This is a genomic window from Schaalia sp. JY-X169 (genome assembly GCF_014069575.1).
Classification (GTDB): domain Bacteria; phylum Actinomycetota; class Actinomycetes; order Actinomycetales; family Actinomycetaceae; genus Scrofimicrobium.
This window is the reverse complement of sequence record NZ_CP059675.1, coordinates 573,885-631,555: the sequence shown is the minus strand read 5'-3', so window position 1 is coordinate 631,555 and position 57,671 is coordinate 573,885. Positions and strand designations below refer to the sequence as shown.

Annotated in this window: 49 protein-coding genes and 1 tRNA gene (1 of these 50 only partly in view); 12 read left to right on the top strand and 38 right to left on the bottom strand. The window is 59.2% G+C overall.

Going from position 1 to position 57,671, the window contains the following annotated elements:
- Together H2O65_RS02815 and H2O65_RS02810 are read left to right on the top strand one after the other, a co-directional pair.
- A protein-coding gene (locus H2O65_RS02815) for a purine-nucleoside phosphorylase (protein ID WP_182142091.1) crosses the window boundary here: on the top strand, nucleotides 1-459 show its 3' portion. The gene continues 360 nt to the left of window position 1, outside the view; 459 of the gene's 819 nt are visible here — the last part of the coding sequence; the start codon falls outside the window, past its left edge; its stop codon occupies nucleotides 457-459.
- A 23-nt stretch (nucleotides 460-482) separates the two neighbouring features.
- A complete protein-coding gene (locus H2O65_RS02810) occupies nucleotides 483-2,195 on the top strand; it encodes a phospho-sugar mutase (RefSeq protein WP_182142090.1) in 1,713 nt (570 codons plus the stop codon).
- Between the two features lie 477 nt (nucleotides 2,196-2,672).
- Here the strand turns inward: H2O65_RS02810 and deoC are convergent, their stop codons facing one another.
- From deoC to H2O65_RS02755, 11 genes are all read right to left on the bottom strand, one after another.
- Nucleotides 2,673-3,326, bottom strand: a complete 654-nt coding sequence (deoC, locus tag H2O65_RS02805) for a deoxyribose-phosphate aldolase (protein WP_182142089.1) — start codon at nucleotides 3,324-3,326, stop codon at nucleotides 2,673-2,675.
- Between the two features lie 95 nt (nucleotides 3,327-3,421).
- Nucleotides 3,422-4,720 (bottom strand): thymidine phosphorylase, encoded by a 1,299-nt coding sequence (locus H2O65_RS02800; RefSeq protein WP_182142623.1) that lies wholly within the window; start codon nucleotides 4,718-4,720, stop codon nucleotides 3,422-3,424.
- A 2-nt stretch (nucleotides 4,721-4,722) separates the two neighbouring features.
- Complete coding sequence (locus H2O65_RS02795; protein ID WP_182142088.1) at nucleotides 4,723-5,181, bottom strand: cytidine deaminase; 459 nt, start codon at nucleotides 5,179-5,181, stop codon at nucleotides 4,723-4,725.
- Between the two features lie 76 nt (nucleotides 5,182-5,257).
- The gene (locus tag H2O65_RS02790; RefSeq protein ID WP_259349564.1) at nucleotides 5,258-6,547 is read right to left on the bottom strand and encodes an ABC transporter permease; all 1,290 of its coding nucleotides are present in this window, start codon (nucleotides 6,545-6,547) and stop codon (nucleotides 5,258-5,260) included.
- Nucleotides 6,544-7,839, bottom strand: coding sequence for an ABC transporter permease (locus H2O65_RS02785; RefSeq protein WP_259349563.1), 1,296 nt, complete (start codon nucleotides 7,837-7,839; stop codon nucleotides 6,544-6,546). Before H2O65_RS02785 ends, H2O65_RS02790 begins: the two co-directional genes overlap by 4 nt.
- Entirely contained in the window at nucleotides 7,832-9,394 is a 1,563-nt protein-coding gene (locus tag H2O65_RS02780; protein WP_182142087.1) for an ABC transporter ATP-binding protein, read from the bottom strand. The genes H2O65_RS02785 and H2O65_RS02780 overlap by 8 nt, the downstream gene beginning before the upstream one ends.
- 255 nt (nucleotides 9,395-9,649) lie before the next feature.
- Nucleotides 9,650-10,744, bottom strand: coding sequence for a BMP family protein (locus H2O65_RS02775; RefSeq protein ID WP_182142086.1), 1,095 nt, complete (start codon nucleotides 10,742-10,744; stop codon nucleotides 9,650-9,652).
- Nucleotides 10,745-10,935: 191 nt separating this feature from the next.
- On the bottom strand, nucleotides 10,936-12,081 hold the full coding sequence (locus H2O65_RS02770; protein WP_182142085.1) for a mannose-1-phosphate guanylyltransferase: 1,146 nt from the start codon (nucleotides 12,079-12,081) through the stop codon (nucleotides 10,936-10,938).
- A gap of 34 nt (nucleotides 12,082-12,115) precedes the next feature.
- Nucleotides 12,116-12,739, bottom strand: a complete 624-nt coding sequence (locus H2O65_RS02765; protein WP_182142084.1) for a 50S ribosomal protein L25/general stress protein Ctc — start codon at nucleotides 12,737-12,739, stop codon at nucleotides 12,116-12,118.
- Between the two features lie 202 nt (nucleotides 12,740-12,941).
- A complete protein-coding gene (locus tag H2O65_RS02760; RefSeq protein WP_182142083.1) occupies nucleotides 12,942-13,922 on the bottom strand; it encodes a ribose-phosphate diphosphokinase in 981 nt (326 codons plus the stop codon).
- 37 nt (nucleotides 13,923-13,959) lie between these two features.
- Nucleotides 13,960-14,030 (bottom strand) — tRNA-Gln (locus H2O65_RS02755).
- Between the two features lie 68 nt (nucleotides 14,031-14,098).
- Between H2O65_RS02755 and H2O65_RS02750 the strand changes: the two genes are divergently transcribed.
- The gene (locus H2O65_RS02750; RefSeq protein WP_182142082.1) at nucleotides 14,099-15,865 is read left to right on the top strand and encodes an ABC-F family ATP-binding cassette domain-containing protein; all 1,767 of its coding nucleotides are present in this window, start codon (nucleotides 14,099-14,101) and stop codon (nucleotides 15,863-15,865) included.
- A gap of 19 nt (nucleotides 15,866-15,884) precedes the next feature.
- On the opposite strand, the gene H2O65_RS02745 is transcribed toward H2O65_RS02750, so the two are convergent.
- Both H2O65_RS02745 and H2O65_RS02740 read right to left on the bottom strand, forming a co-directional pair.
- Nucleotides 15,885-17,483: a GTPase gene (locus H2O65_RS02745; protein WP_182142081.1), complete on the bottom strand. Its 1,599-nt coding sequence runs from the start codon at nucleotides 17,481-17,483 to the stop codon at nucleotides 15,885-15,887.
- Nucleotides 17,480-19,225: a dynamin family protein gene (locus H2O65_RS02740; RefSeq protein ID WP_182142080.1), complete on the bottom strand. Its 1,746-nt coding sequence runs from the start codon at nucleotides 19,223-19,225 to the stop codon at nucleotides 17,480-17,482. Before H2O65_RS02740 ends, H2O65_RS02745 begins: the two co-directional genes overlap by 4 nt.
- 123 nt (nucleotides 19,226-19,348) lie before the next feature.
- On the opposite strand from H2O65_RS02740, the gene H2O65_RS02735 reads away from it, so the two are divergent.
- Nucleotides 19,349-19,780, top strand: coding sequence for a DUF1622 domain-containing protein (locus tag H2O65_RS02735; RefSeq protein WP_182142079.1), 432 nt, complete (start codon nucleotides 19,349-19,351; stop codon nucleotides 19,778-19,780).
- A gap of 70 nt (nucleotides 19,781-19,850) precedes the next feature.
- Here H2O65_RS02735 and H2O65_RS02730 read toward each other — a convergent pair whose 3' ends face one another.
- The 6 genes from H2O65_RS02730 to H2O65_RS02705 are packed head-to-tail and all read right to left on the bottom strand — an operon-like array spanning nucleotide 19,851 to nucleotide 27,799.
- Nucleotides 19,851-20,891: a 4-(cytidine 5'-diphospho)-2-C-methyl-D-erythritol kinase gene (locus H2O65_RS02730; RefSeq protein ID WP_182142078.1), complete on the bottom strand. Its 1,041-nt coding sequence runs from the start codon at nucleotides 20,889-20,891 to the stop codon at nucleotides 19,851-19,853.
- Nucleotides 20,888-21,760, bottom strand: a complete 873-nt coding sequence (gene rsmA, locus H2O65_RS02725) for a 16S rRNA (adenine(1518)-N(6)/adenine(1519)-N(6))-dimethyltransferase RsmA (protein ID WP_182142077.1) — start codon at nucleotides 21,758-21,760, stop codon at nucleotides 20,888-20,890. The genes H2O65_RS02730 and rsmA overlap by 4 nt, the downstream gene beginning before the upstream one ends.
- A gap of 4 nt (nucleotides 21,761-21,764) precedes the next feature.
- Nucleotides 21,765-22,616, bottom strand: coding sequence for a TatD family hydrolase (locus H2O65_RS02720; protein ID WP_182142620.1), 852 nt, complete (start codon nucleotides 22,614-22,616; stop codon nucleotides 21,765-21,767).
- Between the two features lie 59 nt (nucleotides 22,617-22,675).
- A complete protein-coding gene (gene guaA, locus H2O65_RS02715) occupies nucleotides 22,676-24,034 on the bottom strand; it encodes a glutamine-hydrolyzing GMP synthase (RefSeq protein ID WP_220458774.1) in 1,359 nt (452 codons plus the stop codon).
- A gap of 35 nt (nucleotides 24,035-24,069) precedes the next feature.
- Nucleotides 24,070-25,803, bottom strand: a complete 1,734-nt coding sequence (locus H2O65_RS02710) for an ABC transporter ATP-binding protein (protein WP_182142075.1) — start codon at nucleotides 25,801-25,803, stop codon at nucleotides 24,070-24,072.
- Nucleotides 25,784-27,799, bottom strand: a complete 2,016-nt coding sequence (locus tag H2O65_RS02705; protein ID WP_182142074.1) for an ABC transporter ATP-binding protein — start codon at nucleotides 27,797-27,799, stop codon at nucleotides 25,784-25,786. Before H2O65_RS02705 ends, H2O65_RS02710 begins: the two co-directional genes overlap by 20 nt.
- A 304-nt stretch (nucleotides 27,800-28,103) precedes the next feature.
- Between H2O65_RS02705 and pta the strand changes: the two genes are divergently transcribed.
- From pta to H2O65_RS02685, 4 genes are read left to right on the top strand one after another with little or no spacing between them, the layout of a single operon-like run.
- Entirely contained in the window at nucleotides 28,104-29,630 is a 1,527-nt protein-coding gene (pta, locus tag H2O65_RS02700; RefSeq protein WP_182142073.1) for a phosphate acetyltransferase, read from the top strand.
- A complete protein-coding gene (locus tag H2O65_RS02695) occupies nucleotides 29,630-30,823 on the top strand; it encodes an acetate/propionate family kinase (RefSeq protein ID WP_182142072.1) in 1,194 nt (397 codons plus the stop codon). The genes pta and H2O65_RS02695 overlap by 1 nt, the downstream gene beginning before the upstream one ends.
- Before the next feature lie 5 nt (nucleotides 30,824-30,828).
- Entirely contained in the window at nucleotides 30,829-32,964 is a 2,136-nt protein-coding gene (locus H2O65_RS02690; RefSeq protein WP_182142071.1) for an NAD(+) synthase, read from the top strand.
- A complete protein-coding gene (locus tag H2O65_RS02685) occupies nucleotides 32,961-33,221 on the top strand; it encodes a hypothetical protein (protein ID WP_182142070.1) in 261 nt (86 codons plus the stop codon). The genes H2O65_RS02690 and H2O65_RS02685 overlap by 4 nt, the downstream gene beginning before the upstream one ends.
- Before the next feature lie 137 nt (nucleotides 33,222-33,358).
- Here the strand turns inward: H2O65_RS02685 and H2O65_RS02680 are convergent, their stop codons facing one another.
- Complete coding sequence (locus H2O65_RS02680; RefSeq protein ID WP_182142069.1) at nucleotides 33,359-34,753, bottom strand: aspartate ammonia-lyase; 1,395 nt, start codon at nucleotides 34,751-34,753, stop codon at nucleotides 33,359-33,361.
- A gap of 98 nt (nucleotides 34,754-34,851) precedes the next feature.
- On the bottom strand, nucleotides 34,852-35,976 hold the full coding sequence (locus H2O65_RS02675) for a GuaB3 family IMP dehydrogenase-related protein (protein WP_182142068.1): 1,125 nt from the start codon (nucleotides 35,974-35,976) through the stop codon (nucleotides 34,852-34,854).
- Nucleotides 35,977-36,062: 86 nt separating this feature from the next.
- On the opposite strand from H2O65_RS02675, the gene H2O65_RS02670 reads away from it, so the two are divergent.
- A complete protein-coding gene (locus H2O65_RS02670) occupies nucleotides 36,063-36,827 on the top strand; it encodes an exonuclease domain-containing protein (RefSeq protein ID WP_182142067.1) in 765 nt (254 codons plus the stop codon).
- Between the two features lie 769 nt (nucleotides 36,828-37,596).
- Here the strand turns inward: H2O65_RS02670 and guaB are convergent.
- Nucleotides 37,597-39,114 (bottom strand): IMP dehydrogenase, encoded by a 1,518-nt coding sequence (gene guaB, locus H2O65_RS02665; protein WP_182142066.1) that lies wholly within the window; start codon nucleotides 39,112-39,114, stop codon nucleotides 37,597-37,599.
- A 363-nt stretch (nucleotides 39,115-39,477) separates the two neighbouring features.
- On the opposite strand from guaB, the gene H2O65_RS02660 reads away from it, so the two are divergent.
- The gene (locus H2O65_RS02660; protein WP_259349562.1) at nucleotides 39,478-39,774 is read left to right on the top strand and encodes a WhiB family transcriptional regulator; all 297 of its coding nucleotides are present in this window, start codon (nucleotides 39,478-39,480) and stop codon (nucleotides 39,772-39,774) included.
- Between the two features lie 108 nt (nucleotides 39,775-39,882).
- On the opposite strand, the gene groES is transcribed toward H2O65_RS02660, so the two are convergent.
- Complete coding sequence (gene groES / locus H2O65_RS02655; protein WP_182142065.1) at nucleotides 39,883-40,176, bottom strand: co-chaperone GroES; 294 nt, start codon at nucleotides 40,174-40,176, stop codon at nucleotides 39,883-39,885.
- Nucleotides 40,177-40,482: 306 nt separating this feature from the next.
- Between groES and H2O65_RS02650 the strand changes: the two genes are divergently transcribed.
- Nucleotides 40,483-41,685: a glutamate--cysteine ligase gene (locus H2O65_RS02650; protein WP_182142064.1), complete on the top strand. Its 1,203-nt coding sequence runs from the start codon at nucleotides 40,483-40,485 to the stop codon at nucleotides 41,683-41,685.
- A gap of 9 nt (nucleotides 41,686-41,694) precedes the next feature.
- Here the strand turns inward: H2O65_RS02650 and tsaD are convergent, their stop codons facing one another.
- The 10 genes from tsaD to H2O65_RS02600 form a co-directional block, all read right to left on the bottom strand.
- On the bottom strand, nucleotides 41,695-42,735 hold the full coding sequence (gene tsaD / locus H2O65_RS02645) for a tRNA (adenosine(37)-N6)-threonylcarbamoyltransferase complex transferase subunit TsaD (protein WP_182142063.1): 1,041 nt from the start codon (nucleotides 42,733-42,735) through the stop codon (nucleotides 41,695-41,697).
- A 247-nt stretch (nucleotides 42,736-42,982) separates the two neighbouring features.
- On the bottom strand, nucleotides 42,983-43,726 hold the full coding sequence (locus H2O65_RS02640; protein ID WP_182142062.1) for a succinate dehydrogenase/fumarate reductase iron-sulfur subunit: 744 nt from the start codon (nucleotides 43,724-43,726) through the stop codon (nucleotides 42,983-42,985).
- On the bottom strand, nucleotides 43,723-45,705 hold the full coding sequence (locus tag H2O65_RS02635) for a fumarate reductase/succinate dehydrogenase flavoprotein subunit (protein ID WP_182142061.1): 1,983 nt from the start codon (nucleotides 45,703-45,705) through the stop codon (nucleotides 43,723-43,725). Before H2O65_RS02635 ends, H2O65_RS02640 begins: the two co-directional genes overlap by 4 nt.
- Before the next feature lie 22 nt (nucleotides 45,706-45,727).
- Nucleotides 45,728-46,429 carry a succinate dehydrogenase cytochrome b subunit gene (locus tag H2O65_RS02630; protein ID WP_182142060.1) on the bottom strand — a complete coding sequence of 234 codons (702 nt, stop codon included), beginning with the start codon at nucleotides 46,427-46,429 and terminating at the stop codon, nucleotides 45,728-45,730.
- 220 nt (nucleotides 46,430-46,649) lie between these two features.
- Nucleotides 46,650-47,090, bottom strand: coding sequence for a ribosomal protein S18-alanine N-acetyltransferase (rimI, locus tag H2O65_RS02625; RefSeq protein ID WP_182142059.1), 441 nt, complete (start codon nucleotides 47,088-47,090; stop codon nucleotides 46,650-46,652).
- On the bottom strand, nucleotides 47,091-47,762 hold the full coding sequence (gene tsaB, locus H2O65_RS02620) for a tRNA (adenosine(37)-N6)-threonylcarbamoyltransferase complex dimerization subunit type 1 TsaB (protein WP_182142058.1): 672 nt from the start codon (nucleotides 47,760-47,762) through the stop codon (nucleotides 47,091-47,093).
- 12 nt (nucleotides 47,763-47,774) lie between these two features.
- Entirely contained in the window at nucleotides 47,775-48,260 is a 486-nt protein-coding gene (gene tsaE, locus H2O65_RS02615) for a tRNA (adenosine(37)-N6)-threonylcarbamoyltransferase complex ATPase subunit type 1 TsaE (protein ID WP_182142057.1), read from the bottom strand.
- Nucleotides 48,260-49,528: an alanine racemase gene (alr, locus tag H2O65_RS02610; RefSeq protein WP_182142056.1), complete on the bottom strand. Its 1,269-nt coding sequence runs from the start codon at nucleotides 49,526-49,528 to the stop codon at nucleotides 48,260-48,262. The genes tsaE and alr overlap by 1 nt, the downstream gene beginning before the upstream one ends.
- Before the next feature lie 72 nt (nucleotides 49,529-49,600).
- Nucleotides 49,601-50,581: a GRP family sugar transporter gene (locus H2O65_RS02605; protein ID WP_182142055.1), complete on the bottom strand. Its 981-nt coding sequence runs from the start codon at nucleotides 50,579-50,581 to the stop codon at nucleotides 49,601-49,603.
- An 11-nt stretch (nucleotides 50,582-50,592) separates the two neighbouring features.
- Nucleotides 50,593-51,471 carry an ADP/ATP-dependent (S)-NAD(P)H-hydrate dehydratase gene (locus tag H2O65_RS02600; RefSeq protein WP_182142054.1) on the bottom strand — a complete coding sequence of 293 codons (879 nt, stop codon included), beginning with the start codon at nucleotides 51,469-51,471 and terminating at the stop codon, nucleotides 50,593-50,595.
- 27 nt (nucleotides 51,472-51,498) lie between these two features.
- Between H2O65_RS02600 and coaA the strand changes: the two genes are divergently transcribed.
- A complete protein-coding gene (coaA, locus tag H2O65_RS02595) occupies nucleotides 51,499-52,476 on the top strand; it encodes a type I pantothenate kinase (protein WP_182142053.1) in 978 nt (325 codons plus the stop codon).
- Between the two features lie 4 nt (nucleotides 52,477-52,480).
- Here coaA and glmM read toward each other — a convergent pair whose 3' ends face one another.
- The 5 genes from glmM to H2O65_RS02570 all read right to left on the bottom strand — a co-directional run bounded on the left by glmM (nucleotide 52,481) and on the right by H2O65_RS02570 (nucleotide 57,017).
- Nucleotides 52,481-53,845: a phosphoglucosamine mutase gene (gene glmM, locus H2O65_RS02590; protein WP_182142052.1), complete on the bottom strand. Its 1,365-nt coding sequence runs from the start codon at nucleotides 53,843-53,845 to the stop codon at nucleotides 52,481-52,483.
- A gap of 132 nt (nucleotides 53,846-53,977) precedes the next feature.
- Entirely contained in the window at nucleotides 53,978-54,469 is a 492-nt protein-coding gene (gene rpsI / locus H2O65_RS02585) for a 30S ribosomal protein S9 (RefSeq protein ID WP_182142051.1), read from the bottom strand.
- 35 nt (nucleotides 54,470-54,504) lie between these two features.
- Nucleotides 54,505-54,948: a 50S ribosomal protein L13 gene (gene rplM / locus H2O65_RS02580; RefSeq protein ID WP_182142050.1), complete on the bottom strand. Its 444-nt coding sequence runs from the start codon at nucleotides 54,946-54,948 to the stop codon at nucleotides 54,505-54,507.
- Between the two features lie 309 nt (nucleotides 54,949-55,257).
- Nucleotides 55,258-56,190: a tRNA pseudouridine synthase A gene (locus H2O65_RS02575; protein WP_182142618.1), complete on the bottom strand. Its 933-nt coding sequence runs from the start codon at nucleotides 56,188-56,190 to the stop codon at nucleotides 55,258-55,260.
- A 56-nt stretch (nucleotides 56,191-56,246) separates the two neighbouring features.
- Nucleotides 56,247-57,017, bottom strand: a complete 771-nt coding sequence (locus tag H2O65_RS02570) for an ROK family protein (protein WP_182142049.1) — start codon at nucleotides 57,015-57,017, stop codon at nucleotides 56,247-56,249.
- Nucleotides 57,018-57,671: the final 654 nt, after the last annotated feature.

The window sequence follows — 57,671 nt, the reverse complement described above, 5'->3', positions numbered from 1 at the left end:
CTCACCAACGGATGCGGCGGTCTCAACGTCGAATGGAAGCCTGGACAGGTCGTCCTCATCAGTGACCACATCAACCTGACGGCAGAGTCTCCCCTAGAGGGCGCCAACTTTGTTGACTTGACGGACCTGTATTCACCGCGTCTGCGCACCCTGGCACGGACAGTGGATGCCTCTCTTCCCGAGGGCGTCTACGTTCAGTTCCGCGGTCCCCACTATGAAACGCCGGCTGAGGTCAATATGGCTCGGGTTATCGGCGGGAACCTGGTGGGCATGTCCACCACGTTGGAGGCCATCGCAGCACGTGAGGTTGGGCTTGAGATTCTCGGGCTGTCACTGATGACTAACCTCGCCGCTGGGATTTCGCCTGAGCCCCTGTCTCACGAAGAAGTTATTGAAGCAGGCGCCGAGGCCGGGCCGCGTATCGCCCGACTTCTCGCCGACGTCGTCCAGAAGATGTAACGCACATGTCTAGAGAGGAATCAATGTCTACAACACCGTTCGATCGCGCGGCTGTCGAAACTTGGATCGATGATGATCCGAACATGGCTGACGCAGGTGAGCTTCGGGGTCTTCTGGCCCTCTCCGATGACGGGGACGAGGGCGCCACAGCAGAACTCGCCGACCGCTTCTCCGGGATGCTCACTTTCGGCACAGCTGGTCTTCGCGGACATCTAGGTGCTGGACCCAACCGAATGAACCGTGCGGTGGTTATCCGGGCGGCTGCTGGGCTCACCAATTTTCTCCATTCACAACTGCCGGATGGTTTCACAGTCGTCGTGGGATACGACGCGCGCTATGGATCGCACCAGTTTGCGTTGGATACCGCGGCAGTCGTTGAGGCCGGTGGTGGCCACGCCCTCGTCTTTGGGACTGCACTACCGACACCTGTTACTGCATTCGCACTGCGCCATCTCAATGCGGACGCGGCAGTGATGGTGACTGCTTCTCACAACCCACCCGAAGACAACGGCTACAAGGTCTATCTTGGTGGCAAGGTTGTCACGGGAGCCGGTCAGGGCACGCAGATTGTTCCCCCATTTGATGCCCAGATCCTTGAGCAGATCGAGGCTGTGCCATCCGTGGCATCGGTGCCTCGCGCTGAATCAGGCTGGGAAATCATCGGGGATGAGATTGTTGACAAGTACATTGAGCGAATATCCCAGATCGTCCCGGACGGACCCCGTGACCTGAAGATTGTTCTCACGTCAATGCACGGTGTTGGCGGGGAAACCGCTATGAAGGCACTGGACCGGTGCGGGTTCAAGAATGTCACTGTTGTTGCCGAGCAGCACGAGCCGGACCCCGATTTCCCAACGGTTGCGTTCCCGAACCCGGAAGAGCCCGGAGCTCTTGACCTTGCCTTTAAGACAGCGCGCGAAATCGGCGCTGACATCATCTTGGCGAATGACCCTGATGCGGATCGCTCGTCGGCGGCCATTCCTGATGAGTCGTCACCCTCTGGATGGCGTCAGCTCACGGGCGATGAGGTTGGCTCACTTCTTGGTCGCCAAAAGGCTCTGGAAGTCGCGGCCTCCACAGATCCCGGCGAGCTCACTTCAAAGATGCTTGCGAACTCGATCGTTTCTTCTCGCCTACTTGGGAAAGTGGCAGCCGACCTCGGTTTAGGCCATGCCAATACCCTGACGGGATTCAAGTGGATTTCCCGGGTCCCCGGCATTGTTTTCGGCTACGAAGAGGCGTTGGGGTACTGTGTGGACCCCGACTACGTCCGCGACAAGGATGGTATTTCAGCAGGGTCAAAGCTGGCGGCGTTGGCGGCATCCTTGAAAGCCGGGGACAGCAATCTTGGTGAGCTGCTTGATGAGTTGGCCCAGAAGTTCGGTCTTCACGCAACATCCCCCCTGACAATCCGCGTTGATGATCTCAGCCTGATTGCGAAGGGGATGGCAAATCTGCGCGCAGGCGGGCTGACAGAGATCGCCGGATCTCCGGTGGTTACAGCGGTGGACTTGGCTAAGGGTTCCGAGGACCTTCCTCCGACCGATGGGCTTTTGTACATCACTGAGAATGACGATCGCGTCGTTGTGCGCCCATCGGGGACCGAGCCGAAGCTGAAGTGCTATATCGAGGTCATCGAGCCGGTTGCGGATGGCGCGGTTGCCGCGGCGCGCGTTCGGGCCGCTCAGCGTCTCGATGCAATCAAGTTGGCGATGCAGCCGGCGATCGGTATCTGACTGTATGTAGTGGGGGTGGGTCCCACTGGGACCCACCCCCACTACATACCCACCCCCACTACATACCCACATACCCCGAGTCCGCTCTCACACCACATACCCACATACCCACATACCCACACGCTCCATCGGCCCGCTCCCAGGCCCGCTCCCAGGCACGCACACCAACGTAAGGTTGCCGGAATCACGTAAGGTTGCCGCCGTCACGTAAGGTTGCCGGAATCACGTAAGGTTGCCGCCGTCACGTAAGGTTGCCGGGATCCCCTAAGGTTGCCGGGATCCCCTAAGGTTGCCCGTTTCTTGCAAATTTTCGGGCAACCTTACGTGATTGCGGCAACCTTAGAGGCTGGGGCCAAGCGAGCTGAGCCAAGCGAGCTGGGGCCAAGCGAGCCGACCCAAGCGAGCCGACCCAAGCGAGCCGGGCCAGGTGAGCTGACCCCGCTCGGCGCCCGGGCCGAGCCCGCCCTAACGGGAGCGCTAGCCCTGCAAACCGTCCAGCACCGCCGCCGTGCCCGACAGGCCCAGCCGACTCGCCCCAGCCGCAATCATCGCTTCAGCAGCGGCAGCATCACGCACCCCACCCGAAGCCTTAACTCCGATGTTTGGCCCAACCGTGGCACGCATCAGCTCAATCGCGTGGGTGGACGCACCGCCCGCTGGGTGGAAGCCCGTTGACGTCTTCACAAAATCTGCACCCGCGTTCACGGCGGCCTTCGACGTCGCCGTGATCTCATCATCAGTCAGTGCTGCCGACTCAATGATGACTTTGAGAACCACATCGGGAGCTGCATCGCGCACACCCTGGATCTCCTCTTCAACGGCCTCGTAGTCAGCTTCCTTCACGAACGCCAGGTTCACGACCATATCGATCTCATCTGCCCCATCTGCGGCAGCCTGGGCGGCCTCGAATGCCTTCACACCAGCCTTCACAGCCCCCGAAGGGAAGCCGACGACCACAGCCACCTTCAGTGTCTCTGGAACCTCAATGGGGAGCATCGAGGGTGACACGCACACCGAGTAGGCCCCAAGTTCCACCGCCTCATCGATGAGGGCTTGAACATCCTTCGCCGTCGCCTCTGGCTTCAGTAGTGTGTGGTCTACCATCCCCGCAACGTCTTCACGACTGGTCATAATTATCTCCTTAACTACATCTGGTGGGGAGGCATCCGGAACCGGCGCCTCCCCGTTTGAACAGAGCCATTTAACATCGACTCACTTGAATAGAACTATTTGGCATCAATTCGATCGAGAACCAGCGGCGTGACGCTCGTAGGCTTCTCACTACCTATCTCAATCGCACCATCGAGCGCCTCAATGCTACGTGCAAACTTTTCAGGTGTGTCGGTAAAGAGCGTGAGCAGCGGAGAGCCCTTCTTAATGTAATCACCCGGCTTGGCGTGAATCTGAACGCCAGCACCAAGGTCCAGCTTCTCCCCTTGCCTAGTCCGCCCCGCACCCAGGCGCCACGCACAAATGCCAACTCCCCAGGCATCCATGGTCTCTACGTAGCCGTCTGACTCCGCATAGACCACTTCGCTGTGCTTTGCCTTAGGCATTGGGGCATCAAGGTCGCCATGCTGGGCCTCAACCATGGCCCGCCAGTGATCCATGGCGCGCCCATCATTGAGAGCTGCCCGAACGTCCTCGTCTGGCTTTCCTGCCAGCCGCAGCATCTCTTCAGCCAGCAATACCGTCAGGTCAACAACATCACTGGGACCGCCGCCAGCCAGAACTTCAATGGATTCCTGCACTTCGAGGGCGTTACCAATCATCAGCCCCAACGGTGTTGACATGTTGGTCAGCAACGCCGACGTCCGCACACCCGCGTCCGTGCCGAGGGCAACCATCGTCTCAGCAAGCGCACGTGCCTGTGCCTGATCCTTCATGAAGGCGCCGGAGCCAACTTTGACATCAAGAACCAGTGAATCCGTCCCCTCCGCAATCTTCTTCGACATGATCGAAGACGCAATCAGAGGAATGCAATCTACCGTCGCCGTGACGTCTCTCAACGCGTAGAGTTTCTTGTCTGCTGGCGCGAGATCGGCTGAGGCTGCGCAAATCACCGCACCGGGACCATTCTGGCCCAGCATTTCCATCATCTGCTTGTCAGAGACTTCTGCCTGCCACCCCTTGATCGACTCCATCTTGTCGAGTGTGCCGCCGGTGTGTCCCAGGCCGCGGCCCGATAGTTGGGGGACAGCCACGCCAAAAACAGCGACTAGTGGTGCAAGCGGCAGCGTGATTTTGTCGCCCACACCCCCGGTTGAATGCTTATCCGCGGTTGGCCGCCCCAGAGAATCAAAGTTCATGCGGATGCCGGAGTTCATCATCGCGGTTGTCCACGTAACAATCTCTTCCCGGCTCATCCCATTGAGGAAGATTGCCATGGCCAGGGCCGCCATCTGGTCGCTGGTGACAACCCCGCGGGTGTAGGCGTCGATCACCCAGTCAATCATCGGGTCCGAAAGCCGGTTGTTGTCTCTTTTCGCGCGAATAACATCAACCGCGTCAAATGCTTCAGGCATACTCATTCTGCTTCTTCTTCCACTTCCAAGGTTCCGTTACGCTCTGCATCCCAGACGCGGTCGAGGTCGTCGGGACCAAAACCGCCCGGCAGTACCTCTGCCATACTCATGATCCCCTCCGGCATCGCCACCATTAGGGTCTTACCCCCAAATTCAAACAGCAACTGCCGACATCTTCCGCACGGGGATGCAGGTTCTTCCAACCCATCTACGCACGCAAATGCAATCAGTCGGCCTCCGCCGGTTCGTGCGAGGTCGGAGACTAACCCGCACTCCGCGCACAACCCAACCCCGTAGGAGGCATTTTCAACGTTGCAGCCAGTGACGATACGTCCGTCATCTACGAGTGCTGCTGCCCCCACTGGGAATTTTGAATATGGCACGTAGGCCGTTTTCATGGCCGCTACAGCGTGCTCATGTAGTTGGCGCCAGACGTCCTCGTCAATCCTTCTTGTAGTCATGGGACTCCTTTGTCACTAAGTGTTGGTTGGATGAAGAGGCCCGCGCCGGTTGGACGCGGGCCTCAGATCTGAAACTCTATGGGTACGGGACCCCTTCTGCCGCGGGTGGCCTCACCGCCCCGACGAACCCTGCCACCGCAAGGATGGTCACGAGGTAAGGAATCATCAGCAGGTACTCGGCCGGGACCGGAGCCCCAACTGCCTGCATGACAGCACCAAGGTTGGTTGCAAACCCGAACAACAACGCGGCTGTGAGTGCCCCAATGGGGTTCCACCGTCCCAGAATCATGGCGGCGAGGGCGATAAAGCCGTTGCCCGCTGCCATGTCTTTAGAGAAGGCCAAGCCTTGCCCGACGGTGAAGAATGCCCCACCCAAGCCGGCGACAGCGCCTCCGAGAAGGACGTTATGCCAACGGATTGAGTTCACCCGAATGCCGACTGTGTCTGCTGCGCGTGGCTTCTCACCAACCGCACGGAGGCGCAGGCCCCAACGGCTGTTGAACAGCATGAACTGCAGGATGATGACAGCCGCATACATCAGGTAAACCAAAATTGTCTGGCGGAACATAACCGGGCCAATGATTGGAAGGTCCTGCAGGACTGGGATCGCAATAATTGGCAGTCTCTGCGGCTTGTTCAAGTGACTCGAGTTGGACAAGAGAGTTGAGAACAGGAACGAGGTGACACCGAGGGCCAGCATGTTGAGGACGACGCCAACAACAATGTTGTCCGCTCTGTACTTGATGGTAAACAGTGCCAGCAATGCACCAAGAAGAGCACCCGCAATTGGGGCACCAATCAATCCGGCCCACGACGAGCCAAAGATGGAAGCAGTGACGGCACCTGCGAATGCACCAAACAGAAGCTGGCCTTCAATCGCAATGTTGACAATGCCGGCGCGCTCATTGATGACGCCAGAGAGTGCACCGAACACCAGCGGTGTCGCAAACATCAAGCCACCAGCAAGAAGTGACACCACAGGCAGCACGGCCGAGGGACGACCAGCAACTGCTAGAACCAGGAAGCCGATCACGAAGGCCGTGCCGACGACAACTAGGAACCAGCCTGGGACAGGCTTGCGATCAATGGCCAGTTTGAAGGTGATTGCCGCAAACACGAGGCCAATGATCGCCATGATCCAGATTGTCAACGGAGCATTGACGGTGACGGTCCCCATGGCGAACCAGCTTGTCGCTCCGCCAAACGAAATGTTTGACTCTCCGTTTGCAGCAATTGCCATGATGACGGTTGTCAGCGCCATCAGCGCATTGACAACAGGATCTCGCCAAGAGATTGGAAGGACTATGTCTGCGGAGACGCCGGTGCGATCCTCAGATTTCGATGGGGTGGTAGCTACTGTGCTCACGCCACAACTCCTTCCATCTGTGCTGACTTATCCGAGTCTGGCTCGTGTTTTTCTTCAACCTTCGCCACGGTTTGTGCTTTGACTTTCTTTCGTTCACGGGACGCGCGTATCGCTTCGGATGCTGCGATCGTGAGGACGATTATTGCCTGGGTGATGAGAACGATATCCACGGGTATGCCCGCCGACGATTGCATCAGTGCTCCACCAGCGTTTAGCGCGCCAAACAGCAGTCCGGCAAAGAACACCCCGATGGGCCGAGATCGGCCAAGGAGTGCGACCGTGATGGCATCAAAGCCAATGCTGCCGGCCACACCACCAGTGATGGCCTTCTCTGTGCCAAGCACCGGCGCCGTTGCTGCCAAACCTGCGAGGGCGCCTGAAAGCGTCATCGTCATAATGACCACAAGTGGAACATTGATGCCAGCAGTCTTAGCGGCATCGGGGTTGGCACCAGCAGCGCGGATCTCGAAACCAAAGGTGGATCGGTCCAAGAGCCACCATACAAAGATGCAGGCAAGGATCGCGGCAATGATGCTGAAGTTCAGTCGGAATCCGCTGCCAAGTAGCGATGGGTAAACACCGGTTGAGAGGACTCTTGTCGACTTCCCCGGATACCCGTCACCATAGAAGCGCTGTGTCTGCAGCATTGCTGCTAGGAACAGCGCGGCTACCGAGTTGAGCATGATGGTAACAATGACTTCGTTAGCACCCAGCCGAGCTTTCAATATGCCCGGGATGAAACCCCATATTGCTCCGCCGATAATCGCGCCGATAATCGCAACAATGATGTGGACACCAAGGGGTAGGTTCCATGCGAAACCGATGTAACCACCGACCAGGGCACCAATGATGAGCTGACCTTGGACACCAATGTTGAACAGGCCTGCGGTGAACCCCACCGCCACTGCCAGGCCCGCAATAATCAGCGGGGTGGCACGAACGATGGACTCCGTCAGGGGGCGGAAAGCAGCCTGGAAGGAGCTTTGGCGCCAGTCAAAGATTGAACCACGAATCAGCGCCGTGAAGAACCCGGAGAATGCACGCCACGCTTCAGCGAAGAAGTCTCCAGGAGCGGCAAAGAAGTATCCAGCCGCAGCTTGGACTCCCGGGTCGAACATGACGACGATCAGCGCGCCTATCACCAATGCCAGGAGAATCGCCAGAGCGATTGTTCCTGCCGATGGGCTGAGAACACCCTTGATGAAGGACTTCCACCACTGCTTTGCCTCGTTGGGACCTGTGTCCGGCTCTAGAGTCGGGGGCTGCGGGTCAAGAACTGCAGGACTACTCACCGTTATTCTTCCCTTCCTGGCTGGCCGGAGCGCCCGCCTGTGCGATGGCATCCTCATAAGGAATGCCAGCCATCATCAAACCTAGGACGTCCCTGGGTGTGTCCGGCGAAACGATCCCGACTACCCCACCGCGGTACATAACTGCGATTCGATCAGCCAGGCTGTAAACCTCATCCAGCTCCGTTGACACAACGAGGACCGCGGTCCCCCCGTCGCGCTCCTCAATGATGCGCTTGTGAACGAATTCGATAGCGCCAACGTCAACACCTCTGGTGGGCTGAGATGCCACCAGAACCTTGATCGGCCTGGAGAGCTCGCGAGCCAGAATTGCCTTCTGCGCGTTTCCGCCAGACAGGGTTGAGATGGGGTCTTCAACGTTGGTTAGGCGCACGTCGAACTCCCGCGTCACCTTCTCAGCGCTTTCCTTGATGATTCCCGGGTGCATATTGACACCGGTTGCGTAGGGCTTTTGGTCGTAACGGTTAAGAATCAAGTTCTCCGCGATGGAGAAGGTGGCAATCATTCCGTCTGTCGATCGGTCCTCTGGGACGTAGCCGAGGCCGTCACTGAAACGCTTCTTAATGGAGACGTTGTTTACGTCAGTTCCGGCAAGGTTGATGGTTCCACCATCGATGCTCTGAGTACCAACAATCGCCTCGCAAATCTCAGTCTGTCCGTTGCCTTGCACGCCGGCAATACAGAGGACCTCCCCGTTGCGAACCTCAAAGGAAACATGATCGAGGGCGGTAAATCCGTCCTCGTCCACCAGTGATACCTCATTGAATGCGAGGCCGACTTCACCAAGTTTGGGTGGCGTCTTCTCAACTTCCAGGCTGACTGGGCGTCCCACCATCATCGAAGCCAGATCCTTCTCAGAATCCGTTGGCTTCGCCTGCCCCACCACTTTGCCGCGACGGATAACGGTAATAGTGTCCGCAACGGCGCGAATCTCCCGCAACTTGTGGGTGATGAAGACGATTGAAGTACCGGACTCCTTTAGCTGCTTCATGATTGATATGAGCTCGTCAGTTTCCTGAGGTGTCAGCACCGCGGTCGGCTCGTCGAGGATCAGCACTTTGGCGTCCCTGGAGAGGGCCTTGATAATCTCAACCCTCTGCTGGACACCAACAGGGAGATTCTCGATTATAGAGTCAGGCTTGAGTCCGAATCCGAACCGATCAGACAGCTCAGTGACTCGCGCACGCGCTTCCTTGAGGTTGAGGATTCCGCCGACGCCCTTTGTAGGCTCGTAGCCAAGCGAAACGGACTCTGCAACCGTGAACACGGGCACAAGCATGAAGTGTTGGTGAACCATGCCAATCCCAGCTGCCACGGCATCACCGGGCCCGGAAAAGTGGACGGGTTCGCCGTCTATAAGGATCTGACCTTCATCAGGTTGGTAGAGGCCGTAAAGCACGTTCATCAACGTTGACTTACCAGCACCGTTCTCACCTAGCAGAGCATGAATCTCTCCAGGTTTGACCGTGAGACTGATTGAGTCGTTCGCTACCAATGGTCCGAAGACCTTCGTGATCCCTTTTAGCTCAAGTTCCACATCGATCCCTTCATCGTTGTAGGGGTAACCAGAGTTTCTGGGGGTAGGGAAAGAGACTACACAGTCTCACGGCACAATTCCATTTGCACCGCCCCTACCAACTAGTTTTTCAAAAGACTCCCTCAAGCATAGATTGACTTTGAGTGTCTTCTCTGCATCTTTGCGCTTGAGGCAACCGTGGGGACAGAAAGCGGGGGTCCGGTTTCCCAGACCCCCGCCAACCTAATCAGTTAGGGCACTGTCGTGCATCCTGACTTATGAAGGTGTGTTGACAGACTCAACAACAATGGTGCCGGAGATGATGTCGGCCTTGAGTCCCTCAAGCTCCTCGTTCAGCTCTGGTGAAACCTTGTCCTCGAAATCGTGCCATGGGGCAATACCCACGCCACCGTTTTCAAGGGTTCCAACGTATGCAGCTGAGGTAAAGGAATCATCAACAACTGACTGAATGGCATCGAAGACAGCAGCGGAGATCTGCTTCATCACTGAGGTGAGGATCACGGAAGCATCATCCGGGTTGGTGAGAGCGCCATCGGCGTCTACCCACACAACCATGGTGCCTGCGTTTTCCTTGGCAGCTGCCAGTGAGCCTGCACCAACGGGACCTGCAACAGGCATGATTACGTCTGCGCCCTGCTGGATAAGCTGCTCAGAGAACTGCTTGCCCTTAGAAACATCTTCGAAGTTGCCAGTGGCCATGCCGTCCTGTGCGGCCTTGTCCCAACCGATGACCTCAACGGCCTCAGAGTGAACTTCGTTGTACTTTTCAACACCATCGACGTAACCATCAGCGAAGATAGCGGTCGAGGGAAGGTTCATACCAAGGAATGTGCCAACCTTGCCCGTGGTGGACATTGCAGCTGAGGCGTAGCCAGCCAGGTACGAAGCTTCAGCCGTGTTGAACAACAGCGGCTTGGCGTTGTCGTGCTCAGCGTTGAAGCCGGAGTCAACCAGAGCGAACTTGGTCTCTGGGTAAGCAGCAGCAGCCTCATCCATTGCATCGGCCATCAGGAAGCCAACACCAATGATGATGTCGCATCCGCCCTGAACCATGTTCTCAATGTTGGGGATGAAGTCGGCGTCGGACGAGGACTCAGCCTGGTCAACCTGGACACCGAGTTCTTCCTTCGCGCGCATCAGGCCGTCGTGGCCCGACTGGTTGAAGGACTTGTCATCAAAACCACCGGAGTCAGAGACCATGCAGGCCTTGACGTCGGTGGTGGTTTCAGCAGCCGTGCCTCCGGATTCGCCGGACTGGTCGGCTGGTGCACTTTCGGGGGCCGAGCCACAGGCTGCAAGACCCAGTGCTGCAACGGCGGCCAGAGCGCCGAATCGCATTGTCTTCTTCACGTATTCCTCCTGGTAGAGATTCTTCTATGCCCGTCGTGATCAGGGGTGCGTAAAACACCGCGATCGCTTGGGGTCATGATCGTAGCCTAACCACGGAGTCGTTGCTCACCTAACGAATGACAGTCATCGACGTGAACCGCAACAATTTTGTGATCCTTGCAATCTGGATCACTATTTGAGACAAAGGTCTCCTATGTGAATCTTTCGTTCCCCCGCGAATGCAAAGTATCGACAACTTCCTTCACCCTCTGTGCCTGTTCTCTGGTGGTAACCAGTAACGCATCCTCGCAGTCCACGACGACTGCACCCTCGATGCCCACCACCGCGATTACCCTGTCCGAATGTCCACTAACGAATGCCCCGTCCGAATCGATGAGAACTGGAATCGCACCCGTTCCCCTTCGTAACGCGCCGTCACGACGCATATCCGCAAGTGCTGCGAAGTCGCCGACGTCGCTCCATGCAACCGCAGGTGGCGCGGCCACAACGGCCACTCCCCCGTCCTCGGCCACAGGTTCTGCCAGGGCGTGGTCGATGGCGATTCTGGGCAGGTCATTCCACGCCATGTCGATCTGCGACGCGACCTCAGCGTCGACACCACCCCACAGCGACGCCAGTGTCCCAAGAGTTGTGGCCATCCGCGGGTGGAGCCTCCCAAGGTGGTCGAGGACGGTATCGGCACCCATAACGAACATGCCCGCATTCCACAGGTAGCCGGATGCAACGTACTGCTCTGCGACACTGCGTGGGGGCTTCTCAACAAACTTGGAGACCAGCTGCGCCCCGGGTGCCACTATCTGATCGGTTGCCTCAATGTACCCAAATGCCGTCGAGGGCGAAGTTGGCTCTATACCGATCGTGGTGATGTAGCCGCGACGTGCCGCAAGGACCGCGTCAAGGACAACGCTGCGAAAGGCGTCCTCGTCCCCAATAGAGTGATCCGCGGCGAACGAGCCAACTATGGCATCGGTTCCATACTTTTGTGCGACGAGGGCGGTCGCCAAGCCAATCGCCGGCATTGAGTCACGGCCCGATGGCTCCGTCACCACCGAGACGTCGAGGTCGGAAGACAGCAGGCCGGCATCCTTCAACCGCCGGATCTGCCCTTCCACTGCTTCGGTGTGCGCAGGTCCGGTGACGATGGTCACAGAAGCAGATATTGGGGCTAGACGGAGGATCGTTGCCTCGAGAAGCGAAACACCCTGCCCCAGCAGGTCCAGAAGAAACTTCGGCGCCCCTTGACGCGAAAGCGGCCAGAGCCGGGTTCCAGCACCCCCGGCGGGAATGATGGAGTGCAGCGCCGCATCGGCACTTGCTTGGCTCTGGCCACTTTGCACGGAAGTTCCTTCCTAAATCTCTGGCGCGCGGGCTTTAGTCCTTTTCGACTGCTGCCTCAACCTCAGCTTCTGCATCGGCCAGTGCGGATGCCTCTTCCTCAGCGGTGTCTGTAATTGCCACGACCGACACGATGTCGCGGGTCAGGAGCTCTTCGCCGGCTTCAACACCCTTTGGCAACGCAATATCCTCAACGCGAACGACTGAACCCTCTTCGAGGCCCTCAACCGAAACTTCGATGACATCCGGGATGGAAATAGCGGGGGCGGACACAAGAAGTGTGAACTCTTCCTGCTGCAGCTGGTTTCCAGCGGCTGGCTCCCCAACCAGTGAGATCGGCACCTCGACCTCAACGCGCTCGGTCGCGGAAACCGCGAGCAGATCGACGTGAAGAATATCGCGACGCACGGGGTGACGCTGAATGGCCTTGACCAGGGCCAACTGGCTCTTCGTACCATAGTTGACCGACACGACTGCGTTTGCGGAGTCCTTCGTCAGAAGGAATACCTCGTGGCCGGGCAGGTCCAGGTGAACCGATTCGTGTCCATGTCCGTACAGAACCGCCGGGATCAAACCTTCGCGGCGTGCGCGGCGAGCCGAACCCTTGCCGACCTCTGTGCGGACTGTGCCCTTGATGCTGTTCTCAGTTACAGGAGCCATTTTCTCTTCACTTCCCATTCTCGTGTGGCGGCGGGAGCGCTGACGTCCCCGGGCCGCTTCCTTGCAATGCCCGACGACCACCTGCGAAGAGATGCTCAATCCTGTCGATCACGGAGCACAATGTCTCCCTCGCCAGGCAACCAAACCAGCCTAGCGAGGAACCACGCGCGCAATCAACCCTCAGAGTGCGGGGTGAATCACCCTACGCTTCTCCATCAAACATCGATGTTACCGAACCGTCCTCGAACACTTCGTGAATGCCGCGCGCCAGAAGGGGCGCCACCGAAAGAATGGTGAGCTGATCAAACTGCTGCTCTGGACTAACCGGCAGGGTGTCAGTAATGATCACTTCTGAGGCGCCGCAGGACGCAAGCCGCTGCGATGCAGGTGCCGAAAGAACGCCGTGCGTGGCGGCCACAATCACCTCATCGGCGCCCTCCTGGAAGAGAACACGCACCGCTTCGGTGATTGTGCCAGCGGTATCGATGAGGTCATCAACAATTACACACTGTCGCCCTCGGACATCACCGACAACGCGGTTGGCGACCGCAACGTTGGGCCTAGAGGTATCCCTGGTCTTGTGAATGAAAGCCAGCGGACAGTTCGCAAGTTTCGCGGCCCACTTCTCTGCCACACGGATCCGTCCAGCGTCCGGGGAGACAACTGCAACCTTTTCAAGATCGATACGTTGACGCACGTAGTCGACGAGGACGGGCATAGCCCAAAGGTGGTCGACGGGGCCGTCGAAGAAGCCCTGAGCCTGGGCGGCGTGCAGATCAACACTCATAACACGGTCAGCACCGGCAGCCTGGTACATGTCCGAAACCAGCTTGGCTGAGACAGGTTCACGACCCTTGTGCTTCTTGTCTTGGCGAGCGTAGGGGTAGAACGGCGCCACGACTGTAATACGCTTCGCGGAGGCCCGCTTAGCCGCATCAATCATGATCAACTGTTCCATCAGCCACTTGTTTATGGGAGCTGTCATGGACTGGACAATAAAGACATCCGCGCCGCGCACCGACTCGTTGAAACGGAAGTAGATTTCCCCGTTAGCAAAGTCATAGGCGGTGGTGGGAATGACGTCACACCCTAGGGCGTTGCCAATCTGCTCGGTCAACTCCGGATACGCACGGCCACTGGCAAGGACCAGACGCTTCTCTCCGGTTGTAATAATCCCGCTCACTTGGTTGCCCCTTAGGTTGCGCGAGTCTCACATGTCGCTCCGCCCCCAGGATTCGAACCCGGACTAAGGACACCAAAAACCCCTGTGCTGCCTTTACACCAGGGCGGAAAGCAACAGCCATTCTGTCACAGGCTTGCCCGACAAGAAAATTGTGCCCACTGGACTAACCTTGACCAGTGGCTCATCTACTTGGCGTCGAAGACGCGACCGTCTCATTCCCTACCCATACCGTGCTTGATAGCGTCACCCTGGGCATCGGAGACGGGCAGAGAATCGGTATCGTCGGCCGCAACGGTGACGGCAAGACTACCCTATTACGCCTGATCGCAGGTGATTTGACCCCCGACAGTGGAGCCGTGGTGCCACGTCGCGGGCTGCGCGTGGGTTACCTGTCACAACGTGATGATTTTCCCGCGTCACTCGAGGTCGGGCAAGCCATTGTCGGCGACACCCCCGAACACGTGTGGGCGAGCAATCCCACAGTTCGTCAGGTCATAGACGGGCTGGTCGCGGACCTTGACTGGCACTCTCCCATCGGGAGCCTCAGCGGCGGACAAGCACGCAGGGTTGCGCTGGCGGCCCTCCTTGTTGACGAGTGGGACATCCTTATCCTTGACGAGCCCACCAACCACCTCGATCTGCAGGGTATTGCGTGGCTAGCAAACCACCTGAAGACCCGCTGGTCCAAATCTGCTGGTGGCCTTGTCGTTGTCACTCACGACCGCTGGTTCCTAGATGAGGTTTCGACCGATACCTGGGAAGTTCACGACGGGATTGTGGAACCGTTCGAGGGCGGGTATGCCTCATACGTCCTCCAACGTGTGGAACGTGACCGGATGGCAAGTGCGACGGAAGCCAAGCGGCAAAACCTCATGCGAAAGGAACTGGCCTGGCTACGCAGGGGCGCGCCCGCCCGCACATCGAAGCCGAAGTTCCGTATCGACGCGGCCAACGCCCTCATCGAAAACGAACCGGCCCCCAGAGACAGTCTGGAGCTCAGCCGACTTGCGACGGCCCGCCTGGGGAAAACCGTTATCGACCTCGAGGATGTCTCCTTCTCTTACGACCCTGCTAAACCAATCCTCAAGGACGTTACCTGGCGTATCGCGCCCGGTGAGCGTGCCGCCATCCTCGGGGCGAACGGCGCGGGCAAGTCCACGCTGCTCGGTTTAGTGTCCGGCGCTCTGGAACCGACTAGCGGAAGGGTCAAGCAGGGCAAGACCGTAGAAATGGCGGTGTTGGATCAGCAGTTCTCTGCCCTTGCAGATATTGGCGATGATCGAGTCCGTGAGGTGCTTTCCCGCACCAAGACCACGTTCGAGGTCGATGGCAAAGAGCAGACTCCCGCGCAACTACTGGAACGACTCGGCTTCAAGACCGCTCACCTCCAGTCCCGAGTCCGTGAGCTCTCTGGTGGACAGAAACGTCGGCTGCAACTACTGCTGATCCTGCTCAGCCAGCCCAACGTCCTCATCCTCGATGAGCCGACCAACGACGTCGACACCCAGATGCTCACTGCACTGGAGGATTTGCTGGACACGTGGCCCGGAACGCTCATCGTTGTGTCGCACGACCGCTACCTCCTCGAGCGTGTCACCGACACGCAGTACGCCGTCCTTGACGGAGGTTTCCGTGACCTGCCGGGAGGTGTCGACCAGTACTTGACACTTGCCCAGAAGTCCGCGGACACTTCTGAGCCGTCAGCTACGCCGCCTTCCTCGAGCGGCGCTGAACTGCGCGCCAAGGAGAAGGAACTCACGTCAACGGAGCGAAAGTTGTCAAGACTGGAGACGCAGGTCGCCAAGCAGCACCAAAGGCTCGCTGATCACGACCAAACGGACTTTGAGGGCCTTTCCAAACTAACTGGGGAACTGCACCAGCTCACGGAGGAGAAAGAGGCACTTGAGGAGCAATGGTTGGAGCTTTCAGACCTGCTCGGATAGCCGCCGATGTAGCCGAACCCTAGCGCACTCGAACCTTGGCTAGTGTTTCGACGTCCGCCACAAAACGTCCGTACTCGTCCAGAGCCTCCTGCAACGGGCACACTACGGCAGTCCCCATAACCGCTGCCACCTGGGCATTCAGGTCCTCCTGCACCCGGCGTCTGGTTCGCCTCCCACCGCTGCGTAGCAGCAGTCGGCCGAGGACGCCCAGCAGCCACCCGAGCAGCAGACCCCCGGCCAGAAGTGTCGTGGGGACGGCGATCGGCCCCCAATAGGGAGGTTCGGGAAGCACGATCTTCACCAGTCCAGCCACCCAGTAGGCTGCAAGCCACACAAGACCAACAGCAGCGGCGGCGGCGAGCAAGACCTGCAGACCAGCGGCCGCCCGCCACCACAGAGGGGGACGCACGTAATCATCCTGCGACTTGACCAGAACCCCATCCATGGCGCGCGCCGCGTTCACCGCGCCACCCTCGGCCTCGGCAACCACCTGATTACGCCAAGCTGTGGGGAGACCGGTAGTCCCCGCCCGCGCATATCTCCGCACCGCAACGCGAGTTGTTGCCTGCTGGGTATCTGACAAGACCAGGGACGAAGATGCCGCAAACTGGGACTCCCCCGAACCCTGAAGATGAAGCCGCTTGAGCGGGTCGGGTCGCCTTGAGCGGATCCACCGCGTCCACACCCATCCCACGCTCTTCACCCCCCTGTGGACATACGCCTGACCGGCAGCGCGAGCCACCGTGTCAGCTCCAAGCGCACGTGAAAGGGAACCGCTGACACCATCAAACCCGGGAAGACTCGCGGGTGCCACCAGTGCGCCACCTTCGTCCTCGGCCGCCCTCGTGAACAAGGTGGCTTGTGAACGCAGATCGGCGGCCAAACGTTGCGCGGCAGCCCGCTTCGTGGCAGCCACCGCCACGATCTCATCCCTCAACTCCGCAACTCCGCGCCCCTCCATGGCCGAGGTGACACGCACCTCCCCGCGGAATCCCCGCTCATCAAGAAGCTGGTGGAGGTGCTGTTCGACACGGAGCGCATCATCGACTCTGAGAAGGTCCACTTGGTTCAACACAACCGTCATCCCGCCAGATTGCTCGCGCAGACCAGAAAGGAACTCCAAGTGAAGTACCCCATCCGCGTACTTCTGGGGGTCAACCACCCAGACAACCACATCTGCTTGGGAGATGAGCCGTTCGGCCACAACCCGGTTCTGCACTTCAGTTGAATCAATGTCAGGGAGGTCGACAAGAACGAGGTCGGAACCTGCAAGCCACGGCACATCAGAAGCCTGGTGTCGCGTCCTCACGCCGAGCCAGTCAAGCAGTGCCGAACAGTCGTTTCCATACACCGCAAGCGGCTCCGAAGTAGTTGGCCTCGTCACCGCGACACGTGCAAGATTTCGCCCTATCACCGCGTTGAACAGCGACGATTTACCCGATCCCGTAGCACCTGCGAAAACAACAACCGTCGACTCCATGTCAACGCAGCGTCGTCCCGCGATCTTCTGGCTCAGCGCTCGCGCATGTTCAGTCACTGAGGCTGCCAGTTTACCTTGGCTGAGAGCTGTCGCGTTCTCAAGTGCGACACCGCCCTCCACGAGCGTCACCGCCCTCACTGCCACTGCTCCGTCCGTAAGGCATCACGAACCGCCGCGAACGAAGCCGTAACGTTTGCGGGACCATCAATGTTGATACCGTACTGGTCCACTGCCGCGAGCAGAGAATCAGCATCCTTTTCAAAGAAGTGCGCGGTTTTCTCCGAGAGATCCTCTCTCGCCCTCGCCGTCATCTTTCGCACTGCATCATCCCCAAAGACGGCCTCGAGCACACGTTGAGCAGCAACTGCAGTTCCCCCAGCAACCGCCAACTCTGCACCGGTGAGCCCGGCCGTTGAAGCAAAAATCACCACCATGAGTGCCGCACCCACCACGTTTACCCCGACAGCAAGCAACCTCGCGGTCGTCTTTTTATCCTTACCCGTTGACGACACCATTTCGACGAGGTCGCGCTGCCATTGTCGGACTGCCTCCGCCGCGTCGACTTCGCGCTCTTCAGAGCTGCGCAGGCGCAATGCCGCGAACTCCGCCACCTCGGCGGATTCGGTGCGCGACGCCCACTGCAGCTCCACGTTCGCTATCGCTTCCTCCGCTGTGGAAACTAGAGAGGTCAGAAGCGAATCCTCGACTGCCAAATCCACTGCCGAGGCCGATGATGCCTGGCGTTGAATACGCAACCACCCTGCTAGGCGGTCACGGACTGACGACACACCACTTTCAAGCTTGCGCATCCATTCGCCAGTCCCCACAACCTCTTGCCAGCGAGCAAGGACCTCCCCGCGCAGCAGTGTCCCGTCCTCAAAGGAAACCTCAACAGTCCCGCGTGACCGCGCGAAAGCGGCGGCCACCTCCTCTTTCATCCGTAAGGCCGCAGCAGCTTGCTGCTCCAGTGCATTAACGACGTCCGACTCGCGAAGTAGGAGGGCGTTAGTTGCCCCTTCCAGGGTCTGACGTGCCACAGCTGCCCGAGAGGCGGCGCTTGCGGCAAGGCTCAGCAACCACTCCCGCAGAGGTGCGAGCTCCGCTTGCGGTATCAGTCCGTCCTCATCCTTGTACTCTGTGACCGTGAAAATCGGTACGCTGCCCAGCCCCTCTTTATCAAGGTGTTTGGCGAGGTCGGGGAGGATTTCCCTCTGTGTCCCCGCCGGCATTCGATTAACAACAACGCCGAGGACGATGTTGCGGGATGCGGCCTCGGCCAGAAGCTTCCAGGGGATTGCATCCGAGTAGCGGGCAGCCGTGGTGACGAAGATCCACATGTCGGCGGCGGCAAGGAGTTGCCCAGCAAGGCGACGGTTAGCCTCGACGACCGAGTCGATATCCGGGGAATCCAAAATGGCAAGCCCGTGGGGAACAGCGGGACTCTGGACCAGTTCCAGGCTGCTTGCGCCGGGCTCACCTGCCTGTGAGAGGGGATCGGGAACAACTTGGCTAGTGCCTCTTGAACGGGACAGGCGAGCCAGCCCGGGGAGGATCCTCTCAGAGGAAAACCAGGCTCCGTCCTCGACCGCATGTACCAGTAGGGGGTCGCGTGTGGTGGGCCGGATTGCGCTTGAACGTGCAACGTGTTCGCGGACCAGGGAGTTGACTAGCAGCGACTTGCCCGCTCCGGTGGAACCCCCGACAACAGCCAGGAGCGGTGCATCCAAAGAGGTGTACCTGGGGAGCAGGTAGTCATCAATTTGCTGGGCTAACTCAATGGAGGTTTCCGTGCCTTCTTGAGCGCCGGGGCATCGCAGCGGGAAGCGCGCTGCTGAAAGCGTTCGGCGCAGTTCGTCAAGGGCGGGTGCAACATTGCTCACGGAGTCAGACTACTTGGGGTTGAGACAGAATCAGTACAGTGGAGCAGCGAACTTGACGCAATCAGACAGGACCGCACCGGTAATGTAGCGTTGTGTCCGGCAGTTCGGTGAGCGGAAGAGAATATGGAAACTATCTACACGGCGATTGCGGAAACCTTTGAGTTGTTGGGCACCCTGACAATGGTGCTGGGATTCATCATCGCCCTGGCCCTCGCAGTCCGTTCCCTGAGCCGCAAAGAGGGTGGTGCCAAGGCGTTCAGCACACTACGGATCACCATCGGAAGTGCGATCTTGCTGGGCCTAGAGATCCTGGTTGCGGCAGACCTGGTGCGCACAATCACTTCGAAGCCATCGATAGAAGAGGCAGTGATCCTGGGCCTCATCGTCCTCATCAGAACCATCTTGTCCTGGTCGATCCAGATTGAGATCGAGGGCGTTTTGCCGTGGAAGCGTGCGCTCCTAGAGAGCGGCGGCTCCCTGATGGTCAAGCAGATCAAAGCAGACCATGAGCTGCAGGTTGCCTACAACGACAGGCCGGAGGGCTCGGCGGGCTAGACCTCGCACGCGCCCAGCCCCGGCCCCAGCCCGTGGCCGGAAGTACCGGAGTCAGGGCCAGGGCGGATGGCTAAGACGCACACCACTTCGGGAGGGCCTCCTCAAGGCGAGCCCCCTCTGTCGGCCCCCACATCACCGCGGTCCCACTCACTCGTGGCAACGCCTCAAGACGTGCGGCCACGTCTTGCGCCGATTCTTCACTGTCGACTAGGGCGACCAGGGTCGGCCCCGACCCTGACATCATCCACGGAATGCCCAGATCGGCAAGTACACGGGCCGTGGCCGCCAGGTCAGGGCGCAGACTAAAGGCCGCCGACTGTAAGTCGTTCACCAGTGCAGAAGCGACCTCGGTCCCCGGGGCAAGGAGCGAGCGGCGCAGTCGCGGATCGATCGATCTCCCAGCATCGAATTCCGCTGGTCCCCCCAAGTCGTGCCCCGCCCGGGCGGCTGCATCAAAATGGTTGAACACCGCCGGTGTTGACAGACCCTCATCGGAGAAAATCGCAACCCACCACCGGGATTGCGCACTTGGCGATGACGTCCCCGGGTCGAGTTGCTCCATGTGGTTACCGCGACCCAGGCCGAGGGCGATCCCCCCGACAAGGCAAGCCGGAACATCGGCTCCCAGCGTTCGTCCCAAACGTTCGAGGTCGCACTGCGCTACCGGGTCCGACGCCAGCGCATTCATCGCCACCAACGCAGCCGCTGCATCCGCTGATCCACCTGCCATACCGCCGGCCACAGGAAGTGTCTTGTGAATCGTGATTCGCAACAAAACACCCGGTCTCGCAAGGAGTTGCGCCGCGCGGAAAGCCAAATGTCCAGGTCCATCGAACTGTGCGAAAGCCTGTGTCGCCACCGGGTCGAACCGCGGTTCACGCGAACCGGGGCCAACCGAGTAAACCCTGGTGTGCACCTCGATCCGCGTTGTGGTCACCGCACCGATTGGCGAGCCTGCCGTGGCTGCGTCGTGCTCTTCGACCTCGACATACTCCCTGAGACTGATCCCCTCAAAGACACTGCTCAGCGGATGGTAGCCGCTCTCATCAACCTCTCCCACCAGCAGAGCCAGATTGATTTTCCCCGGAGCGGAAGCAACAACCCTGGTCACCGCTGCACCCACGCCCTCGCCAAGGCCACAAAATCGTCAATCTCCAGGGCTTCCGGTCGAGCTTCCGGGCTAATGCTGGCGTCTGCGAATATGCGTCCCAGTTCGACGCTATCTGGGATGAGGCTTCTCAGGGAGGCCCGCACCATCTTGCGTCTCTGTTCGAATGCGGCATCGACGAGGGCGAAAGTAGCGTCTCGAAGCTCCGTGCCGCCGCGGGACGTTGAACTAACAGTGGTTCGAACCAACGCGGAATCAACGTTGGGGCGCGGCCAAAACACGTTGGGACCAACTATGCCCACCCGTGAAGATTGGCCATACCAGGCCAGTTTCACCGTGGGGGCCCCATAAGTCTTGGACCCCTTCGGGGCGACGAGGCGGTCAGCAACTTCCCGTTGCACCATCACCAGGGCTGACTCGAGCGACGGGAGATTAGCGAGGGCGGTCAGGAGAATAGGAACCGCGACGTTGTAAGGAAGGTTGGCAACCAGCGCACCGGGGGCCTGAGGCAGATCACTGGCCCGCAAGTCGAGGGCGTCCATGTTCACAACGAAGACGCGAGAGGCCCAGTCCCCACCCCGAGCCTCCACCGTCGACGGAAGGGCCCGTGCCAGGCCCCCGTCCAACTCCACAGCCTCAACAATGGCTCCTGCCTCAAGCAGACCCAAAGTTAGCGACCCCAGCCCTGGACCGACCTCGAGCACCACCTGACCCGGTGTCACACCAGCCTTAGCCACTATCTTGCGGACAGTACCCGCGTCATGAACGAAGTTCTGCCCCAGTTTCTTGGTGGGCATGATTCCGTGTGCTTCGGCCAGTTCGCGGATCTCTGCAGGGCCGAGCAGACGGGATGACGACTGCTGATCTACCAACTCGTCACCAGGTCCCGTACAGCCTGCGGGAGTTTGCCATCAGAATCGCGCATGCCACATCATCCGTTACCTCCCAGAGTTCAGCAATTGCTCGAACCGTGTAAATCATTGAGTAGGAAGCATTCGGGTCTCCGCGGTGCGGCACAGGAGTGAGGTATGGAGCGTCCGTCTCAACCAAAACCAGCTCCCTGGGCATCTCAACCAATGCTTCGCGGAGGTGCACATTCGCGGGATACGTCAACATGCCGGAAAATGACGCATACCAGCCTCGCGAGGCCACCTCCCGCGCCATTTCGGCGTCTCCCGAAAAACTGTGAAACACAATCGGTTGGTTGCGACTAGCATCCGCATCCAAGAGCCGCACGCAGTCGCCGTGTGCGTCACGATCGTGGACCTGAACCGGCAGGTTATGGATGCGAGCCAGTTCTAGGTGCGCTGAAAACGACTCGCGCTGTGCTTCCCGCCCGGGGTCAGCGGTGCGAAAATAGTCCAACCCCGTCTCCCCAACCGCGACCACCTTTGGGTCGTCGAGGAGACCGGAAAGGTGACTCAGCGCTTCAATCAGAGGCACGTGGTGAGGAAGGATCTCGTGATCGTAGCCGTCCGGCGACTTCTCCAAGTGCCCCGCGTGAAGGGCTGCCTCATTGGGATGAATCGCGAGTGCAACCCTGACCTGCGGATACTCGTGAGCCAACTGCAGGGTCGGCTCCCAATCAGGAACCTCACACCCCACCGTGATGAGAGAAGTGACGTTGACATCCCGAGCCCGACCGAGCTGCTCATCAAGGGGCATTCGGAATCCATCAGCCCTGGGGATTTCGCCCTCGTGCACGGGCAGGTGAGTGTGGTTGTCCATCACCGGGTACGGTAGCGGCGCGCCCTCGGGCGGCCAGCTGCGGGACTTACGTGCCACGCCTACTCCCACTCAATCGTTGCGGGCGGCTTGGGTGTGATGTCGAGGACGACCCTGTTGATCTGGGGAACTTCCGTGGTGATGCGGTCGGAAATGTCCGAAAGGACGTCAAACGGCACTCGCACCCAGTCTGCCGTCATCGCATCCGTGGTCATGATCGGCCTCAGCACGATCGGATACCCGTATGTGCGTTCCCCATCTGTGACACCGACGGAGCGCACGTCTGCCAGCAGGACAACAGGGCACTGCCAAATCTGTGCATCCATGCCCGACTCCGACAGCTCTTCCCTGACAATAAAGTCAGCCTCACGCAAGATGTCGAGACGCTCTTTGGTCAGGGAACCAACAACGCGAACGCCAAGGCCGGGTCCTGGGAAGGGCTGACGTGACACCAACTTGTCGGGCATTCCGAGGGCGCGACCCAGTTCACGGATTTCGTCCTTGAAGAGTCGCCGTAGCGGCTCCACCAACTCAAAGTCGAGATCATCCGGGAGACCACCAACGTTGTGGTGACTCTTAATGTTGTTGACGCCTTCACCCACACCAGACTCGATGATGTCGGGGTAAATGGTTCCCTGAGCGAGGTACTTGACCTCTTGCCCCTTCGCGGCGGCGGCTGCAGCCAGGTCCCTCTGAGCGTCCTCGAACACCCGGATGAACTCTTCGCCAATGATCTTGCGTTTCGCCTCCGGGTCCTCCACACCTTCCAGACGCTTCAGGAAACGGTCTTCGGCGTCGATCGTCACGAGGTCGATTCCACGCGCCGCGGCAAAATCTTCTTCAACCTGTTCGCGCTCACCTTTGCGGAGTAAACCATGATCAACAAAAACGCAGGTTAGCTGGTCGCCAACCGCCTCATTGATGAGGGCTGCAACCACCGAGGAATCGACACCTCCCGAGAGCGCCAGGATCACCCGGTCATCCCCCACCTGTTCGCGCACCTCTTTAATCAACTGCTGCGCAATGGCCTCCGTCGTCCAGGTTGCCTCAACGTCTGCATCTTCAAAAAGAACACGTTCGAGGGCGCCCCTGTCGAACTCTTCCCCCGTCATCTCACGACGGTCCCTTCCAACTAGGACGGAAATCTTTCCACTGTCGTTGTCGGCGAGGACGACGGGAAATTCTTCCGCAAGCGCGGCGAAGTCAAGCGGGCCGGGTTCCTCCAAAGTGGGTTCAAGAGAAGCGAGGTCCCCGGCAATAATCACACATGCTGGTTGCTCACCAAGGAGTCGTTCAGTCGTCCAAGAACGGGGGACAACTTCGGAGTAGACGCCGCAGTCACGCACTTGACGCGCTAGTGCCTGGGCTGAGGCGGAACCAAAATCGACGACAAGGACTGTGGGGAGTTCTGTGGTAGTCACGGGCACATTCTAGCCCCGCATGCGCCCGTGACTACCTAACTCTTCTGCCACGATGCCCACAGGGAGGCATACTCTCCGTGTTGTCTCACTAGTTCCTCATGGCTGCCAAGTTCTGCGATGTTGCCGTCGATCATCACCGCAACTCGGTCGGCGTCTTGAGCCGTGTAGAGACGGTGAGCAATCGCGACAACCGTCCTTCCCTCAAGTACCCGCCCCAACGAACGCTCCAGAGAGCGTGCCGCACTGGGATCCATTAGAGATGTTGCCTCATCTAGCACCAGTGTGTGGGGGTCCATGAGGACGATTCGCGCTAGCGCCAGCTGTTGGGCTCGCCCCGGAGACAGCGGGTATCCGGCCACTCCAACCGCGGTGTCGATGCCGCCCTGAAGAGAATCAACCCAGGTGAGAGCACCAACAGCTCCCAGGGCATCCCTGATCTCTTCATCGGTTGCTGTGGCACGCGCCAGCCTGAGGTTATCGGCGATTGTGCCGACAAACACGTGGTGTTCCTGGCTGACAAGTACCACCTGCTTGCGCAGCTTGTCCTCCGCCAGATCGACAAGGTCGACACCCCCCACTGTGACGTGGCCACTCTTGGGTGGATGAATCCCGGCGAGCATGCGGCCTAGCGTTGACTTACCGGCCCCTGACGGTCCGACCATTGCGAGGGTCTCGCCCTCGACCAGACTAAGGTCAACGCCGTGGAGGACGTCGCGACCTTCCGTGTAGGCGTAGCGCACGTCGGACACCTCAACGTCGTTGTCCACAGGTTCTTTGTCGCTGGCCTCGCGGTCCGGATGAACCAAAGAGACACCAAAGATCCTGCCCAACGAGGCTTGCGAAACCTGCATTTCATCGAACCAGAAGGTGAAGTTCCAGATCGGTCCACGCATCTGGTAGGCATACATGGCGACTGCGGCAATCTGCCCAGCGGTGACTAGACCCATGGGAAGCACCCACGCTCCGAGAGCGACCACGATGACTACCGGCAGGGTCGCGAAGAACACCAGACCCACCATAAGGTAGATGCGTTGCCACGCCGTGTAGCGCTCTAGGCGCCACGCTTCACGGATTGCCTCATCGATGCGGTTGTTGCGAATGTCCTGCAGACCAAGAGCGTCAACGGTTTCAGCATTGTCGATGGTCTCGGCAATCGCCCCCGACATCCGCGCCCAAGCACTCGACCCAGCACGGTACGCCGGAAGGGTGCGCGGCAAGTACCACCGCATAACGAAAATGATGGGGATGATTGCTACAAGTAGTGACGTCGCGAGGAGTGGAGACTTCCACACCGACGCCACAATCGTCACGATGATCGATGTAGCCAACACCATGATCGCCGAGATCCCTTGACGCACCATGAACTGCACCCGTTCAACATCGCGGGTAGTCCGACCGAGGAGGTCCCCTGTGCCGGCTTCCTCCACAGTTGAAAGAGGAAGGTTCGTGACAGTTTCGACCAGTTCTTCGCGCATCTGCGCAAAAACCGTCTCACCAAAGATGCGTGCTCGGTACTCAGAGAAGTAGGCCGCAACTGCGCCCACCAGCACCAAGGCAATGGAGATCCCCACCATGGTGCCGACGTACCGTGAGGTTGTCCCCCGACGGATATTGTCAATGATGTCGCCAAGGATCCACGGGAGTCCAACGGTGGCGGTTGCCGCTACCAACTGCAGGGCCACGACCACCCAGAATGCGGCCGCATGGCGGCGAATGAGCCTGATGAGCCCGGCGATGATCTGTCTTCCATTAGCCACGGGGAGTTTCATTGCCCTCACCTGCCTCTCTGTCCACGATGGCGGCGTAGGCCAGAGCCCCCGGCTCGCCACTTTCCGCTCGCGCCTTCAAATCCTGATGTGTTCCACGGGCCTGCTCGGTCCCGTCCCCATCCAGCACAATCACTTCGTCACACTTCTCCAACCACAGCGGGGAGGCCGTAACCACCACTGTGGTACGACCCTGCCTCTCTTCGCGAATGGCCCTGGAGATCCTCTCTTCCGTGTGGGAATCGACGGCCGAGGTCGGTTCAACAGCCACGAGGATGGGTGCGTCTGCGTAGATAGCGCGCGCCAGGGCAACCCGCTGGCGCTGCCCCCCGCTGAGGTTTCGCCCCCGCTCAGTTAGCCAACCGGCCATCCCTCCTGGAAGGGAGTCGAGGACGTCCCCGGCGTCAGCCACCGCCATCGACTTTGCGAGTCGTTCATCGTCAGGGACTCGGTCGGGACGGAATAGGGTGCCCTCTTCACGGGCTGCTTCCTCGATGTGTTCGCGGTACACCAGTTCGGTAACGCCACGCGGTGGCGGAAATTCTGCGGTGTTCCCCCGGAGTCCCGAGTGAAGGGTCCCCCTGAACAACTGGGCATCGTCCTCGGACAGAAGGATCCCCTCACGAACAGTCGCCAACGGGAGGCGACGCACGTCCCTATCCCCGATCCGAACTTCAAACTCATCATTGACGCGAGCAAGACGCTGCGCCACCTGCGACGAAACAGCGGGAAGTGGGGCGACGAGGGCGGTGAGCAGCCCGGGCTTGATAGACACCCCGGTTGCCATATCGGTGAGCGGCGCGGAGGCGAAATCGATTGCTCCCCCGGCTTCTAGTTCCTCTTCACTCTCCAGAAGTTCCTCTGTGGTAGGTGGCTCGACCGCTGAGAAATCAGCAAGCTTTCCGGAACCAATCCAGGCGCGAGTTCCGAGGTATGCAGCCTGACCAGCCACACTGAAGGGCGTGGACAGGTAGGCAGTCATGCCGGCGAATGCCACCAGTTCCCCGACGCTGATCACGCCCTCGAACGTCAAGAACGCGCCCAAACCGGTGATAACCGCGATGAACAACTGCGGCACGGAGGTCCGCGTGATGTTCAGGGCTGCCTGGTTGCGGGCCGCGGCGATCCCTGCGTCCCGCACCCGGTGGGACTGCTCCTTGTAACGAGCGTTGTAGTAGTCCTCTCCACCGACACCTCGCAGCACACGCAGCCCCATCACCGCATCGGTGGAAATGGTGGTGAGCTTGCCTGATTCCTCACGGACCACAGAAAACTTCTTCTGCATGGGCTTGACGAGCAGCGCTATCGAGATCAGCGCGATAGGCAAACCAATGACGACAACTGTCGCCAACAGGGGTGACATCTGGTACATCACAAAGGTGACGACGGTGATCGCCAAGATTGAGGAAACCACTTCCGCAACAAAGAGGACCGCGGCCCCCACCTTGTCTGAGTCATCAATAATCCCAGTGACAACGTCACCCGCGGGCTTATCCTGCTTAGCGGCACGCCCCGCGCGTGAAATGCGGTGGGCAACGGTCCGCGCCGGACCGAAGCAGCCGTTGAGGAATGCGGCAATTTCGCCCATCTGGTTGAAGCCATCACCCAGTGACATCACCAGGATCAAACCTACGAAAAGTGCAAGCCACCCCCAGGTGGGTCCCGAAAGACCAAAGTCGATTGCGGAATCTATCGAACTGCCCATGATGGCGGGAAGCAGTGCACCGATCACCGTGCCAACTGACAGGGCGATTGTTTGAACGATGATCGGACCGCGACATGCCTTCATCACCGCCAGGAGGAAACCCTTCTGTGTGGTGCCGTAAAACAGGGGCGGCCCCTTGGGGGCCTGGAGCATCTTGGGCCACCGCTTTGGAGTTTTACCCAAAGGTGGCAGCTTGATGCCGGCTTCATCCGCGCGCTCTTCAAGAAACTGCGTGGCACCTGAGGCCTCTGTGGGCCCTGAGTTCAAGGGGGAAGTGGGGGAGCTTTTTGCCATAATATGCCTCTAAAGACGTAAAGGTTCCTATAAGAAAAGTCTGATTTGGTACCGAGAGCGCAGATCACTCGTCTCCGCTGGGGAGCCCTTGGGGTGTGGCGCGTCTGTCCGATGGTTACGCTGTCGCTACTGCGACAAAGCGGATCGGACTACCGGAAGTTTTGAGACATAGCCACCACCCTAGCGGCAGGAAAGGGGAAGAAACAAATCAGTGGCGAGCGGTACGATGGAACGTGGAAATGCCCGCGCGCACCTCGTCTGCATGGCCCGCTGTAACTCTTCACTGGGCCAGTAAGGAATAACAGTGTCTTCACGTCTAATAGTTTTAGGTTCAGAGGCCGCAGAGGTCGTCAACCAGGTATTCGAAGATCTTCAAGCAACCCTCGAAGAGGGCGAACTGGGTTCTGATCTGGGCGTCTTCAATGCCTATTCGGGCGGAACCACCGCGGACCTAGTCAAGAATCCCAAGACCGCCCTCGGCGAAAGTGTGGTGTCCCTACGCTCGGCACAGCAGGGCACCGTAATCGTGCAGGGTGTCGGGGCCGTTCCGTCGCCCTCATTCGACCTGCTGGGGTGGAACCTGGATCTGGCGGCAAGTGCTGATCTGTCCGTTGTTTATGCACTGGACGGGGCGGGAATGAGCGCGAATTTGCTGGACCAGGAAATCACTACCTTCCTTGCTAGGGCAAGCAGGCACCACGCGACCGTGGCTGGCGTTGTTGTCTCTGGCGCCCGAGGTGTTGCAATCTCTAAAGACGTAGTCCCCGTGTTCGACGCACCGCTTGCGGCAGATGACATCCACTCCCTTCTTGTAGCGGCGCCTGACGTTGTTACCCCACTGGCATTTCAGGGTGACCTTCTCAAGCGAGCCGCGGCGAACCGGCAACGGATCGTCCTTCCTGAGCCCGAGGACGAGCGGATTCTCACAGCAACTGATGAGCTCCTTGCCCAGGGTGTTGCAGACATCATCCTAATTGGGAACGAGGGCGAGATCCGTGCCAAGGCCTCCGCCCTCGGACTGAACATCGACGGAGCCACAATCCTGGCCACTTCGGACCCCAACCACTTCGAAAAGTACGCGGAAGAGCTGGCGCGACTTCGCGCGGCAAAAGGCATGACGGTCGAGGACGCACGAAAGGTCGTTGCAGATCCGACCTACTTCGCCACCATGATGGTGAAAATGGGCGACGCTGACGGAATGGTGTCGGGTGCGACCCACACGACCGCGGACACAATCCGCCCCGCATTCCAAATCATCAAGATGGCCCCCGGCGTCAACCTGGTGTCCTCCTCTTTCCTGATGCTCATGTCTGACCGGGTCATGGTGTTTGGTGACTGCGCTGTCGTTGTCTCCCCCACCGCGGAGCAAATGGCGCAGATTGCGCTTTCTAGCGCGCAGACAGCAAGAGCTTTTGGTGTTGACCCCAAGGTTGCACTGCTTTCCTACTCGACCCTGGGGTCGGGATCCGGCCCTTCACCCGATCTGGTTACCGAGGCAACGCACTTGGCGCGGGAGGCTGCACCTGACTTGGCGATTGAGGGCCCACTCCAGTTTGATGCGGCCATCGATCCCACGACGGGCAAGCAAAAAGCCCCTGGCTCCCCTGTCGCGGGCGCGGCAAACGTCCTCGTCTTCCCAGACCTCAACTCGGGCAACATCGCCTACAAGGCCGTGCAGCGCACCGCGGGCGCCGTCGCGGTTGGCCCAATCCTTCAGGGGTTGGCTAAACCAATCAACGACCTCTCCCGTGGCGCAACAACTGAAGACATCGTCAACACCGTGGCAATCACCGCCGTCCAGGCCCAGGCACAAGCAGAAGGAAACAAGTAATGCCTCAGACCGTATTGGTTATCAACTCCGGATCCTCATCCCTCAAGTACCAGCTAATCGATCCGGACACTGGGCATTCTGTAGCTCAGGGGCTTGCGGAACGCATTGGCGAGGACGTGGGACACCTGCACCACCGCTACTCGGTGCGCGAAGTTGACATTACTGAACCCATCCCCACTCATGCTGACGCCATGAAGATGATCCTCGACCTCTTCGAAGAGGTCGGCCCCCCACTCGAAGAAGCAAACATTGTCGCGGTCGGTCACCGCATTGTTCAGGGTGGCCGTTACTTCAACGGCCCAGCGCTTGTTGACGACCGGGTGATTCGCCTTATTGATGAACTCTCAACACTGGCACCGCTGCACAACCCGCCGGCTCTGGTTGGAATCAAGGTTGCGCAAGAACTCCTCCCGCAGATCCCCCAGGTCGCCGTGTTCGACACCGCGTTCTTCCAGGATCTTCCTCCAGAGTCTGCCCTCTACGCCCTCGACCGCGACATTGCGGAACGCTACTCAATCCGCCGCTATGGCGCCCACGGAACCTCACACCGCTTCGTATCGAAACGCGTCTCTGAGATCCTTGGCGGCCGCGACCTCAAGCAGATTGTTCTCCACCTCGGAAATGGCGCATCAGCGTCTGCGATTGTGGGCGATCACGCCGTGGACACTTCAATGGGCATGACGCCACTTGAGGGACTGGTGATGGGCACCCGAACCGGTGATATTGACCCGGCCGTCACCTTCTATTTGCAACGCGTCGCAGGAATGTCAGTTGATGACGTCGACGAACTGATGAACCGCCGTTCCGGTCTGAAGGGACTGACCGGCGACAACGATATGCGTCAGGTTCGCGATATTGCCCGCTCCGGTGACCACAGCGCCCGCAAGCGTGCCCGCGAAGCCCTCAACATCTACGTCAACCGCATCGTCAAGTACATCGGTGCCTACACTGCGGAGATGGGCGGCCTCGACGTCCTCACATTCACGGCCGGTATCGGTGAAAATGATATTGATCTTCGCCGCGAGGTCTGCCAAAGGCTTGAGCCTCTCGGACTGCTTCTGGACGAAGAGGCAAACGGTCAGCGCCCGCGCGACGCCATCACGATCTCTCGCAAGGGCTCCGTCGTGCGTGTCATGGTCGTCCCCACCAACGAAGAACTCGCCATCGCCACCCAAGCGATGACGGTGGTCTAACCCCGATGGATACGTACAGGTCAATCTATTGCCATGGGCTGGTCCGCGTTGGCGGTGTCACTGTGCCCGTTCACCTTGCCGACCCGTCCGCAAATGCAGCAGAGGTAATTCGCGCTGCGCGGGCATGTCATGAGGAGGCAGTTGCGGTTGCGGTGTTCCCTGAGTTAACACTCACCGGATACTCCATAGATGACCTGGTTTTCAGCGCTCCCCTGTTGGCGGCAGTACGCCTGGGAATCGATGAGATCGTGGCTGCCTCGGCAGACCTCTTCCCCATCCTGGTTTTCGGCGCCCCCCTGGAACTGCGCGACCGCCTCTACAACTGCGCAGTGGTCGTCCATCGAGGGCGAATCCTGGGAATCACCCCCAAGATGCACCTGCCTGCATACAGCGAGTTCTATGAGAAACGGTATTTTTCAACTCTCGATGCAATCAGCGAAGTGAAGGCGACGCGTTGGGATGGGCGACTGGTGGAGGATTCCGAGGGCGAGGAAGGCGTCTTCCCCTTCGGCTCCTTCCAGGTCGAAGCAAGCGATCTTCCGGGGTTCCGTCTGGCCGTAGAGATTTGCGAGGACGTGTGGGTACCCATTGCACCCTCGTCCGTAGCTGCCCTCCAGGGGGCAACCATCATCGCTAATCTGTCGGCTTCCCCAGCGACAGTGGGGCGAACCTCAACGCGGCACTCTCTGATTGCAGCCCAGTCCCTCACTTCTCTAGCGGCCTACGTCTATTCGGCGGCGGGCTTTGGTGAGTCCTCCACCGATTTGGCGTGGGATGGAGAAACCTTGATTTGCGAGGTCGGGCAGACACTTGCTCATACCACTACGTTCCGTCCCGCCCTCGACATCACCGTCGCGGACGTCGACGTGGACCTGCTGGTGAATCGGCGACGCAAACAGAACACTTTCGCAGACAACGCACACACCGCCGAGGTCGGTGAGCCGCCTGCGGTTGTAAGTGTGGAACTTGCGCCTCCGCGCCACGATGTCGGGGTTCACCGTGCGATTGCTCGCTTCCCGTTCATGGGCGGTGTCGAATCCCAGGTGGATGCCCCGGCGGAAGAGGCGATGGCTATCCAGGTGAGCGCCCTGGTACGGCGCATGGTCGCCATCAACACTTCAAAGCTGATCATCGGAGTCTCTGGCGGGCTTGACTCGACTCTCGCATTGCTTGTTGCGGCGCGTGCAATGGATGAGCTGGGGCGTCCTCGCAGCGATATTCTCGCGTTCACCATGCCCGGTTTCGGCACTTCGGAGAAGACGCGAACGAATGCTGAGATCCTTTCCAACGAGGTCGGGGTGACTTTCGAGGAGTTGGACATACGTCCGGCTGCACGCGCAATGCTCACGGCAATGGGTCATCCTTTTGGCGGAGGGCAGCCCGTGTACGACGTGACGTTTGAGAACGTTCAGGCTGGTCTGCGGACTGACTACCTGTTCCGCTTGGCAGGGCAGAACCACGGGATCGTTGTGGGTACGGGTGACCTGTCTGAATTGGCGCTTGGGTGGTGCACGTTTGGCGTTGGCGACCACATGAGTCACTATGGCGTCAATGCCGGCCTTCCTAAGACCATGATTCAAGAGGTATTACGCTGGGTGATCAGTTCCGAGTCCTTCGGGAAGTCGGTCACGGGCGTGCTATCCAGCATTCTCAACACGGAAATTTCCCCAGAACTGGTGCCGGGTAACGATGGCGGCGGGCAGTCGACGGAGGCTGCTATCGGCCCGTACGAACTGCAGGATTTCACGCTCTACCACCTGCTGAATGCGGGGTTCGGACCGGCGAAGATACTCTTCATGCAAGAGGTTGCATGGGGTGAGAAGTACTCGCGAGCTGAGATGGTGAAGTGGCTGGGGGTTTTCTTCAGGCGGTTCTTTACCAGTCAATACAAACGTTCTACGCTACCGAATGGCCCGAAGGTGATGGCCGGGGGCTCGTTGTCACCGCGCGGTGACTGGCGGATGCCATCGGATGCACTGGCCGCGCCTTGGCTTGCAGAGCTGGAACAGCTCGAGGCCAACCTCAACGGGCTTGAGCCAACGCCCAACACACCGGAACCGGACCCCAGCGCGACTGAACCAGACCCCAGAGCGACTAAACCAGACCTGCGACTCCAAGACGAAGGGACGCCGGAAGCATGACTGTCTTAGTGTTTGTCTTGGCGGTAGCGTTCGGTGTTCTGGCGGGCGCCCTGGCGGTAATCGCGAGGGTTTCTCCCGCCAAGAAGCGCGCCTACTACACGGGCGGGGCTGCGGTTTCCCTGATTCAGGCCCTCACCTTCGGAGTGATGGCGACATACCCTGCGCTGCAGACGGCTGGCTACATCATTGTGATTGCGTTGGTCGGCATCGTCCTCACAGGCATTCTGGTCTACAGAGGTCGCACAACCCAGGTCTAGCGCGTCTGGGCTTCACGGGCGACAGCGGCGACCTTAGAGGCGCGGGTCCTCAAATGTATACGACGGGGCCCAATGTGCGTCTGGGGTCGATACCCCAGACGCACATTGGGCCCCCACACATACATTTGGGCAGCGGGTTAGCTCTGCTTCGGACCCGTCATGGAGTAGACGTCAAGCGCGGCGTCGAGCTGCTCCGAAGTGACTTCCCCACGCTCAACGAATCCAAGGTCCTCAACGGCCTCGCGAACAGTCATATCGTTCTTGACCGAGTGCTTGGCAATCTTCGCGGCATTCTCGTAACCGATCAGACGGTTAAGAGGCGTGACGATCGAGGGTGACGACTCTGCATAGCGGCGGCATGCCTCGACGTTTGCGGTGATTCCATCAACGCAGCGGTCGGCCAAGGTGCGCGAAACATTGCCCAGGATATTTATGGACTGCAGGAGGTTCGCAGCCATAACCGGCAGCATCACCAGCAGGTCAAAGTTGCCCTGCGAACCCGCAAATGCAATAGCCGCATCATTACCGATGACCTGCCCTGCCACCATGACTGTTGCTTCAGGCAGCACGGGGTTGACCTTGCCCGGCATGATTGACGACCCTGGCTGCAGATCGGGAAGGCTGATTTCACCCAGACCCGTGCGGGGGCCGGATCCCATCCAACGCAGATCATTGGCGATCTTGACCAGGGAAACAGCAACTGTGCGCAGCTGCCCGGAAAGCTCCACGAGGGAGTCCTGCGCAGCCTGAGCCTCGAAGTGGTTCGGGGCTTCAGTGAAAGGAAGTCCCGTGTTCTCAGCAATCAGCTCAATAACACGAGCGGAGAAACCCGCAGGCGTGTTGATCCCTGTACCGACCGCTGTCCCGCCTAGAGGAAGCTCCGCGAGCCTCGGCAGTGCGCCCTCGACCCGCTCAACACCGTACTTCATTGCCTGCGCGAAGCCTGAAAACTCCTGGCCCAGCATGATTGGGGTGGCATCCATGAGGTGGGTACGGCCGGACTTGACGACGCCCTCGAACTCCACAGCCTTGTTTTCCAGCGAGTTCTGCAGGGTCTTCAGCCCCGGAAGAAGCACCTCAACTACAGCCTGGTAGGCGGCAATGTGGATTGACGAAGGGAAGACGTCGTTCGAAGACTGAGAAGCATTGACATGGTCGTTGGGGTGCACTGACTTACCCGCAATGGTTGATGCCAGGCTTGCCACGACCTCGTTCGTGTTCATGTTCGAGGACGTTCCGGACCCTGTCTGGAAAACGTCAATCGGGAACTCTTTGTCGTGCTTGCCCGCGATTACCTCATCTGAGGCCTCGACGATTGCCTGTGCGATCTCACCGTCGACGACACCAAGTTCCTGGTTTGCTAGAGCAGCCGCACGCTTGATCTGTCCGAGGGCGGCAATGTGGTGGGGCTTGAGGGTTTCACCGGAAATCGGGAAGTTCTCTACGGCACGTTGGGTTTGTGCGGCGTAGAGGGCATCCTTGGGTACCTTAACTTCACCCATCGTGTCGTGCTCAATGCGGTATTCCGTCATGTTTTTCTCCTTGAGATCGCTTCTCTATTACGTTTGATGCCGATTTGGTTGCGGCTGGTTCAGGCCGAGTGTTGAGGCAACGGCTTGCCATGTCTTTGTTACGTTGGTCTGTAAGGGCTGACCACGACCTCGACCCTTTGCAGATCCTTCACTTCTGCGTATCCAGTCGTTGCCATCGCACGCTTCAGGGCGCCGATGAAGTTCAGGTATCCGTCGTCACGCACCGACGGACCGTAAAGAATCTGCTCAAAAGTGCCCACAGTTCCCACGTGAGCCCGGTGTCCGCGGGGTACCTCGGGGTGGGTGGCTTCCGAACCCCAATGCCAACCACGGCCCGGAGCTTCAGTGGCGCGTGCGAGGGCGGCCCCCAACATGACAGCATCAGCCCCACAGGCGATAGCCTTGATCATGTCACCACTTCGCCCCATACCTCCATCGGCAATGACGTGGACATAGCGACCACCCGATTCATCAAGGTAATCGCGCCTAGCTGCCGCAACATCGCCTATGGCCGTCGCGTTTGGCGCGTGGATCCCTAGCGATTGACGCGTGGAATGTGCGGCCCCGCCACCAAATCCCACCAGAACACCAGCCGCCCCCGTACGCATCAGGTGCAGCGCCGCCGTGTACGTCGCCACTCCCCCGACAACAACAGGGACGTCCAGTTCATAGATGAAGCGCTTGAGGTTCAGGGGCTCACTTCTGCTTGAGACGTGTTCAGCAGACACCGTGGAGCCACGAATCACGAACAGCTCGATCCCGGCCTCGACCGCAGTTCGCCAGTGCCGTTGGGTCCGCTGCGGGGAAAGTCGCCCGGCCACCGTCACGCCGGCAACACGCATCTCCTCAAGGCGCTGACCAATCAGCTCGTCCCTGATGGGTGCGGAGTAGATTTGTTGGAGCCGCGAAGTGATATCGCTATCCGGGGCCCGGACAATCTCTTCCAGAAGTGGAAGTGGATCCTCATATCGTGTCCACAGCCCGTCGAGGTCGAGGACGCCAACGCCACCAAGTCGACCAATCTCAACTGCTGTGCTGGGGCTCATCACGGAGTCCATGGGTGCTGCAAGCACTGGAATATCCAAGTGGTATGCGTCCAGCTGCCATGAGACATTGACATCTTCGGGGTCCCTGGTACGACGCGCTGGTATCAGAGCAATATCGTCCAAGCTGTAAGCTCTACGCCCACGCTTTCCCCTACCAATTTCTACCTCATAGCTCACCCATACAGTCTATTGGGTGTCTCAGCGGAGCGAGGGGACTAAGGGCGGTAGTTCGGATTGTCGGAACCCTGGTAGAGAATGGAAGCATGATAGAAACGACGCAGACAGACGCCCAGAATCTACAGGAGCTGCCGTGGGCCGCTCGCCCCTGGGCAGGCTTTGACACGGAGACCACGGGGGTCAATCCGCACACGGACCGGCTTGTGAGCGCTGCAATAGTCCACCGCATGAGTCCGCTTTCGGGCGAGGGCGAAGGTCGGCACCTCACATCGTTTGAACACCACACTTGGCTTGCGGACCCCGGGGTGGCGATTCCGCCCACGGCCGCGGCAATCCACGGTATTACAACCGAATACGCGCGCAGCCACGGCCAACCCGTAGAAGTGGTTACGGAGGAAGTTGTCGCCGCTTTGGCCGAACACTTCCGTGGTGGCGGAATCGTTGTGGTGTTCAACGCTGGCTTCGACATCCCCCTCCTCGAAGCAGAAGCTGTGCGTCATGACGTGCCAACCCTCAGGTCCCGATTGGGGACGGAAGTGGGGCCAATCATCGATCCTCTCGTCCTCGACCGCGCACTTGACAGGTTTCGCAAGGGGAAGAGGACGCTCTCCGACCTCGCAAACGTGTATGGGATCGAATTACCTTCAGATACACACCAGGCGCATGTTGACGCAGAACTAACCCTGAAAGTGGCAGAGGCACTTATCGCAAAGTTCCCAGTGCTCGCGGAGATGACAGCCTCGGAGGTTCACGATTTCCAGAGGACAAGCCATGCGCGCTGGGCAGAGGATTTTGAGGGCTATTTGAGGAAGCAGGGCCGCACCACAACGATCTCGCGGAACTGGTTCTAGACGGCAGTCCTACCCAACCCGCGGTTGGCGCTCCACCCGACTCGCGGTTGGCGTCCCGCCTGCTGTGTGGTTGATGACCCACCGGACTCGTGGTTGGCGCTCCACCTGGTTCATAGTTGATGACCCACCCGACTCGTGAAATGTATGTGTTGGGTGCTGATGGCGGCCTGGGGTGCATACCCCAGGGTCACTTCGGGTCCCCACGTATACATTTCGCACGATGCGCGGGCTGCAAGGCTGTTTTCACGTGCTGTCAAACTGTTTGGAGACAGTGGGTTGTCATTTGCTTGTTGTTGCGGTTGGTACCGGCACTACCCCGCGTCATAACGGAGCGGGTTACGCCTTACGGAGCGGGTTTGGCTTACATAACGGCGTGATTCAAGGAGAAGCCGGGCAGAACTCGCTCCGTACGGTAGAACCCGCTCCGTAATGCTTGGGAGGCTCTGAGAGGTCGGGCCCAAGCGCCCGTCGCCAGTTCTCAAGTTTCCACCACTGGCACTGCAGACCCTGTGGCGCAACAGTCAAAGGTCCCAATCTCCCACCCCAGGCTCACAGGCAGCTTGACACACACGGATGACGGCCGGAGCGCTCACCCCTGCGGAGTGATCCAGCACTGAGGGACGCTCACCGCTGCGGGGTCATCCAGCATCCCGGAGCTACTTGGGCCTTAGCGAGCCGGTCTGGCGCAACACGACCTCACATCACACCGTTATACCAGCCCCACCGGCTCACTAAGGCCTAGCCCGCTCCTTAAAGCCCGACAGGCCCGCTAGAAAGTGTTCGATGACTTGTAGTTCGGGGCCTGAGCCGTGATCGTCACGTCATGTGGGTGCGACTCTCGCAAGCCGGCGGCGGTTATTCGGATCAAGCGTCCCTTGGCTTGCAGGGCATCCAAGGTCGAAGATCCCGTGTAGAACATCGACTGATGCAGTCCACCAACCAGCTGATTCACGTTTGCTGCAAGTGAGCCTGCGAAGGGGACCTGCCCCTCAATACCTTCTGGGACCAGCTCATCATCACTCTGCGCTTCCGCCTGAAAGTAGCGGTCTTTAGAGAAGGACTTACGACCTCGTGAGCTCATAGCCGACATGGAGCCCATCCCACGATAGACCTTGTACTGCTTGCCGCCACTGAAGACAAGATCCCCGGGGGCTTCTTCACAACCAGCCAACAGGGAACCCAGCATGGCCGTGGACGCTCCGGCGACTATCGCCTTAGCGATGTCCCCTGAATACTGCAATCCTCCGTCAGCAATGATTGGTACATCAGCGGGAGCGCAGACGCGAGACGCCATGTCAATAGCAGTCACCTGCGGAACACCAACACCAGCAACAACGCGTGTCGTGCAAATGGACCCCGGCCCAACGCCCACCTTGACCGCATCGACGCCCGCATCAACGAGTGCGCCAGCGCCCTCTTCCGTCGCTACATTTCCGCCAATCACATCAACGCCGCTGAATCCAGAGTCAGCCTTGATCCGCTTGATCATCGCAAGGGCAAGCTCAGCACCCCCGTTTGCGGTGTCCACAACAAGAATGTCAACTCCCGCATTGGCCAGCGCTTCAGCACGCTCCATGGCGTCACCCCAGTACCCAACGGCGGCTGCAACCAGAAGCCTGCCTGCCGCATCTTTCGATGCCGAGGGATACTGCTCCGTCTTAACAAAGTCTTTGACGGTGATCAGTCCCGCTAACCGTCCACCCCCATCAACAAGCGGCAGCTTCTCTACCCTGTGTTCGCGAAGCAGCGCCTTCGCATCCTCGCGACTAATGTCCGCGGGCCCCGTTATCAACGGCATTCTTGTCATGCACTCTGCAACGGTCGTGGTGGACCACAAGGAGGAAGGGACAAAGCGTAAGTCTCGATTGGTGATGATGCCGAGGAGGTAACCGCCCTCGTCCACTACCGGCAGCCCGGAAACCTTGTACTTCCCACAAAGCTCATCAAGTTGTTCAATGGTCGCGTCAGCTGGGACCGTGACGGGGTCTGCCACCATTCCGGACTCGCTGCGCTTTACCAAACGCACCTGGTCAGCCTGCGCCTCAATTGGAAGATTACGGTGAATGACACCGAGCCCCCCAAGCCGAGCCATTGCAATCGCCATACGGGCTTCTGTAACAGTATCCATGGCAGCGGAGAGCAGTGGGATTCGCAGACGAAGATTACGTGTAACAAGGGTTGAGGTATCGACATCTGAAGGGATGACGGACGTTACTTCCGGCAAGAGTAAGACGTCGTCGTAGGTGAGTCCAGTTCCAACAATTTTATCTGTGCGGTAGTGCGCCATACAGGTAGTTTAGCGATCCGTTTGTACGCCATGTCCACACGTCTGGGGCGCAGCAGATACGGGGAGTGGGCCCAACCACAGAACTACGTTTAGGACCTCCGGTTCCAAGTATTGCTACGGGCTTCATGAGACTGTTCTGTGCGCTTACATGACATATTTATGCGCAAATCTGAGATGCCTGTAAGCACTGGTGGCAAGCATTTTCGACACGCCTACGCTGTCGGCGCAATGTTGTACCAGTTGCTGTCACTTCCTTGCAGAACCACGGTGATCTTTCCTACGCTAGTACTCGTTGAGATTATCCGAGGGCGAATAAGCAACACCCCCGGATCTTTGGTGCCAAATCTTGGGGGTTGTTTCAAAGTGGCGGAAATCGCACATCTACCTGGACCGCTCATCGACAACTGGGAATGGCAGTACCAGGGATCGTGCCAGAACATGGACACTGAACTCTTTTTTCACCCCGAGGGAGAGCGTGGCCCATCAAGAAAACGCCGCGCATCCCAAGCCAAGCGAGTCTGTGCCCGCTGCCCAGTGCAGGCAGAGTGTAGAGCGCATTCGATAGCAGCCAGGGAACCTTTCGGCATTTGGGGCGGCCTGACCGAAGAGGAACGCCGCCGGGAAATCCGCGCGTTGAATGAGCAAACCCTCGCAAGCTAGGTGACAGCCGAACTATGCCTGCCCTAGCCCACTAGGCAGGCAAAAGAATGCGGAGGTCAGACCGAAGAACTCGGTCCGACCTCCGCTTTGCTTTACTTAGCCGCCCTGTTAGCCAATCTTGGCAAGAATGTCGCGGGCAGAAAGAATCAAGAAATCCTCTCCCGAAACGGTTACCTCGTTGCCTCCGTAACGGCTGTAGATGACTGTGTCACCCACGGCAACATCCATGGGTACGCGGTTACCGGCGTCGTCAACGCGGCCGGGGCCAACTGCAAGGACTTCACCCTGCTGTGGCTTTTCGGTTGCCGTGTCCGGGATTACCAAGCCGGACGAAGTTGTCTTTTCCGCGTCTACGGTGCGAAGGACCACGCGGTCCTCAAGCGGCTGAATGGAGATCGACATTGTCGCACTCCCTTTCTAACTGTCGTAACAACATATTCTCAGTTGGGCTTACGCCCGGGTGCCTTGCCGTCGCGGGGGTCAAGACTCCAAAACTAATCGAGGAGCCGGTAAGGACGACCTCGATCTGGAACCAGTCTAAGCCTCAGTTGGCACTCAAACAACCGGAGTGCCAACTGGAGCCTGTAGCGTTACCCACTCTGGTGTCAACTGCGTTCATTACACTGTTTCAAGGTAGTGACGAAGCCCAAAATCGGGCACACTGTTCACCAACGCACTGATCACTTAGATCCCACGGAGGTTACCGACATGCCCCTCGACTTTGCACAATCGGAACGTTCAACTGTTGGCGTGGAATGGGAGCTCCAACTAGTCGACAAAGACTCTAATGATTTGCGCCAAGCTGCGGATGCCGTCATTCGAAAGGCTCGCGAAGATAAGGAGCTTTCGCCTCATATTCACCGGGAGATGCTCCTCAACACAACCGAGGTCACATCTGGAAAGCGCACGAAGATTAGCGAGTGTCTTGAAGATCTCCGGTACGGTGTGACAGCACTACGCCCGATTACTGATGCGTTGAGGATCGACCTCAGTTCCGCCGGTACGCACCCCTTTGCACGCCCTGCTTACCAGCGCGTCACTGACTCTCGGCGCTACGCGGAACTGGTGGACCGCACGCAATACTGGGGCCGCCAGATGCTGCTCTACGGGGTTCACGTTCACGTGGGAGTAGAAGACCGGGACAAGGTCCTTCCGATTGTCAATGCACTGGTTACCCGTGCGGGCCAGCTGCAGTCTCTTGCGGCCTCGTCCCCTTTCTGGGCGGGCGAAGACACGGGCTACGCCTCCAACCGAGCGATGATTTTCCAGCAGCTGCCAACTGCGGGCATGACCCCACAGTTCCACGAGTGGAGCGAACTCGAGCGCTACCATGACGGAATGCTCAAGACGGGAGTCATCGATTCCTTTGACGAACTGCGCTGGGACATTCGCCCCTCGATAGGCCTGGGAACCGTCGAAGTGCGGATTTTCGACGCATGCACGAACATCCTTGAGGTCGAGGCGGTCGCGTCGCTCGCACACTGCCTAGTTGAGTACTACTCTTCGATGATTGACGCCGGTGAGAAAACGCCGGAGATCCCCCAGTGGTTCGCAGATGAGAACAAATGGCGTTCAGCGCGCTATGGAATGGACGCAATCCTGATTTTGGACGAGGACGGGAACGAGGAGCACGTTCGGGACACAGTCGAGCAGATGCTGGTGGATCTCGCACCGACAGCGGAGAGGCTCGGCTGCGCGGACGGCCTCGCTAAAGTCCGGCAGATTCTCACCTTCGGTGCGTCCTACCAGCGCCAACGGGCTGTTGCGGAGGCGAACCCTAAGCATGCTTTTGATGACGTCGTTGAACTGATGAGGGCCGAAATGGGGGCCGACTCCCCGCTCTCACCGCAGGCGTTTGCTGAGATTCGGCAGTCTAACGGCAGGCACTCGGGGGCTGGGCGTAGGATCTAGCGGCCTCAACTAGGACATGTAAATCTGTTCCAGTTCCATTCCAGAATCGGGCCCAAAATCTGCGGGCGAGGGCGGGAGACCGGCTTCTACCAGCAGAGCCCCAAGGGCTGCGATTTGGGCGCCATTGTCAGTGCAGTACCGCATTGGTGGGATCCGCACTTCAATCCCTTCTTTGCCCGCACGCTCCGCTAGCAGTGAGCGGAGGCGAGAATTTGCGGCAAAACCTCCGCCGACGACGATCGCTTTGCATCCGCTATCCACAGCCGCTCGAACAGCCTTCGCGGTGAGCGAGTCATTGATTGACTCTGAGAAAGCCGCTGCGACCTCGGCGTGGTCGGCCTCCGGATGCTCATTGAGGTAGCGGGACACGGCGGTCTTGAGCCCGGAGAATGAGAAGTCGTACTTGTAGCGTTCTTTGTCTTTTCCGGCGCCAAGACCCCGGGGAAAGCGGATCGCGTCTGGATCCTGCGCTGAGGCAGCCAATCGGTCCATGTGTGGTCCCGCCGGATACGGCAGCCCCATGAGTCTGCCAACCTTGTCAAATGCCTCTCCCGCGGCGTCATCCAGTGTTCCACCCAGCTCAACTACCGAGTGTGGGAGGTCCTCAATGAGCAGCAGGTTGGAGTGTCCCCCCGATGCAACCAACCCGATGAAGCGGTCAGGAAGCGAGCCGTGTTCGAACATGTCGATTGCGAGATGGCCAATCACGTGGTTGACACCGTAGAGAGGAACACCAAGCGCAGCTGCTAGACCCTTTGCGGACGTGATTCCAACAGTCAGGGAGCCGACCAAGCCGGGCCCGGCTGCGCAAGCAATCGCATCAACGTCACTCAACTTCACACCCGCTTGCTCGAGGGCGGAATCAAGTGCGGGGAGAAAGCTCTCAAGGTGGGCCCGCGAAGCAATCTCTGGGATGATGCCGCCAAACCTCACGTGTTGATCCATGGAGGTGGCTGTTACGTCGGTAAGCAGAGTCTTGTTACGGACCAGCGCGACGCCAGTTTCGTCGCATGTCGATTCAATTCCGAGGATCAGGGGTGCAGAGTTCACGAAAAGAGCTTACCCGCCTGCCGCACCTAGGCGGTATGCGCCCGGCATCACGCCACACCTCAAGCCCCTGCCGTGAAATGTATATGTGGGGAAGCAAAGTGGGTCTGGGGTATGCACCCCAGACCCACTTCTTGTCCCGCCGTATACATTTCGCGGACGACCGGGAAGAGTTATCTTTCGCGGAAGACCACGAGAGTTTACATCTCGCGGAGAAACCCGCGATGTCCCGGCCGAGACCTAGATTTGCCTACAATCCCTTGAAGGTTGCCTTGCTGAGCTGGCGGTTCAGGGTTGAGATAACGTCCAAAGGAATCTCCTTGGGGCAAACTGCTGAGCATTCACCAATGTTCGTGCAACCGCCGAAGCCTTCTTCGTCCATCTGGTTCAGCATGTTCACCACGCGGCTCAGGTTCTCTGGATGTCCCTGCGGAAGCAGACCCAGGTGAGTAACCTTTGCTGCTGTAAACAGCATGGCCGACGCATTGGGGCACGCAGCCACACAGGAGCCGCAGCCAATGCAGGCAGCCGCTTCAAACGCGCGATCCGCTTCAGGCTTCGGAATCAGAGTCACATTCGCATCCGGTGCGGCACCTGTGTTCACAGAAACGTAGCCACCGGCTTGAATGATTCGGTCAAATGCCCGGCGGTTGACAACCAGGTCCTGAATGATTGGGAAAGCCGTTGCACGCCACGGTTCGATCGTGATTGTGTCACCATCATTGAATGAGCGCATATGCAACTGACAGGTTGTGGTCTGTTCAGGGCCGTTGGCAATGCCGTTGATGACGATCCCACACTGACCACAGATGCCTTCACGGCAGTCTGAGTCAAACGCGACTGGATCCTCGCCGCGAGCAAAAAGCTCTTCGTTCAGAATGTCGAGCATTTCGAGGAAAGAGGAATCTTCAGAAACCCCCCGCACTTCATACTCAACCATCGCACCATCGACATCGGGAGTCTCCTGGCGCCAAATTCGTAGTTTCAGGTTCACTTGTAGCTCCGCTGTTTCAACTCGATGTTCTCGTACGTGAGGTTCTCTTTATGCAAGATTGGGGGTGTGTCCTCACCCGTCCACTCCCATGCTGAAACGAAGAGGAAGTTCTCATCGTCACGCTTCGCTTCGCCCTCTTCCGTCTGCGATTCCTCGCGGAAGTGTCCACCTGCGGACTCTTCACGGTTCAGAGCATCAATGCACATCAGCTCACCGAGGCCGAGGAAGTCAGCAACACGCCCAGCCTTCTCAAGCGACTGATTCATCTCGCCGACCGTCTTGCCCGGAACCCGAAGGTTTGTCCAGAACTCCTTGCGGAGCTCCCGGATCATGTCGATGGCCTCAAGCAACCCCTCACGGGTGCGGGACATGCCGCAACGTTCCCACATGATGTGGCCAAGTTCCTTGTGGAACGAGTCCGCGGAACGATTGCCCTGAATGCTCATCATCCGGTCGATCTGTGCCTGGGCCGCAGCCTTGGCTTCAACCACTGCTGGAGTGGAGTCATCAACCACGGGGAACGATGCCGCTCCGGACAGGTAGTCACACATGACTGCTGGAAGGGCAAAGTAGCCATCCACCAGACCCTGAAGCAGTGCGGACGCGCCGAGTCGGTTCGCACCGTGATCAGAGAAGTTCGCCTCACCGGCAACGTAGAGGCCCGGAACGTTCGATTCGAGGTCGTAGTCAACCCACAGGCCACCCATTGTGAAGTGAACTGCGGGGTAGATACGCATGGGAACCGAGTATGGATCCTCTGCCGTGATCCTCTCGTACATGTCGAAGAGGTTGCCGTACTTTGCAGAAACGGCGTCCTTACCCAAGCGGTCAATCGCGTCCTGGAAGTCAAGGTAAACACCGCGACGCTCACCGTTGACCTTAGGACCAACGCCCAGACCCGCATCGCACATGTTCTTGGCTTGCCTCGAAGCAATGTCACGTGGAACAAGGTTGCCGAACGCGGGGTAGATACGTTCGAGGTAGTAGTCACGATCCTCTTCGGGGATGTCCCTTGGATCCTTATCGCAGTCGGCTACATTCTTAGGAACCCAGATTCGCCCATCATTACGGAGCGACTCAGACATGAGAGTCAGCTTCGACTGCTGGTCTCCGTGCTGCGGGATGCAGGTCGGGTGGATCTGTGTGAAGCAGGGGTTTCCGAAGTAGGCGCCCTTCCTGTATGCACGCCAGATTGCCGTGGCATTGCAACCCATCGCATTTGTCGAAAGGAAGAAGACGTTACCGTAGCCACCGGTAGCCAGGACCACAGCATCTGCCGTGTAGGTCTCAAGTTCACCATTGACCATGTTGCGGCAGACGATGCCACGAGCACGACCCTCAGAGATAATCAGTTCAACCATCTCATGGCGTGAGTGCTCACGCACGGTGCCCGCTGCGACTTGCCTCTCCAGTGCCTGGTAAGCACCGATCAGAAGCTGCTGGCCTGTTTGACCACGTGCGTAGAACGTACGGGAAACCTGAACACCACCGAATGAACGGGTATCGAGGTATCCGCCATACTCGCGGGCAAACGGGACGCCCTGGGCAACTGCCTGGTCGATGACGTTGACCGAGCATTCGGCGAGACGGTAGACGTTAGATTCGCGTGACCGGTAGTCGCCGCCTTTTACCGTATCATAGAACAGGCGGTAGACGCTGTCGTCATCATTGCGGTAGTCCTTAGCGGCATTGATGCCACCCTGAGCTGCAATGGAGTGCGCGCGTCGCGCGGAATCCTGATAGAAGAAGGCGTCAACCTGGTAGCCCTGCTCACCAAGCGAGGCGGCCGCGGAGGCACCGGCAAGCCCGGTTCCCACCACGATGATGCTGCGCTTGCGCCGGTTGGCCGGGTTGACCAGTTTGACTTCGGCCTTGCGTGTCTGCCAGACCTTGTCAAGCGGCACATTCTTCGGTGCCTTAGTGTCCTCAATATCGTCGCCAAGACGGTAGAGGCCATCAACTAGTTTGTCGTTAGTCATTTTCTCTATATCCTCTGTGCGCCTAGTGGATGACGCCGGTGGCGATGAACAACGGGGGCAGCATGAACATCACGAAGATGACGCCAGCAACTATGCCGGACAGCCACAACATGAAGGTTCGCGTGTTCTTTCGGACCCACCCCATGGTCTGGAATGCAGACCAGAAACCGTGCCCAACGTGAGCCGTGACCAGCGAGACGAAGATCAGGTAAACCACAAAGATCCACGGCTGCTGGAACGAGGCAATCACCATCTCGTATGGCGTCGCTTCTGCAGTAAAGCCTGTGCGAATTGTCAGCGTCGTGAACTGCAGGAGGTGGAACACGATCAGGAAGATCAGTAGCACACCGGTGATACGCATGGTGCGTGCCGCATAAGCGTCAACAGCACTCTTCTTCACCGCGTACTGGTGCTTGCGGGCTTTCTTTGACTTGTACCAGGTGTAGAACGCACTGAAGATGTGGATGCCGATCGCAGCGACCATGAGCGCGCGGAAGACCCAGATGAACGTGCCCTTGGGGAAAATCGGGTAGAACGCCTCTCCCTTTAACCAGTGTGCGTAGTGATCGTAAGCCTCAGCTCCAATAAACAGCTTGAGGTTTCCATAGGCATGGAACAGAAGGAACAGAACGAGGAACAGTCCGGAGAGCGCCATCAACTGTTTGATAAATACAGTGGTGGTCCAAGCTCGCCGCCTCTTGATTGCGACAGTATTTGTGGCCATGGGAATTACCCTAATAAGCGAATCTCACTCGCACCCGGGACCTTCAACCATATGCGGCAGGCGGGAGGCGTTAAGCATGACACATCCTTGGAGTTCCGCGGGAAAACGCCATCATCAAGATGACAACGACACTCGAAATCTCGCCACGATAGCACCTCAGAATTCCACTTTGAGAAGGTGATTACGTAACACCGGCTTACGGAAATACCTGAAAGATGACCTAGAGCTCAATCCTCATCGCAACCGCATCTTCTACGGGGTCGCGGTAGTAGTTCGCGATCACGCCAACCGGGGCAAAACCCAGCTCTTGATATAACGCCCGCGCGGGGTCATTCGAAACGCGAACTTCAAGAAACAGCTCACCAATCCCCGCCGCCCGCGCCTGCTCTAAGAGGAGCTCAACAATCTGCCTCCCCAAGCCAAGACGGCGGTAGTCAGCACTGACCGCAAGCGTCATCAGATCACCCTCATGGGCTCCCTTTATTCCACCGTACCCGATGAGGCTCTCCCCCATGAATGCCCCGATATAGTGTCCCCAGCGGCTGGTCAGTTCTTCTCTAATGAGGCGCTCCGACCAGGCCTCGGCGGGAAACACTGCCTTCTCAATCTCATGCACCTTTGCCACGTCGGTCGCGGTTAGTCTGCGGAACTCGACCTCCACTTAGGCTGTTCCACCCTGAATATCGGGACGGCGCAGATAGAGAGGCTCTAAGGGAAAGGACGCCTGGGGATTCTGTGTCGTCCGTTCCTGAACGACCGTGGCTAGCACCGCGGGATCAAGCGTCAGGTCAACGGCACTCGAGGACTCAAGGTCATCCAAGAGGTGGGGCGGGCGCACACCTGAGAAGAACACTCGGGCACCACTTGCATCAGCCAGCTTCAATGCATCCGCCAATTTGCCAACCTGCGGGCCTACCCCAGGGGTTCCGCCCTCCTTCGTATACAGCGCAAAGTAGACCTCACGCCTCTTAGCATCGGTCAGGACGAGGACGTCCCCGCCGGGGTGCTCCCTCGCAGCCTGCGATCCGAGGACGTCCAGGCTGGGCACTCCCAAGACAGGCACCCCCAGGCCTCGACCCAGGGCGGAGGCGAAGGCAATCCCTGCGCGCAACGCCGTAAATGGCCCCGGCCCCACGCCAACGACAATCTGCTCAATGTTGGCCGAGCCCGCACCTGCGGTAACGCCTGCGCTGAGGAGGACGTTTTCGAGTAACATCCCCAAACCCTCCGCCTGGTGGCGGGAGTCCGGGTCGGTTGCTTGGCCAAGAGTGACCCCGTCTTCTACGAGGGCGATCGTGGCGCTAACTGAAGTGTCAATACAAAGCGAACGCACTGCATTCCTTTCTTACCCAAGGGGGCGTGTCTGCACCCATTCTGCAAGGCGTCTCTCAGGTTCTTCTCCGAGGGCGACCAGGCTGATTTTCCGCGCGTCCTCGTCCTCGCCATCGAACTGAAGGGTCAACTCAAAGCGGTCTGCGCTGAGGCGGTCGGCTTTCCCCTGTCCCCATTCCACAACCGTGACGGAATCTTCCAAAGAAGCCTCCAGGTCGACGGTTTCCATGTCAAGGTCGTCTTCGACACGGTAGGCATCAACATGGATCAGGTCGGGGCCGGCCTCTTGCGAGCGATGGACACGCGAGACTATATACGTTGGTGATGTCACCCGCCCTCGGACTCCCAATGCGGCGCCAAGTCCTTGAACCAGCGTTGTTTTGCCCGCCCCTAAATCGCCCACCAGAATCACCATGTCACCTGCTTTGAGAAGATGGGCAAGGCTGGCCCCTACAGCGCGGGTCTCATCCGCTGTCTCAGTGCGCACGTCGAACCGCATCAGGCACCTCCCCCATCATTCTTGGCTAGGAACTCGTAGTCGATCCTTTCGGGAGGGTCTAGGTAGACGCGGACAATGTGCTCGGGAAGTCTGGAGAGTACCTCGTAGTGGATCGTCTCGCTGGCCCGCGCCCAGTCGTCCACGGACGTCTCCCCTTTTGCCGGATCTCCGAAGAGGACAACCGCGTCACCTACCTGCGCGGGAGTCTCCGGGTCCGTCCCAAGGTCAATCATGATTTGGTCCATACACACTCGTCCGATGATGGGCGCGTTGACTACCCCAGCCGCGGTTTGGACCTGGACCGAGACCCTGTTTGAAATGCTGCGCGGAATCCCGTCGGCGTACCCGACTGGAAGCAATCCGATCCACGTCGGCTCGTCGGCTTCCCAAGTTCCCCCGTACGACACGCGGGTGCCCGGCTCAATAAGCTTGATCTGGGTGACAGTGGTTGTGAAACGGCCTGCCGGGACAAGGCCAAGTTCGGACGAGGTCGAGGCCGCCGGGTTCGGCGAGAACCCGTAAATGCCAATCCCGGGGCGGACCATGTCGAAGTGAGCATCCTGGTGCCACAGTGTCCCCGCTGTTGCCCCAAGGTGGCAGACCTCCGGGGTCAGACCGGCCGCCAGAACCGACTCTCTGTAGTCGCGGAAGCGGACAATATGGGAATCTGTTACCGCCTTGCCCGGGCCGTACGGATCGTCGGCTTCGGGAAGGTGCGCAAGGAGGCCCACAACTTGCACTTCACCGGCGTCTTGGGCCTGCTTGGCGCGGGCAGCCAGTTCGGGTAGCTCCACCTCTGTTGCCCCACCTCTGGACATGCCCACATCCACGTTCAGGTGAATGCGTGCCGGGCGAAGTGGCTCGTTGCACTCCTCGGCTACTTCGCGTGCAGCAAGAATGGCTTGCTCAAGTTGGCCAACAGTGGACACAGAAACATCCAGGTGGGCTTTGTGGGCACTAACCCAGTCGTGGTTGGGAGCGCCAATCCAAGTCAGTATGTGTGTCTCTTGCGGGTCGAGGTGCGCCCCATCAAAGTCGCGTCGTAGAGCCAGTGCCTCAGGGATTCTGGAGACGGCAAACCACCGCACGCCCTCGTCGTATGCGGCAAATGCCACCTCTGTCCGGCCAAACCCATAGCCGTTGGACTTCACCACGGCCAGTAGCGCGGACCCGTTGGCGTAGTCTTTCAGCTTTGCCACGTTGTGGCGGATGGCGCCAAGGTCCACGGTTATGCATGCCGGGTAATTGTCGGGTTCTAGGTTTTCCACTCTGCCCATTATTCCACCGCTTGCGCGGACTTCATCGTTGCCTGTACCACGCATCCACTCGGGAAGCCGTAGCTAGGCAACGTCAAGAGACTTCGCCACCCCGAGCAGCAGAGCACCGACGACGAGGACGAGGACGCCCACCGATATGGCAACCATTTCCTTCCTTGTACGTTTCTCTCCCAGTATCCAGATTCCCCCGAAGGTAGCGATGATTACGCTCAGTTGCGACAGGGAGAAGCCGACCGCCACACCCACTTTGACCTGGGAAAACTGCATGATGACGACGCCAAGCCCCCACATACCGCCAGGGATCATCGCCGCCAGCGTGTACTTGGACCATCTGGTATCAACCCGGCCCAACTGCTTGGTGAAGAATGGAAAGGAGACGATGAATCCGACCAGCAGGATCCCGAATGCCTGGTAGAAGAAGGATCGCAGGGGATCAACTTCCCAGTAGCGAATGATAATTGGAAACGCAATGTAGAACAGGGTGGACAGACCCGTATCGATGAGGCCGGACACCAGCTGTTTCGGCCTGGTATCCACGGGGGTTGGGGAGCCTACGCCGGGTGCGGCCACAGCGACCGGGTCGTAGGGAACCGCCACGACTTCCCCGCCCTCGTCGAAGTCTCCCGTTGGCTTCTGCTGCCAGGATGTGAGCATCACCCCGAGGATGATCAGAGCTAGGCCAACCAGGCCAACCGGTAGGGCCGCTGACCCGAGCCACTCTCCGAAGAGGAGTATGCCGAGCAGTGAGATCCCCAGCAACTGCCCACCTGTAGTCAGTGGCATAACGCGTGAGACACCAATCTTGTGGAATGCGGAAATCTGCAGGTACGAGGCCAACCCGACCACGATACCCGCGCAGAAGGCGACAAGAATCGAGGTCGAGTCAGTATCCAATCCCAGAATCAGCGCCAACACAGTCGCACTGACGAAAGAGCCCAGAGCGACGCCAAGTGTGTGCTGCCGGGCATCTCCCCCAACTTTCAAGAGGATGATGCCCATTGAGCCATAGAGGAAGGCGGGGACGAGGGCAAGGGCAAAATACACTTAGCTCCCTTTCAGAGGATCTGCTCAAAAGCGTTGGGGACCGCCTTGATAATATCCGTGGCAACAATCGGGTGGCCCTGGGATCCGGTGGGTTCCAAGTTGGCATCAAGAATTCCCGCCGCAGATGCGGCTGCAAACCCATGCAGGCCCACGGCACATGCGACAGGGCCCGCCAGGTCATCGATGCTGAGGGAAGAGCCTTTTTGCAGTGCAAGTGCCTGCACCTGGGCAACCGCCGCGCAGATCATCCCTGCCAGAACATCACCGGCACCAGCCGTCGCACCCCACGCAGTCGGCGCCTGGAAGCAGAAAGATGTGCCAGCGGGGGTGGCCACACAGGTCGTTGCCCCCTTGACAACAACCACACATCGGGCGAGGTGTGCGAGCCGCACAGCCGCACCTTCGATGTCTTTCTCAACCTCAGCCCGTGACCATTCCTCTCCGAACAGGGTGAGGATTTCGGATGCTTCCCCAACATGCGGGGTCGCCACAACCAAAGGGTTGTCGTTCGCCCATTCCCGCGCGCCGCGCAGGGCACCAGCATCCACAATCAGCGGTCGCCCCTCGAGAGCGCACTCTCGCGCTACGACCTCGACATAGGACGCCATTGAAGAATCCCAGCCACTGCCGATGAGTGCTGCGTCAAAACGCCCTCCGCCGAGCACCACCTCAGGAAATGCTGAGATAACCAGGTCTTCGCACCGAGCGGCCCCCGTGTAGCGGACCATGCCGGGCCCGACCGCGAGAGCGCCGCCAACTCCCAGTACCGCTGCTCCCGGATAAGTTGGAGAACCTGTGGCAAGCATCGGGACCCCGCGACTGTACTTGTGGTCACGCGGACCCGGAACTCTCAGGTGGGCCGCGATCAGTGTCTGATCAATCTCGTTCATTTGCTCTCCTCCCACCACAGTAGCCGCATGCGGAATAATCATGACGTGATCAATGTTGACATAACGACCACCAGCCCGAGCCCGTTCGAGCATTTCAGCCGCGAACAGTGGTCTGCGCTCGCTTCGCAGAGCCCACTCCCGCTGACCGCTAAGGATGTTGCAGCAATTGCAACCCTCGGCGACCCCATTGACCTTGAAGAGATAGACGCCATCTACCGTCCCCTCTCAGCTCTGCTCCAGCTCCACGTTGATGGAACTTGGCGGACGAGGGCGGCGCGACGTTCATTCCTCCATCAGGGCTCGCAGTACCCCACACCCTTCGTGATCGGCGTGGCCGGTTCTGTAGCCGTCGGAAAATCAACTGTTGCAAGACTCTTGCGGCTCCTACTGTCGAGGTGGCCCCGGACACCGCGAGTAGACCTGATCACCACCGACGGGTTCCTCTACCCCAACGCGGAACTCGCGCGGCGGGGCCTGATGGACCGGAAAGGGTTCCCCGAGTCATATGACCGAGCTGCACTCCTTGACTTTGTGGCCCGAATCAAAGCCGGGCAACGATCGGTGTCCGCGCCGATCTACTCCCACGTCACGTACGACATTGTTGAGGGCGAGCAGGTCACAGTGCGGCGCCCCGACATCCTCATCGTCGAGGGGTTGAACGTGTTGCAGCCCGCGAGGACCGGCCCGGATATTCCCGGCGTGACAATTTCGGACTACTTCGACTTTCAGCTTTATGTTGACGCCGCCACAGAGGACATTGAGGAGTGGTACGTAGATAGGTTCCTCACCTTACGTACAGCAGCGTTCGCTGATCCTGCGTCATATTTCCGAAACTATGCTGACCTCCCGGACGATGAGGCAATCGCAACCGCGCGCCGTCTGTGGTCCGCAATCAACCTCCCCAACCTGCTGGACAACATTGAGCCGACCCGCCCTCGCGCAACAATGGTGCTGCGGAAGGCGGCCGACCATACCATCCAGGACATCTACCTCAGGAAGATGTAGATCCCTACTTCTGATCGAGTGCCAGGTGCTTCTTGACTGCGTGTCCCAGCAGTTCGGCAATCCCGTCAGCCTGGAGCTGGGTCGGAGCCTCAACCATGACGCGTACCAGGGGTTCCGTACCGGAAGGCCGCATGAGGACGCGTCCCGTATCACCAAGTAGACGTTCAACGTAACTGACCGTCTCAACAACTTCTGGGTGATCAAGGCCGTTGCGATCCACACCCGAGACGTTGACCAGAGTCTGCGGAAGACGCGGAATGTCGGCTACGAGCGTTGCCAGAGACTTCCCGGACAGCTTCACCATCCTTGCGATCAGCATCGAAGTAAGGACGCCGTCCCCGGTTGTTGCGTACTCAGAGGCAATGACGTGGCCCGACTGTTCACCACCAAGTGAGAATCCGCCGGCGCGCATTGCCTCGAGGACGTAGCGGTCTCCAACCGGGCTCTGCACAATACTGATCCCCTCGGCCTCCATTGCCTTCACCAGGCCCAAGTTCGACATGACAGTAACGACCAGGGTGTCCTCGTGCAGCTTCCCCTCACTGCGCATTGACCGGGCAAGCGCGCCCATGATCTTGTCACCATCGATGAGGCTTCCAGACCCATCAACTGCCAGGCACCTGTCTGCATCCCCGTCAAAGGCAACGCCAAAGTCCGCTCGGGAAGCAACGGTGGCAGCCTGCAGCTGCTCTGGATGCGTGGAACCACAGTTGTCGTTAATGTTGCGACCATCCGGTGAAGCGTTGATGACAACGACGTCCGCACCGCTACGGCGCAAGGCTTCCGGCCCAAACACCGAGGCCGCGCCATTCGCACAATCCACCGCGATACGTAGGCCGGAGAGGTCTGTACCGCAAGACTCAACGAGGTGGTCAACGTAGCTCTTCTCAGCCAGGTCGTCGTCATACCACACCTCACCCACGGCAGCACCCGTCGGACGTTGCCACGGTTTCTCCAAAAGAGCCTCGATCTCATCTTCAATCGAGTCTTCCAGTTTGAAACCGCCGCGGGCAAAGAACTTGATGCCGTTGTCCGGCATGGGGTTGTGTGAAGCAGAAATCATCACGCCGAGGTCGATTCCCTCTTCAGTTGCAGTCACGTGCGCCACCGCGGGTGTCGGAACAACGCCAACGCGAACCACATCCATACCGGCTGCGGCTAGGCCTGCAGCCAGAGCGTGATCAAGGAACTCCCCCGAGATTCGGGTGTCACGACCGATGATTGCACGTGGCCTGCGGGAACCGCGGGACTTCTTATCGGTACCACCAATTCGACGGGCTGCCGCCTCACCCAGTGCTAACGCAAGTTCTGCGGTGATATCTCGGTTAGCGAGGCCACGAACCCCGTCGGTACCGAATAGTCTGCCCATCATCTACCTCTAATCTCTGTTCCTTGCGCAACCCGCTCTTGCGAACACACATCCCTAAGTATAAGAACCTCCGCCACATCTGTGACGGAGGTTCTTATTGTATTTGCGTTGGTCGGCGTTTGATTTGCCGATTTAGCGCTTCGAGTACTGCGGTGCCTTACGGGCCTTCTTCAGGCCGGCCTTCTTGCGCTCAACTGCACGAGCGTCACGTGTAAGGAACCCTGCCTTCTTCAGAGCGGCGCGGTTCGCATCACGATCAATCTCATTCAGCGCGCGGGAAACACCCAGACGAAGAGCACCGGCCTGACCCGAGGGGCCACCACCATGGATACGTGCTACAACGTCAAAGCGACCTTCAAGATCAAGCAGCGCGAACGGGGAGTTCACCAACTGCTGGTGCAACTTGTTCGGGAAGTAGTTGTCCAGGGTGCGACCGTTGATGGTCCACTCTCCGGTGCCTGGAATCAGGCGAACGCGAGCAACTGCTTCCTTACGACGACCGAGGCCAGCGCCCGGTGCCGTGATCGAAGCGCCTGCCCCAGGGGCAGATTCTTCGGATTCTGATGTATACGAACTGGGAGCAACTTCCTCATCCAGTTCCAAAACTTCGGTGGTCTCAGCCACGGTTCTCCTAAAAGTGTGTGCCGTCAGCGCCCGAACTACTGGGCGACCTGCTTCAGCTCGTACGGGATGGGCATCTGGGCTGCGTGGGGGTGCTCTCCACCCGCATATACATGCAGCTTCTTGATCTGCTGGCGGCCCAGCGAGTTGTGGGGAATCATGCCCCACACGGCCTTCTCAATCACGCGCTCAGGGTTCTTGTCCATGAGTGTGCGGTAGGAAACCGTCTTGAGCCCACCCGGGAAACCGGAGTGGCTGTAGGCCTTCTTCTGATCCAGCTTCTTGCCGGTCAGAACAACCTTGTCAGCATTGATCACGATGACGTAATCGCCCATATCAGCGTTAGGGGCGAACGTCGGCTTGTGCTTGCCACGCAGCAGCGTGGCAACCTGGGCAGAGAGACGTCCGAGGACGGCATCGTTTGCATCGATGACGTACCACTTCTTGTCCGCATCTCCAGGTTTCGGTGAGTAGGTGCGCACCTGTCTAGCCTTCAATTCTCTTCGTTCGGAACAGGGGCTCTCACAGTCAGCGGGCAGCCGGAGTCCCTATTCACTTCAAAAGTCACTGTTGCGCAGCGCCGACATAAGGCCGAGTTTCACGGCGCGTCGGGCATATCAAACGAGTGGGAGGTGTTCAATACGCAGACCACACAACAGAGCTGAGTCTATCGACCCGGATTCCCTCCGGTCAAAGGACCCGCGGAATTGTGCTGGACTCCTCAGTCATCTGGGCTGAGCCCGTCAGACTCTCAGTGATCTGGGCTTGGTCCGTCCGCCCATCCCGAATGGTCAGCACTCCGTACAGTCTTCCAGCGTGCGCAGTGTCCTTGCCCGCCGCGACTGCTCTGACCACTCGCGTTCCGGGGGGTAGGCAACCCCCATCAGGGTCAATCCACGTGCCGGTGCGACTGGAACCCCGTGGCCTCGAGTGGGGTTGTCGACTAGGGCCCTCATCCAGTCTTCGTCGCGCGCACCCCTTCCAACCTCGACCAGCGCACCCACCAAGGATCGCACCATTGAGTGACAGAAGGCATCGGCAGAAACGTCAATGGTTAGTTCTCCGTCCTCGCCCTCGGCCACTTCGAGGTGACGCAGGGTGCGGATTGTGGTCGCACCTTCGCGGGGCCTACAGAATGAAAGAAAGTCGTGCTCACCTAAGAGGACGATGGCTGCGTTGTTCATGGCTGTGACGTCAAGATCGTTGTAGGGAACCCACCAGCGAGCGTTCCTTGTCAGAGGGTCGCGGCTCTGCGGGGAAGCGCTGAGAAGATAACGATACTGACGACCCGTCGCCGAGAATCGTGCGTCAAAGGTGTCGGGCACAACGGCAACCGTGGTGACCACGATGTCGGCCTCCCCCTTTATCAAGGTCCCGCGCGCCACGGAACCACCTGAAATGAGAGGGCGCCAGAGAGCCGAGTAAGAGGAAGCAAGAATCCCGTTGATGCGGTCTCGAAGTTTCTGCGGATCGCCCTCGAACTGATTCACATCGCAGTGAGCCACCTGGTGTTTGGCATGAACACCAGAATCGGTACGGCCCGCTACGGTCAGTGAAATGGGCCGGCGCAAAATCGTCGTCAGTGCGCGTTCCAGTTCGCCCTGAACGGTTCTCAAGCCGTCCTGCTTAGCCCAACCATGCAGGTTTGAGCCGTCGTAGCAAAGATCGAACCGCAACCTTTGCTGCGGAACGGATCCTACTTCGCCGAGCTCTTGCCGCGGAATGAACCCTGCCTCGTCAGGCTCTTGCCGCGGAACGGATCCCGCTTCGCTAGGTCCTCTCACCGGTGCGCTCCAGTCAGATCCCAGGCCCTCACTCCCCCGAAGATTCCGGCCTCGTTACGCACAAACACGATGTTCTCGGGCAGTGGATTTCGGGGTGACATGATGATTCTTGAGGCGTTGCCACCACCAATGTAGAGCCGGTCCCACATGTAGACGGGAACGAACCCTTCAATGACACGGCGCACCCTGCGTGACCAGTGCGCATCCCCAAGACGGAGGCGTTCATGCTCGCCAAGGTAGTCGTCGAATGTCAGCCCCCAACGCACGAGGCCCTGGGACAGTTCCGCGTGGGGAGAAAGTGCTCCGGAATCAAAGATTGCGTTGCCCAAACCCGTTCCTAGGGTGATGATCATTTCGAGGCCGGTCCCAGTAATCACGCCGGCGCCCGCAACCTCCGCATCGTTGAGAACGATGGTGGGGAGGTCAAAAGTATCCTCAATGGCGGCCTTCATATCGAAGTTGCGCCAGGCATCCTTCAGTTCTGGCACCACCTTGGAACGGGGCCCATCCTTGGTTATGTAGTGGGGCGTTGCGATGACACGCCCGTGGCGGATCATCCCCGGCATCCCAACGGTAACGCGGTCGGCACGGGGTAGTTCAGCGGCGATCAAAGATATCGTCTCGACAAGGACCCTCGGGGGCATGGGGTAGGGGGCGCGCTTCCGCACGGGATTCGCAATGACAGTGGCGAACTCGTCGGCAACCGAACCTTTGATGCCACCACCACCGCAATCGATGCACAGGGTGAGGGGACCAGAACTAGACATGATACAAACTTACCCGCAAGTCGCCGTGACCACATTGCAGCCGGCGGCATCCGCCCCCATACCGCGGCTCCACCGCCGCTGCGCTGGCCCTCGCTCCGTCGCTGCTGCGCTGGCCCTCGTCCTCCTGCGCCACCCGCGTCCTCGTCCCCCTGCGCGACTCCGCGGTCCCCTCCTGGCCCCTCGGCCCCCCGCACCACCCCCTCCGCCGCCGCACCCCGCCGCCGCACCTCCGACCCCTCGGCCGGGCGCATCCGCCACTAACTACACTCTTGTGGCTCAAAAAACCCCGAAATCCCCGCAGATTCCTGCCACTTCAGTGCAGTTAGCGGAAATGCCTGCCGCCCCAGCCTACTCCCCCCTCGTCCCCCCGTGCTCCCGGTCCCCCGCAGGTCGGAAAAGCGACTCAGACTGCAACCAGATGCGACCTCCGCGGGACCGAGGCGCCTAGATGGGGCCGAACTCAAGTGATCGCGGGTTGCCAGGCTGTTTCGAGTCGGTGGGTTGTTGTTTGCTCGTTGTTGAGGTTGGTTCCGACGCTGCCCGGTGTCATAAGGGAGCGGGTTGCGCCTTACGGAGCGGGTTTGGTCCGCATAACCGTGTGATTTTAGGGAAAATGCGGCTAAACTCGCTCCGTAAGGCGCAACCGGCCCCGTA

What these genes read in the sequence shown, in the direction of transcription:
- H2O65_RS02720 (WP_182142620.1), bottom strand. Translation starts at nt 22,616, where the DNA reads ATGGACAACCACACTCACCTGCCCGTGCACGAGGGCGAAATCCCCAGG.
- H2O65_RS02685 (WP_182142070.1), top strand. Translation starts at nt 32,961, where the DNA reads ATGACTGTCTTAGTGTTTGTCTTGGCGGTAGCGTTCGGTGTTCTGGCG.
- H2O65_RS02695 (WP_182142072.1), top strand. Translation starts at nt 29,630, where the DNA reads ATGCCTCAGACCGTATTGGTTATCAACTCCGGATCCTCATCCCTCAAG.
- H2O65_RS02635 (WP_182142061.1), bottom strand. Translation starts at nt 45,705, where the DNA reads ATGACTAACGACAAACTAGTTGATGGCCTCTACCGTCTTGGCGACGAT.
- deoC (WP_182142089.1), bottom strand. Translation starts at nt 3,326, where the DNA reads ATGACCAGTCGTGAAGACGTTGCGGGGATGGTAGACCACACACTACTG.
- groES (WP_182142065.1), bottom strand. Translation starts at nt 40,176, where the DNA reads ATGTCGATCTCCATTCAGCCGCTTGAGGACCGCGTGGTCCTTCGCACC.
- H2O65_RS02705 (WP_182142074.1), bottom strand. Translation starts at nt 27,799, where the DNA reads ATGGCAAAAAGCTCCCCCACTTCCCCCTTGAACTCAGGGCCCACAGAG.
- H2O65_RS02670 (WP_182142067.1), top strand. Translation starts at nt 36,063, where the DNA reads ATGATAGAAACGACGCAGACAGACGCCCAGAATCTACAGGAGCTGCCG.
- H2O65_RS02735 (WP_182142079.1), top strand. Translation starts at nt 19,349, where the DNA reads ATGGAAACTATCTACACGGCGATTGCGGAAACCTTTGAGTTGTTGGGC.
- H2O65_RS02800 (WP_182142623.1), bottom strand. Translation starts at nt 4,720, where the DNA reads ATGCCTGAAGCATTTGACGCGGTTGATGTTATTCGCGCGAAAAGAGAC.
- coaA (WP_182142053.1), top strand. Translation starts at nt 51,499, where the DNA reads ATGCGGAATAATCATGACGTGATCAATGTTGACATAACGACCACCAGC.
- tsaE (WP_182142057.1), bottom strand. Translation starts at nt 48,260, where the DNA reads ATGCGGTTCGACGTGCGCACTGAGACAGCGGATGAGACCCGCGCTGTA.
- H2O65_RS02680 (WP_182142069.1), bottom strand. Translation starts at nt 34,753, where the DNA reads ATGACGGAATACCGCATTGAGCACGACACGATGGGTGAAGTTAAGGTA.
- glmM (WP_182142052.1), bottom strand. Translation starts at nt 53,845, where the DNA reads ATGGGCAGACTATTCGGTACCGACGGGGTTCGTGGCCTCGCTAACCGA.
- H2O65_RS02690 (WP_182142071.1), top strand. Translation starts at nt 30,829, where the DNA reads ATGGATACGTACAGGTCAATCTATTGCCATGGGCTGGTCCGCGTTGGC.
- H2O65_RS02710 (WP_182142075.1), bottom strand. Translation starts at nt 25,803, where the DNA reads ATGAAACTCCCCGTGGCTAATGGAAGACAGATCATCGCCGGGCTCATC.
- guaB (WP_182142066.1), bottom strand. Translation starts at nt 39,114, where the DNA reads ATGGCGCACTACCGCACAGATAAAATTGTTGGAACTGGACTCACCTAC.
- H2O65_RS02630 (WP_182142060.1), bottom strand. Translation starts at nt 46,429, where the DNA reads ATGGCCACAAATACTGTCGCAATCAAGAGGCGGCGAGCTTGGACCACC.
- H2O65_RS02600 (WP_182142054.1), bottom strand. Translation starts at nt 51,471, where the DNA reads ATGAACGAGATTGATCAGACACTGATCGCGGCCCACCTGAGAGTTCCG.
- H2O65_RS02810 (WP_182142090.1), top strand. Translation starts at nt 483, where the DNA reads ATGTCTACAACACCGTTCGATCGCGCGGCTGTCGAAACTTGGATCGAT.
- H2O65_RS02650 (WP_182142064.1), top strand. Translation starts at nt 40,483, where the DNA reads ATGCCCCTCGACTTTGCACAATCGGAACGTTCAACTGTTGGCGTGGAA.
- H2O65_RS02570 (WP_182142049.1), bottom strand. Translation starts at nt 57,017, where the DNA reads ATGTCTAGTTCTGGTCCCCTCACCCTGTGCATCGATTGCGGTGGTGGT.
- H2O65_RS02765 (WP_182142084.1), bottom strand. Translation starts at nt 12,739, where the DNA reads ATGGCTCCTGTAACTGAGAACAGCATCAAGGGCACAGTCCGCACAGAG.
- H2O65_RS02795 (WP_182142088.1), bottom strand. Translation starts at nt 5,181, where the DNA reads ATGACTACAAGAAGGATTGACGAGGACGTCTGGCGCCAACTACATGAG.